The sequence below is a fragment of the Ferrimonas balearica genome (assembly GCF_019802055.1).
In the GTDB taxonomy this organism is placed as follows: Bacteria; Pseudomonadota; Gammaproteobacteria; order Enterobacterales; family Shewanellaceae; genus Ferrimonas; species Ferrimonas balearica_A.
This window is the reverse complement of the sequence record NZ_JAHVHW010000006.1, coordinates 115344-171092: the sequence shown is the minus strand read 5'-3', so window position 1 is coordinate 171092 and position 55749 is coordinate 115344. Positions and strand designations below refer to the sequence as shown.

Sequence of the window (55749 nt, the reverse complement as noted above, 5' to 3'; positions counted from 1 at the left end):
TCGCCAGCCTGGTGGATGACAGCCCCTACAGCGTGGCGATCCATCCCGGTGTGAGCGGCAAGATCTCCCTCAACCTGCGCAAGGTGACGCTGGAGGAGGTGCTGGACACGGTTCAGGACCTCTACGGCTACGACATCCGCCGTCAGGGCCGGGTGCTGCAGGTCTATCCGGCGGGTATGCGCAGTCAGACCTTCCCGGTTAACTACCTGCTGATGCAGCGCAACGGTTTGAGCCTGACCTCGGTGAACGCCGGACGACTGACCGACGACTACGACAACGGCAACAGCAGCAACCGCAACAACAACTTCAGCGGTAACCAGAGCAGCAACCGGAACAATCGCAGCGACAGCGGAAATCGTCAGAGCAACAGCACCAACGGCACCTTTATCGAGACTCGCACTGAAACCGATTTCTGGGGTCAGTTGGAGAAAACCCTCGAGAAGATGATCGGCAATGGCGAAGGCCGTCAGGTGCTGACTCTGCCTCAGGCGGGGCTGGTCTCTGTCAGAGCTTTCCCTCATGAACTGCGGGAAGTGGAGAGCTTCCTGAGTCAGGCCCAGCAGAACCTGGAGCGTCAGGTGGTGCTGGAAGCGCGCATTCTTGAAGTGCAGCTGAGCGATGGCTATCAGCAGGGGATCAACTGGAGCGAAGTGACCGGCAGCATCGGCAGTACTGACATCAGCTTCGGCACCAGTGATGGCCAGTTTGGGAACGCTGTTACCGACGTTATCGGTGGCATCACCGGCATCAGCTTCTCCGGCACCGATTTCAATGCTGTGGTCACCCTGCTGGACACCCAGGGCGATGTGGATACCCTGTCCAGCCCCCGCGTTACCGCCATCAACAACCAGAAGGCGGTGATTAAGGTGGGCACGGATGAGTACTTCGTGACCAATGTCAGTGCCACCACCGTGGCCTCCGACACCCCCATCACCACCCCGGACGTGGAGCTGACGCCGTTCTTCTCTGGCATCGCGCTGGATGTGACCCCACAGATTGGTCAGTCCGGTGAGGTGCTGCTGCACGTTCACCCCTCGGTGACCGACATCTCCGAGCAGGTGAAGACCATCAACGCCCTTAACGCCACGCTGGAACTGCCGCTGGCGCAGAGCCAGATCCGCGAGTCGGACACCATGATCCGCGCCCACAGTGGTGACGTGGTGGTGATTGGTGGCCTGATGAAAACCATGGCGGAGCAGGTTGAATCGAAGGTGCCGGTATTGGGGCAGATCCCCATCCTGGGTGAGCTCTTTACCAACCGCAGTCAGCGCAACATCAAGACTGAACTGGTGATTCTGCTGCGTCCGACCATCGTTGAAGCGGGCACCTGGCAGCAGCAGTTGCAGCGTTCCCAAAACACCCTGGATGACTGGTACCCGAGCGCAAACTGATCCATGTATCTGTACCACTTCGGGCTGCGTGAGCTGCCCTTTACCTTGACCCCGAATACGCAGTTTTACTGCGAGCTGGCGCCCCATCAGGAGGCGCTGCAGGTGCTGCATACGGCACTGGCAGCAGGCGAGGGGTTTATCAAGGTGACCGGCGAAGTGGGCATGGGCAAAACCCTGCTGTGCAGGAAATTGCTGAAAGATCTTGGTGAGCGCTACAAGGTGGCCTACCTGCCCAACCCCTACCTCAGTCCGGACGAGATGCGTCGGGCGGTGGCACAGGAGCTGGGAGTGAAGGCCAGTGGCGATCAGCAGCAATTGACCGCTGCCATCAGCGAGCGCCTGCTGGAGCTGGCGATGTCCGGACAGCAGGTGGTACTGCTGCTGGATGAGGCGCAGGCGCTGCCGGACGAAACGCTGGAAGCGCTGCGACTGTTCACCAACCTGGAGACGGAGCGCTTCAAGCTGCTGCAGATGGTGATGTTTGGTCAGCCCGAGCTGGACCACCGCCTGGCCCAGCCGCAACTGCGCCAACTGCGGCAGCGCATCAGTTTCTCCTACACCCTGCGTGGATTGACCCGCGAGGAGTGCCGCGCCTACCTGGAGCATCGCCTCAACAGGGCGGGTTATCAGGGGCAGTCGCTGTTTACCCGGGCCCAGGTTGAGGGGCTGTGGCGGGCCAGTGGCGGTGTACCAAGGCTGCTGAACATCCTGAGCCACAAAGTGCTGATGCTGAGTTTTGGCCGGGGCGAGTTTCGCATCGATAACGCCACCCTGGCGGCGGCCGTGACCGATACCGAGGCGGCGGGCCCCTGGCAGAGCCGGTGGCAACGCTACCGCCTTTGGGCGCTGGTGGCGCTGGCAGTGGTACTGCTGGGCACCGGCCTTGCCCTCAGACTCTGGCCGGAGGGGATGGCATGAGCGTCATTAACGATACCCTCAAGGCGCTGGAACTGCGTGGCGGACGAGGGGCGATGCCGCAGTCTGTCGCCGTGCCAACCAGTAAGCGCCCGTCCCGCCGTCAACTGCCGGTGCCTGCCCTGTTGCTGGTGGTGCTGGGCTTGGCGATCGCCTGGGTTTGGTGGCCCACGTTGCAGCGCGTGGTTGGGTATTCCGGGCTGGTAAAGGTTCAGGCCGAACCCGCCAAGACAACGTCAGCGTCTGCGCCACAACCTGAGGTGGTGGCGCCGGAGCAGGCAGAGAGCGCGATTGAGGCTGTGCCCGACGCCGTGTCGGAAGCCCCCGTTGCCGAAATTGACGCCGTAGAGACGGCAGCGGTTTCAGAGCCCGATGTGGCCGAGCCGCCACAGGTTGCCCCGGAGCCAGAGCCCGCAGCTGAATCCGCTGCACCGTCTGAGCCGTTGGTGGCGGATGTGAAAGCGCCGGTGACGGAACCGGCTGAGCCGGTGGTTGCACCCACGCCCGCCCCGGAGCTGGCGATTCAGAAATCGGCCCTGAGCCCGGCGGAGCAGGCATTGGCTCTCTGGCGTCAGGCGCAACAGGCGGCCGATCCTGAGCCGCTGCTGGAGCAGGCGCTTGAGCTGGACCCCTATCTGCACGACGCCCGATTGGCGTTGTTGGCCTTGTTGGCTCAGCGGGGCGAAGCCGATGCCGCGTTGCTGGACGCGGCCCGCCGCTTTCCTCAGGAGGCAGCTTATCCCCTGCTGGCGGCGGAGTTGAGCCAACAGCAGGGCGAGGCGGAGCTGGCGCAGCAGTGGCTGGCGTGGGCCAGCCGTCTGACCCCGGACCGGGAGTGGCGGGCCCGTCGGGCCGGGCTGGCTCAACAACTGGGCCAGCTGACGCTGGCGCAACAGGATTACCAGGCTCTGCTTGATGCGGAGCCTCAGCGGGGCACCTGGTGGTTTGGTCTGGGCTATGCCCGGGACACCGGGGGCGATCTAAGCGGCGCCGTGACCGCTTACCAACAGGCGCTGAGCCGGGCGGATTTGAGTCCACAAGCCCGAGCCTTTATTCGTGACCGCTTGACCGTGCTGGAGAGCCAATGAAAACCAAGTTGAAACAGCGTTTGGGTGATCTGCTGGTCCACGAGGGGATCATCACCGAAGCTCAGCTGATGGATGCTCTGGCCGCCCAGAAAGAGAGTGGCCGGAAGCTGGGGCGTACCCTGATCAATCTGAAGTTGATCAGCGAGGAGCAGCTGCTGGGCTTCCTGGCCCAGCAGATGAACATCGAATTCCTGGATCTCCGGGCCCGCCGAATCAAGCCGGAACTGGTGCAACTGCTGCCGGAAGTGCACGCCCGCCGCTACCGCGCGCTGGTGGTGGCCGGTGATGACGAGCACCTGACGGTGGCGATGAGCGACCCGGCGGATCTCGCCGCCATCGACACCCTGGAAACCCTGCTGGCGCCCCGTCAGATCCAGCTGGCGGTGGCCACCGAAGGCCAGCTGCTGGACGCCTTCGACAACCTCTACCGTCACACCGACAAGATCGCCTCCATCGCGGGTGAACTCCACGAGGAGTACAGCGCCCAGAGTGATTTCAGCCTGGATGCGCTGGTGGCAGAGGATGCGGATAACGACACCACCGTAGTGCGTCTGCTGCAGTCCATCTTTGAGGACGCAGTGCAGGTGCGCGCCTCCGACATCCATATTGAACCGGATGAAAAGCTGTTGCGGATCCGCTACCGGGTGGATGGTCAACTGATGGAGAACACCCTGTCTGAGTACCGTGTTGCCAATGCGCTGGTGCTGCGCATCAAGCTGATGGCGGGGCTGGACATCTCCGAGAAGCGTCTGCCCCAGGATGGCCGCTTCCAGATGAAGGTGAAAGCGCACCAGATCGACGTGCGTCTCTCCACCATGCCGGTGCAGTACGGCGAATCCGTGGTGATGCGACTGCTTGACCAATCGGCGGGCCTGTTGCAGATGGAAGAAACCGGGATGCCGGCGGATCTGGTGGCCCGGGTGCGTAACCAGATCCACCGTCCGCACGGCATGATCCTGGTAACCGGCCCCACCGGTTCCGGTAAAACCACCTCCCTCTACGCCATGCTCAACGAGCTGAACCAGGCGGAGCGCAAGATCATTACGGTAGAGGATCCGGTGGAGTACCGTCTGCCGCGGATCAGCCAGGTGCAGGTCAACCATAAGATTGGCCTCGATTTCTCCTCGGTACTGCGCACCACCCTGCGTCAGGACCCCGACATCATCATGGTGGGGGAGATGCGGGACCAGGAGACCGTAGAGATCGGTCTTCGTGGCGCCCTGACCGGCCACCTGGTGCTCTCCACCCTGCACACCAACGACGCCATCAGCTCCACCCTGCGTCTGATCGACATGGGCGCGGCACCCTATCTGGTGGCCAGTGCGCTGCGGGCGATCATCGCTCAGCGACTGGTGCGTCGGGTGTGCCCGAACTGCGCTCAGCCACATGAACTCAGCCCCGGCGAGAAGGCCTGGCTCCGCCATATCGGTGGCGATGCACTGCTGGAGGCGCCGTTCCAGCAGGGTCGTGGCTGCCAGCACTGCAACCAGAGTGGCTATCGGGGCCGCATCGGGGTGTACGAGATGCTGGAGCTGGATGAGGCGATGGTGGAAGCGCTGCGCCGGGCCGACCCGGAAAGCTTCGCCCAGGCGGTCCGCCGCAGTGGCCAGTTCCGCCCATTGGCGCTGGCGGCACTCGATTATGCCCGCAAGGGGATCACCACCCTGGAGGAAGCGATGAAGCTGGTGGAAGACGCCTCCGAACTGGGTGGTGTTCTGGCAGAGCGCCTGAGCGCGGCAGAGGCGCACTGATATGGCGCATTTCCGCTACCGGGGACGGGATGAGACAGGCACGCTGGTGGATGGCGTTGTGGAGGCGGTCAATGAGAGTGCCGCCGCCGATATGCTGATGCGTCGCGCCATCATTCCGCTCAACCTGAATGAGGTGGTGCCGGGGCGTGAATTCAACTGGCGCGGGCTGTTGGCTCGTCGCCTGCCGCTGTCTGAGCTGCTGATGTTTACCCGTCAGATGCTCTCTCTGACCCGCTCCGGCATCCCCCTGCTGCAGGCGCTGGCGGGGCTGGTGGAGTCTCAGCGGCACCCGCTGATGGCCAGCACTCTGAAGGACATTGTGGAGCAGCTGACGGCGGGTCGTCCCCTGTCAGCCGCACTGAATCAACACCCCCTGGTGTTTACCCCGCTCTATGTGGCGATGGTGCACGTGGGGGAGAACACCGGTCGTCTGGACCAGGCGTTTGAGCGGCTGTCCGAGCATCTGGAACAGGAGCAGGACACCAAACGGCGGATCCAGTCCGCCATGCGCTACCCCCTGCTGGTGCTGGGCTTTATCGCGGTGGCAGTGGCGGTGCTCAACATTCTGGTGATCCCCAAGTTTGCGCAGATGTTTGCCAAGTTCGGGGCTGAATTGCCGCTGCCGACCCGGATCCTGATCGCCACCTCCGAGTTCTTTGTCAGCTGGTGGCCGTTGCTGCTGCTGGCTCTGGTGGGGGGCGTGATCGGGATTAAGGTCTGGCTGACCACTGAGTCGGGACGGCTGAGTTGGGATGGCTGGAAGCTGAGGTTGCCGATTGTGGGTTCCATCATCAGCCGGGCCAGCTTGGGCCGCTTCGCCCGAAGCCTGTCGATGATGATGCGGGGCGGTGTCCCGGTGAATCAGTCACTGTCGCTGGTAGCCGATGCGGTGGACAACCGTTTTATGCACGACCGCATCATTGGCATGCGTCGCGGTATTGAAGCGGGGGATACCATCAGCCGAACCGCCTCCGGTGCCGAGCTGTTTACCCCGCTGGTGCTGCAGATGATCTCTGTGGGCGAGGAGACCGGCCGCATTGACGAACTGCTGGATGACGTGGCCGCCTTCTACGAGCGGGAGGTGGACTACGAGCTGAAGGGGCTGACCGCCAAGATTGAGCCGATCCTGCTGACGCTGGTGGCAGGCATGGTGCTGGTGCTGGCATTGGGGGTCTACCTGCCGATGTGGGACATGTTCAACGCGGTTCAGGGGCGCTGATGGATCGCCAGGAGCGGGCCAGCGATGAGCTGCTATCCGCCTGGCATTCTGGCCTGGTGTGGCTGCTGGTGGCGCTGGTGCTGGTGGTGGGGTTGAGCCTGTGGAAACGCCGTCCTGAGGTGCCGGCACCGGTGGTTCAGGAGCGTTGGCTGCAATCGCTGAACCTGGCACGCGGTCAGTGGCTTCAGGGCCAAAAAGGGGGGCAACTGGCGTGGCGTGCCCCCGACGGACAAACGGTAACGCTGGTGGTGGATCCCCTGACCGGGTGGCCTCAGCCGACACCGAGTTGCGAATTTCTCTGGCTGGCCCTGATGGGTGAGCCAGCGGAGGGGCTGCTGAAGGGGATTGAACGCCCGGAGGCAGACCCGACTCACTGCCGTTATCGCCTCGGCGAACGGCGAGTGATGAGCTATTTCAGCCACAGTGGCAGTGTGATTCTGTCCACCGTGGATTGAAAGACGCTGCCCCGGAGGGGGCAGTGGATAACACAACATGATTGATTGGGCCTTATCGTTGGAGGGGCAAATGAAAAAACAACAAGGTTTCACCTTTGTGGAGCTGGTGATTGTGGTGGTGATCCTGGGGATCCTCGCCGCTGTGGCATTGCCCCGCTTCCTGAATGTGACCGATGAGGCTGAGAAAGCGTCGACCGAAGGGGTTGCCGGTGGTGTGGCGTCTGCCGTCGGCATCGTTCGCGCCCAGTGGGAAGTGGATGGCCGCCCGGTGGGCAGTGTGGTTCTGGATGGTCTCTCCGTGGACGTTAACCAGTTTGGTTACCCCAGCGGCGGTACCGCCTACAACGCCATGACCCCGACCTCCTGCCAGACCGCATTTAACGACATCCTGCAGAGCCCGCCGCAGCTGGTGCTGGCGACTGAGGATGCGCGCAACGCCCGTTATGTGGTGTCTGTGATTGATGACACCACACCGGTAGTGACCCCGGGTGGCACCACTGTGACTGACACCAAGGCGTGCCTGTACCATCTGGTCAGCGCGCTGAACCTGGATGCCAGCACTGGGGTTCCGACCGCAGTGACCCCGACCGACGGTAAAGGTTTTACCTACAACCCGGCCTCCGGTCAGGTTGTGAGTTTTAATAACTAAATCACTAAGTTACTTGTTTTTGCTTATTTAGGGAGCATTTATGAAACGTCAACAAGGTTTTACCCTGATCGAACTGGTGGTTGTGATCATCATCCTCGGTATTCTGGCTGTTACTGCCGCACCGAAGTTTATCAATCTGCAGACCGATGCCCGCATCGCGACCCTGAAAGGTGCCAAAGGTGCTCTGCAGGGTGCTAACGCTCTGGTTTACTCCAAGGCCGCGCTGTCCAGCCAGGAAAACGCGACCGGTGGTTCAGTGAAGATTGATAGCGATGGGACTACTGTCACCACCGAGTATGGCTATGTTGCCGCCACTGCCGCAGACCTGACCAAAATTCTGGAAGGTGATGTTGAGACTCTGGCTGATGAAGCGACCGCAGCCACCAAAGAGTGGGGCCTGATTAACGGCACCGATGAAGTGAAGGTTGTGCCCCAAGGCTTTAAAGGCAGCCAGAACTGCTACCTGCTTTACTCTGAAGCGGCTTCTGATGCGGCTCCTCAGTACGCCATCACTGATACCGGCTGCTGAGTCAGTATAGGGTGACAAGCCGTTTTGCTGGCTTCACTCTGGTTGAGTTGGTCACCATCATTATCCTGGTGGCCATTCTCAGCCTGTATGCCCTGTCCCGCTTTCTGGGGCCCTCGCAGTTTGCCACCTACGCCACCCGGGATGCCCTGGTGGCGGAGATGCGGCGTCTGCAACAGGGGGCACTGGCGGGGCAGAGCTGCACCCTGTCGGTAACACCGACCCAATTCTCTCTTACCGGCCCCTGCGCCGGTGAGAACCCTTACCCCCTTGAACGCACCACGGTCAGCCTGGCCGGCAGTCAAACCTTTATCCTGAGTCTGGATGGCATGGGCCGTCCACAAGCCCCCTGCGCAGGCGGCTGTGACTTGGCGATTGGCGGCGAAGCGCCGCAGACGGTCCGGATCGAATCCGAGGGGTATATCCATGGTCTGTAACCGGCGTTCCGGGGGATTTACCCTGATTGAGATGGTGGTGGGCATGGTGGTGCTGGCGATTGCGCTGGTGCTGATGGCCACCCTGCTGTTCCCTCTGGCTGAGCGCTCCGCTCAGGGGGTTCAGCGCGCCAAGGCGGCTCAGTTAGGTCAGGCGGTGCTGGCGGAACTCGCCGGGCGGCGTCTGGATGTGGCCACCCCCCTGGGTGGGGGCGCGGTAAGCGCACTGACCTGCTGTGCCGATGACGCAGCGGTGTGTGGCCCCGCAGCGGATGACCCTAATGATCCCGGCAGCTGGGAGCTGCTGGATCGCTTCGACGGCTTTAACGGCAGCGCCGACCGGTTACTGGGGGGCGATCTCTACAGCGGTTTTCTGGTTGAGATCGCCGTGCGCTGTCAGGCCGCGACTGCGGTGGGCAACACCTGGCCCGGCGGCGCCAAGCTGGCTGAGGTGACCGTAACCTCTCCCGCCGGTGAGCGGATTGAGTTTGCCCAGTTGAGAGGTAACTTCTGATGCGCGCCCTGGCTCGCCGTCAAGCCGGCCTCACTCTGGTGGAACTGGTGATCACCATTCTGGTGATGGGGATCCTGGCCTTGATGGTCACCGGATTCATCACCTTTGGAACCCGCATCTACGTGGAGAGCCAGGCCTGGCAACAGGAACTGGGCAATGTGCGTTATGCGGCCCAGCGCTTTAGCCGTGAGGTGCGGGATGCGCTGCCGGGCTCCCTGGAGGTGACCGAACACTGCCTGACCTTCCGGCCTATTCTGACCGGTGAGCGTTACCTGGCTGCACCGCTTCCGGGCGCAGGTAACGCCGCGCGGATGCTGGCTTACGCGCCCTCCTGCTGCACCAGCAGCAACTGCGATGCCTGCGAAGGCCAGACCCTGGCTCTGATGGACAACTACCAACCGGTGTTGCGTGAGATCACTGACAACCGTTGTCAGGGGGCCGACTGCGCGCGGGTGCGCTTCTCCCTGGATGCGGATCTGCCTAGTGGCCCCTTTTCGACCGCCCAACGCTACTACCTGGTTGGGGCGCCAATCCAGTGGTGTCTGGATGGCAACGGCGATCTGCGCCGTAACGGAGTGTTGATGGGAGAGGGGGTGGTCAACAACCCCCTGAACTGCGATCTGGCGGATCGCGACGATCCCGACTGCCCCTTTATGGAGCTGCCCCCCAGCCTCAGCCGCAACAACCTGGTGCTGCTGCAGTGGTGGGTGGAAGCGGGCCAACAGCGTCAGCGCTTTGTACAGGAGGTGCAGCTTGAAAATGTCCCCTGAACGCCAGCGCGGATCCGCCCTGGTGATGGCGGTGTTTGTACTGACCGTCATGCTGCTGCTGGGTACGGTACTGATGCGCACCCTCAGTCAGGAGAGTGCCAATGTGGGTCTGGAGGTGACGGGCACCCGGACCTGGGCGGCGGCGCAATCCGGCATCGACTGGGCGTTGGCGCAAACCCTGAATCGGGGGGGCGCGGCGGCTCAAACCGCGTGCACGGCCGCCAATGCGGTATTGAGCCCTGGCACCGGGCTGGCGGACCAGGCCGCGTTTGATCGCTGTCAGGTCACGGTGACCTGCCGCTACCGTGCCGCCCTGCCTGCCGATGAGGTGAGCCATGGATTTGAACTCTCTGCAGCCGCCGAATGTGGTGCGGATACCCTGCGGGTCAACCGGACGGTGGAGGCGTTGGCTTATGACTAAGCGTTGGCTGCTGGCGCTGCTGTGCTGGCTGCTGTGGGCACCGTTCAGCTATGCCTCCCTGCCGCAGTGTGACCTGATTTTTACCAAGCCCCCCTCGGGCGATCACGGAGGTGAGATCAATCTGCCTCCCAATGACACGTCGGATGGCTCTCTCTATATCGGGGCCAAGTGCGGAGGCGGCGGGCTTTGTAATTCCCCTTATCACCTCAGTCCCGCCCGGGATTATTTCTTGGATACCCTGAGCCTGGTAGGTCACGGCAGACGGGCGGCACAGTTGCATGTACCTGACACGCCTCCAGGCACCAGCACCCGCCTGTATGTAAACCATCTGGTGATCGACCATGGTGCGATCAACTGGGATGGCGCGCCGGAAGATCTGGTGATCATCGTGTATGGCAGTGTGTCGCTGACCCAGGCCCAGATTAAAGGGATCCTCTATGCCGACAATGATGTGCAACTGACGGGCCAGGTGCAGTTTGAAGGGGCGATCGCTGCCGGTGATGATTACTTTGCCGCGGGTAACAGCAACATCGATATTGACCTGGACGCGCTGGAGGACGGGGACCTGTCCGACATCTGTGATAACGGGCAAAACCCGGATCCGGTCTACTACCGCATTGAGCACGATGGCCAGGGGGTAACCTGTCAGGGTGAACCGGTCACCATCTCCGTCTGTAACGACTCCGCCTGTAACTCCCTCTCCAGTGAGACCGTCAACGTCACCCTGACGCCGACCACCGGCTGGGAAGGGGGCCGGCAGGTGTCCGTGACCGGGCAGACCACCCGGGTGCTGTGGAGCGGACAACCGGGAAGCGTCAATGTGGGCCTGACCGGCTCGATAGCTGGGACAGTCACCTGTCTGGTGGGGGGCACGGAAGTTGCCCCTGAGCAGTGCAATATCCAGTATGAGCGCAGCGCACTGCTGCTGGAGCCGGGGGCGCCTCTGGGGTGCCGTGATGAGACTCTGGTGGTCAAGGCGGTGCGGGCCAGCGACAGTGACCCCCGCCAATGCGTTCCGGCGATGACCGGCAATCAGGCGGTGGACTTTACCCTGGCGGCGCTGAACCCCTCGGCGCCGGTAGGCAGTCCGGTCTTTACTCTGGCGGGGCAAGCCCTCCCATTCGGTTCAACCCAATCGCGGACCCTGAGATTTAATGCGGAAGGCCAGGCGGCGATTCCCGCCAACTACAGCGACGTAGGGCAACTGCGACTTAGCGCCCGTTACCGTGCCGAGCACACCGGTGAAACCATCGAACTGGATGGACAGAGTGACTTTGTGGTGGCGCCGGCGGGACTGCACCTTTCCAGCCCGGATGCGCAGGCTCAGTGCGCCAGTGGTGACGCCAGCTGCAGTGCCTTTGTCACGGCGGGCACCGATTTCAATCTGAGTGTCACCGCCGCCTGCTGGCAATCCGACGATGACACCGACTTCAGCGACAATCCGGTGGCACGAAACTTCCAGCACAACGGAGTGCCGCTGGAGCCTGAGCTGGTGGCACCGCTGAATGGCCAGCCCAGTACTACCGGTTCGCTCAGTATTCCTGTCAGCCAAAACGGCACAGGGACAGCGCCTACCCAGATCAGTGAAGTGGGGGCCTTCCGCTGGCAGCTGGCGGCCGATGGCTTTGGATTGCGCCAGATCGATTACCTGGGCCGAAGTGTCAGCGCGGTTTCCGCCGATACCCTTGGGCGCTTTACCCCGGCCTATCTGGCGGTGGTGCCCAATGTGCCCTCTCTCGCAGGCTGCAACGCCATGGGCTACCTGGCACAGCCGCTGGACTTTGCCACGCCGCCCCGGTTAACCGTTCAGGGCATCAATGCGAACGGTCTGGTGACCCGAAACTACAACAGTGAGTTCTGGCGTCTGACCACCACATTGACCCCCCGTCACTATGCGGACGAGAGCGGTCGCCCTGAGGTGGATGAGGTGATCGCCGGTACCCTGATGGAGGAGAGCGCCGGTGATCCGGCCCTGGACCGGGTGCTGTGGCTGGATGGTACTCAAATCGCTTATCGCCGCAGCTCCACTCTGGTGGCCCCCTTTGATGCGGCGCTGGATCTGACCCTGGATGCCTCAGCCCTGACGGATCTCGATGGCATCTGTTACGGCGATGGCAGCGCGTGTCTGCCTTTGCGCATTGAGGATGTCGGCGGCGTGGCGTTGCGCTATGGCCGACTGGCGCTGGATAACGTCTACGGCAGTGAGCATCAGGCACTGACGCTGCCGGTTCGGGCGGAGTATTTTGATGGCGGCCAGTTTGTTCGGAATGAGCTGGACAGCTGCACCCCCTATGTGGCGACGGACCTGACTTTTGCCAGCGGCTCGCTCACGGCCAGTGGGGCCGGACTGCTGGCCTCCGGGCGGGGCCGATTGACCATCAATCCCGCTGGTTCAGCACTGGATACCCTGGCGGAATATCAACTGGCTTATCCCCACTACCTGCAGTGGTATTGGGGCCGGGCAGCGGCGCAGGATGTGGTGGGAAGACAGTGCGTTGAGAGTGATGGTACGACCGATCGACTTTGCAATCCGAAAGCTCGGGTGACATTTGGTCGCTATCGAGGACATGATAAGGTCATTTTTCGGCGGGAACGGCTGAGCGACTGAGTTTTTCCCCCGGATCCTGGCTCAAATGGGCCAGGATAATGATCCCAGACACACCCTGTGCAGATTGACTCGATCAGCCCCGCAAGCCAGCGCAGATGCGGCTTGTGGATAGTGCAGGGCGTTGGTAAAGTTAGCTGATTTTCCGCATCTCCCTCAGAATTTAATACGGGTCTGGCACATGTTTAAAAAAGTTCGTGGTCTGTTTTCCAACGACCTCTCCATCGACCTGGGTACCGCCAACACTCTGATTTACGTGAAAGATCAGGGCATCGTACTGAACGAACCCTCGGTGGTCGCCATTCGCCAAGAGCGTGCCTCTGGCCCGAAAAGTGTGGCAGCGGTAGGCCACGAAGCTAAGCAGATGCTGGGACGGACCCCGGGCAACATCACCGCAATTCGTCCGATGAAGGACGGTGTGATCGCCGATTTCTATGTCACCGAGAAGATGCTGCAGCACTTCATCAAGCAGGTGCACAACAACGGCGTGTTCCGCCCCAGCCCGCGAGTGCTGGTCTGCGTACCTTGTGGTTCTACTCAGGTAGAGCGTCGCGCCATCCGTGAATCCGCCATGGGCGCCGGTGCCCGTGAGGTTTACCTGATCGACGAGCCGATGGCCGCCGCCATCGGTGCTGGCCTGCCGGTATCGGAAGCGACCGGTTCCATGGTGGTGGATATCGGTGGTGGTACTACCGAAGTGGCCATCATCTCTCTGAACGGCGTGGTTTACTCCTCCTCCGTTCGCGTTGGTGGTGACAAGTTTGATGAAGCGATCATCAACTACGTTCGCCGTAACTACGGCTCTCTGATCGGTGAAGCCACCGCAGAGCGCATCAAGCACGAAATTGGCTCCGCTTACCCGGGCGACGAAGTGCGTGAACTGGAAGTGCGTGGCCGCAACCTGGCTGAAGGGGTACCGCGCAGCTTTACCCTGAACTCCAACGAGATCCTCGAAGCGCTGCAGGAGCCGCTGTCCGGCATCGTCAGTGCCGTGATGACCGCTCTGGAGCAGTCTCCGCCGGAACTGGCTTCCGACATCTCCGAACGCGGCATGGTGCTGACCGGTGGTGGCGCGCTGGTGAAGGATCTGGATCGCCTGCTGCAGGAAGAGACCGGCATTCCGGTTGTGGTTGCAGACGACCCGCTGACCTGTGTGGCCCGTGGTGGCGGCAAGGCGCTGGAGATGATCGACATGCACGGCGGTGATCTGTTCTCAGACGAGTAACGGATCCCCCTGATGAAGCCTTTTTTTCTCCGAGGCCTTTCTCTGCAGTACCGCCTTCTATTGGCGGTACTGTTTTGCTTGGCCCTGGTTCTGCTGAATGACAAGTTGGCGCCCGCCCGTGCGATGCTGACCACCCTCGTCAGTCCCATCCAGTACCTGGCGGCAATGCCGTCGGCGCTGCTGGATAACCTGTCCCGAAACCTCGCCACCCGTCAGACATTGCTGGCGGAGAATGACGCGCTGCATCAGCAACAGTTGCTGATCAGTGAGCGCCTGCAACGCCTGGAACACCTGGAGCAGGAGAACCAACGGCTGCGAACGCTGCTGGACTCTCCGACCCGTCAGGACTCCCGCCGTATGGTGGCGGAGGTGATGAGCGTGGACCAGGACCCCTTTAAACACCTGGTGCTGATCGATAAGGGCAGCCGTCAGGGCGTTTACGTGGGGCAGCCTGTGCTCGACGGCAAAGGTGTGGTTGGCCAGGTGGTGGAAGTGGGCCAGACCACCTCCCGCATTCTGTTGATCTCCGACCTGACTCACGCGATTCCCGTGCGGGTCGCCCGTAACGACGTACGCGCCGTGGCTCACGGCTCCGGACGGACTGACCTGCTGGAGTTGTCCCACGTGGCGATGAATACCGACATTGAGGTGGGCGACTGGCTCAACACCTCAGGATTGGGGGGCCGCTTCCCGGAAGGGTATCCGGTGGCTCGTGTCACCGAAGTGGAACGCACTGAAGGGCAGACCTTCGCCATTGTGAGGGCGGAACCCAGTGCCGACCTGGATCGCCTTCGTTATCTGTTGCTGCTGTGGACCGAGGAGGCGCCTGAATGAGCCACGAACGCGCGTCTGGCCGGGCCATTATCTGGCTGACCATCCTTGCGGCTCTGCTGCTGCAGGTGATGCCTTTGCCTCCTGCGGTGGCGGCTGCACGCCCGGATTGGGTGCTGCTGACGGTCACCTACTGGGTGCTGGCCCTGCCACACCGATTTAATATCCTCTCCGCCTGCCTGGTGGGGGTGGTGTTGGATATCCTGGTGGGCGGTACGCTTGGCGTGCGCGGCCTGGCCCTCTCCATCACCGCTTACCTGGTGGCGTTGCAGTATCAGAAGTTGAGGCACTTCGCCCTGTTCCAGCAGTTCCTGGTGATCGGCTCGCTGTCGCTGCTGCTGCACCTGTTGATCTACTGGGCGGAGTACCTGAGTAATCCGGCAATCACCATCGACTGGGTGTATCTGCAGCCGGTTCTGATCACCCCGCTGTTATGGCCCTGGGTGTTCTGGCTGCTGCGTCGCATCCGTCGTCAGTTCAAGATTCGATGATCATGACCACGCTCTATCTGGCTTCCTCCTCACCCCGCCGCCAACAACTGTTGGCTCAGCTTGGGTTCGATTATGAGATCCTGACGCCGGACATCGATGAAACTCCGATGGCGGGAGAGCCTCCGGAGGCGCTGGTAGAGCGTCTGGCCAGGCAAAAAGCGGAAGCGGGCCTGGCGATGGCAAAAGCCCCGCGCCCGGTACTCGGCTCTGATACCATTGTGGTGCTTGATGACCGGATCCTCGGTAAACCCAGAGACCGGGCCGATGCCTTGGCCACATTGGCCAGCCTGTCTGGACGCCGCCATCGAGTGATGACGGCTATCGCCCTGGCCACTGATTCCGGCACCCGAAGCCGGGTGGTCACCACTGAGGTTGAGTTCTGCGCGCTGACCCGCGAGCAGATTGAAGCCTATTGGGACAGTGGTGAGCCTGCCGACAAGGCAGGTAGTTACGGCATCCAGGGTCTGGGTGGCAATTTTGTCCGGGCCATCTTTGGCAGCTATTCCGCGGTGGTGGGACTGCCGCTGGTGGAAACCCGGGAACTGATTCAATCCCTCTGAGCGCAGGGACTTGGGCGACAAACAGATTTGGGAGGCAAGGTGCCATCACAAGGCGCAGCAGCGGAGCTGCTGATTAACGTAACCCCCACCGAGAGCCGAGTGGCTCTGGTGGAGCATGGCATGCTGCAGGAAGTGCATCTGGAGCGACGCAGTCGCCGGGGCATTGTCGGTAACATCTACCGGGGCAAAGTGACCCGGGTATTGCCGGGCATGCAGGCCGCCTTTGTGGACATCGGTCAGGAGCGGGCCGCGTTTCTGCACGCCTCCGATATCGTGCCCCATACCGAGTGTGTGGATGAGGATGAAGCCCGCGCTTTTCGGGCTGAGGACATTGTCTCTCTGGTGCGTCAGGGCCAGGACATCATGGTTCAGGTGGTGAAAGATCCCCTGGGCACTAAGGGTGCCCGTCTGACCACAGACATCACGCTGCCATCCCGTTATCTGGTGTTTATGCCGGGTTCGGCTCACGTTGGGGTGTCCCAACGGGTGGAGGATCCTCAGGAGCGGGATCGCCTCAAGTCGATCGTCGGCCAGTTTGTCGATAAAGATGGCGGCTTCATCATCCGTACTGCGTCCGAGAGCGTTTCCGAGCTGGAGTTGGCCCAGGATGCGGCGTTCCTGCGTCGCGTCTGGCGCAAGGTGATGGAGCGACGCAAGCGCCCCGGTAAGTCGGTTTCCCTGCTCTATGAAGAGCCCTCTCTGCCGCTTCGTATCGTCCGTGATCTGGCCACCCGAACCCTGGACCGGATTCAGGTGGATTCGCGCATGACCTACGAAGCGCTCAAAGAGTTTGTCGCCGAGTTTATGCCGGAGATCAGCGCAGCGGTTGAGCACTATCGTGGCAAAGCCCCCATCTTTGACCTGTTTGATGTTGAGAACGAGATCCAGCGGGCCCTGCAGCGCAAGGTGGAGCTGAAGTCCGGTGGCTACCTGATCATCGATCAGACCGAAGCGATGACCACCATCGACATCAACACCGGTGCCTTTGTCGGCCATCGCAACCTGGAAGAGACCATCTTCAACACCAACCTGGAGGCGACTCAGGCGATCGCCCGTCAGCTGCGTCTGCGCAACCTGGGCGGGATCATCATCATCGACTTTATCGATATGGTGTCTGAGGAGCATAAGAATCGGGTGCTGCATAATCTGGAGCTGTCGCTGGCTCAGGATCGGGTTAAGACCAGCATCAGCGGTCTGTCCCAGCTGGGTCTGGTGGAGATGACCCGTAAACGCACCCGGGAAAGCCTGGAGCATGTGCTCTGCGGTGAGTGTCCGGTGTGCCGCGGCACAGGCCAGCTCAAGACGGTGGAAACCGTCTGTTATGAACTCTACCGGGAGATCATCCGGGTGGACCGCGCCTACGATGCGGATGAGTTTGTGGCTTACGTCTCCCCGGCGGTTCAGGAGATCCTGGAGGGCGACGAGGCCCACAGCCTGGCTGAGCTTGAGGTCTATCTTGGCAAGCGGGTGCGGATCAAGCCCGAGCCTCTCTACGCCCAGGATAAGTTTGACGTGGTGATGATGTGACCCTACTCCGGCTGGGCCAGGGAGTAGGCAAATGGTGTTGGTATGGCCTCGCAGCCGCCTTGGTTGCACTGGCGCTTTTGGTCAGCCTGGTGCGCACCCTGCTGCCCGAGCTGGACAGTGTCCGTCAGGAGTTGATCAACACGGTTGAAGAGCGCTACGGCATTCAACTGGAGATCGCGCAGTTGGGGGCGGGCTGGGAGCCCAGCGGCCCCATGCTGACAGTCCACGGCCTGCGCATCGCCCCACAGGCGGACCAACCCCACTCTCTGACCATCCGTACCGCCCAACTGCAACTGAATTTCTGGGCCAGTCTGCTCAACTTCAGCCCCTACCTGGAACGGATCACCATCGACGGCGTTGAGTTGGGACTGAACCTGCAGGATAAGGACGACGAGGAGAGCAGTACCCGGCTGGAGCCGCTGCGTGAGCTGCTTCTGACACAGCTCGGACGGCTCTCCATTCACAACCTGACCGCCCGCATTCTGGTGGGTGAAACCGCGCTCTCTCCCATCTACCTGGCCAGCCTCAACTGGAAAAACCTGGATGGACGCCATCTGGGCGAGGGGGAACTGTATCTGGATGCCGCCCGCCGACAGGACGAAACCCTGACGTTGGCGCTGGAGCTGAACCGCCACTTTGATGGCCACCTGTTTGGCCGCGCCTACGTCAAAGCGGCGCAACTGGATATCGGTGATTGGCTGGCTCGTCAGTTGATGGACAACCCACTGGATTATCGCGGTGTCCTGAATCTTGAGGCCTGGGCCAGTCTCGATGAAAACGGGCTGAGAAACGCCACGGTACAGTTCGGTGAAAACGCACTGAGTTGGCAGCATGGCGATGCCCAATCCCTTACCCTCAACAGCGGATTGCTGCAGTGGTACCCCGCCCCTTCAGAGGGGTGGTTTGCCGGAGAACTGGTGGGGCAGGACCTGGCTCTTGCCAGCAATGGCGTGGATTGGCCGACGCTCCAGCTGCACCTGAAGCACCGCAACCGCGATATGTCGTTGTGGCTGAACACCTTGCCGGCCGCTGGCCTGGAGCCCCTGTTTGGCCTGATCCCGGGGATCGGCAGCGAACGGTTAAGCGAATTGCTTGCGCTGGACCCAAGCGGCGAGTTTGGCCCAATCCGACTGCAGCGCCGCGACGATCAGACGCAAGTGGAAGTGCCGTTTGAGCATCTTGCCTGGCACAGCAGCGGCTCCCTGCCGGGTCTGGATCAGATCAGTGGCGTGGCACGCTGGCAGGGTGACTGGGGTGTGCTCTCTCTGCCCTCTCAGGCGGTGACGCTGACCTGGCCCGATCAACTTCCCCAGCCGGTCATGCTGGACCAGTTTGCCCTGGCTGCAGAGTGGCATGCCAATCAACAGGGCGGCCAGCTGCGTTTGCCTGAGCTGCATCTTGGCAATGCGGACCTTGATGCCCAGCTGCGGGCGGCGGTGGGCTTTCCCAAAGACGCCCCGGCCCGATTGCAGCTCTACGGTGATATTGAGTTAAAGCAAGCCGGGGAGGCGGGACGCTACTTCCCACGCCGGGCCATGGGTGAGGGGCTCTCAGACTACCTAGCCAATGCCATCAAACGGGGCCACAGCGACAATGTTCAGTTGCTCTGGCACGGCGACCTCAACGCTTTCCCCTATGGGAATCATGATGGGATCTTCCTGGCCCAGTTTGATATGCAGGCGCTCACCTTCGATTTCCTGCAAGACTGGCCTGCGGTAGAGGGCGCTCTGGTGGAAGCCCGGTTTGAAAACGCCCGCATGGATCTGTGGCTTCGCGCCGGTGAACTGGGCCCCATCTCCGTTGAGGGCGCTCATGTGGCGATCCCCAGCCTCAGCAGCAAAGCGGTGTTGGAGATCCAGGGCAGTGTGCTGGCCAACGGCGCTGACGCCATCGAGGTGATGAAGGACAGCTTCCTGGCGGACAGCGTCGGGAAAACCCTCAACACCATCCGGATTGAGGACAGGCTGCCGGTTGCGCTGGATATGCGTTTCCCTCTGGGCTCCAAGGTTAAGGAGCAGCCTCAGTTGGTGCAGGGACGGGTGGCATTCTGGGATACCCCCGTGGAGGTGGTGCCCCTGACCCTGATGCTGGAACAGACCCGTGGCGAACTGCGCTTTAACAACAGCCATATTGAAGTCCATGGTCTTCAGGCCCGGATCTACAACCAGCCCTCAGAACTCTCTATCGTCGGCATGCCGGTTGACGATCAGTACGCGGTGGACATCGATCTGGCCACCCGCTGGCAGATGGCGCGGATACCCAACCGCCTGCAGAGTCCTCTGGACCCCTTCCTGATTGGGGGCGCACCGCTCGGCGGCGAGATCGCCCTGCGGGTGGGCAAGCACGGTGTGGATTATCAGGCGGAGCTTCGCTCCAACCTAGTGGGGCTCGCCATCGATCTGCCAGCGCCTCTGGGGAAAGAGGTGGAGACCGTTCAGAACCTGAAACTGGCGGTGACCGGCAATGGTGAAGGCGCCGAGGTATTGGCTTCTCTCGCGGATTCTGTCCATTTCCACGGTGAGCTGAACTTTGCGCAGGGCACCGGATTTCAGGCGTACCAGATTGCATTGGGCACCCAGGCGGCAAGGCCTATCCTGCCCGGTGGTTACCTTGAGTGGCTGGGAGACTCCATCGCCATTGACCAGTGGGAGCCCCTGATCAGCAGCTTTGCCAGCTACGACAGTCCGTTGCCGAAACAGTCCCGCTGGTTTCCGGCTCTGCAGCAGGTGGAGGTGCGCGCCCGTGACCTCTCTTTCTACCAGTTGCCTCTGGGCAACGGGTTGATCAGCGGCGGACCCACCAGTGAAGGCTGGGTGTTCCAGGTGGACAGCGACAACCTGCTGGGGACGGCCACCTTTGGTCATGACCTGAAGTCGGAGGGGATCCGACTGGTGGCGGACCGGTTGGCCCTGATCTCCGAAGAGGACGACAGCACCGCGGATGAGCCAATCCCGGCTGCCCCGAAAGCCTGGATCGGCAATATGCCGAAGCTGGATCTCAGCATCAATGCGCTGAGCGTCAACGACTTGCAGCTCGGACAGGCGCAACTGCGGGCTCAGCCGGAGGGGGATATCTATCGGATTGAGCAGTTCAACCTGTACCAGGGGGGGCACCAGCTGAGCCTGACCGGCCGCTGGGAACCGGACCAAGCGCTGAGTCGTTCCAGCTTTGAAGGCCAGCTTCGCAGCCCCGATGTGGGGGATCTGGCTAAACAGCTGTCGATGTCCCAGGGCATCCGCGATTCTGATATGACCATCACCTTTGGTCTCTCCTGGCCCGGTGCTCCCTGGCAGATGGAGTTGGCGGAGCTGGATGGCAACGTCGATTACCGCCTTGGCAAAGGGCACCTGGCTGAGGTATCGGACCGGGGTGCGCGTTTGCTGTCTATCTTCAGCCTGGAGTCCCTGCTGCGGAAGCTTTCTCTCGATTTTACCGACGTGTTTGGCAGTGGCCTTCACTTCAACCGGTTCGGGGGAACGGTTCAGGTGCAGGACGGGGTGGTGAAAACCCAGGACAGCGTGATGGATTCGGTGGCGGGAACGGTGCGGGTCAGTGGCTGGACCGATCTCTCCAGCCGGGAACTGGACTACCTGATCGCCTTCTCTCCAGCCCTGACTTCCAGCGTTCCAGCTGTGGTGTTTTTGAGTACCGGCGCCTGGACCATCGGACTGGGGGCCTTTGCGGTCAGCAAGATGCTGGAGCCGGTTCTGGAGGTGATCACCCAGGTGCGCTATCACCTGACCGGTACCCTGGATGACCCTATTCTTAACGAAGTGGACCGGACCAAGCGGGAGATTGCACTGCCCGAAAAGCCGGTGACCGAGGCGCCCAACGACGCGGAGTTGGAGGCCCTCAAGGCCCGGATCCTCGAGGCGCTGGATGAGTCCGGGGATGGGACTAAATCGGGACAAGGAGAAACTAAGGATGTGGTGTCACCTGATCCAGATGACCAGCCAGCCTCAACCGGAGCAGAATCTGAACCGGTTGAACCACTGGCTGAGCCAACTTCCCCGGCATCGTGAACCCTCACTGGTGGTGCTGCCGGAGTGCGCCCTCTGTTTTGGTACGGAGGGAGGCTGGGCAACACTGGCGGAGCCAGACCTGAATCAGCACCCTGACGCATCGGACCGGGCGCCGATGCAAACGGCGCTGGCGTCACTGGCCCGGCAGTATGGGGTCTACCTGGTGGCGGGCACCCTGCCAATTCTGGCGGAGGATGGACGGGCTTACGCCGCGTCACTGGTGTATGGGCCGGATGGAACCCGCTTGGGCCGTTACGACAAGATCCACCTGTTCGATGTGGACGTTGAGGATGGTACCGGACGCTATCGCGAGAGCACCCACACCCATCCCGGCAGCGGGCTGACTCTGGTGGATACCCCCTTCGGGCGGCTCGGGCTGGCGGTGTGTTACGATGTCCGCTTTCCGGAACTGTTCCGCGCTCTGGCAGAGGCCGGTGCAACGCTGATTGCGCTGCCTGCCGCCTTTACCGAGCCCACTGGCGATGCCCATTGGGACATACTGGTACGGGCCAGAGCCATTGAAAATCAGTGCTACCTGCTGGCCGCTGGCCAGCAGGGGCAACATGCCAACGGTCGGCGAACCTGGGGTCACTCCATGGTGGTGAACCCCTGGGGCCGGGTGGTGGCCCAATTACCTCAGGGCGAAGGGGTGGTGAGCGCACAGATCGACAGCGCCGAGATGGCGCGGATCCGCGACCGCCTGCCCGCCCTGAAACATCGTCGGCTGACCTAGGGCCGGCGCAAAGATGGAGTATCACGAGTGAGTTTTGAAACCGTTGCCGCCTCGCTGTTAAGCCCTGCTGAGCTGGATGAGGGCGCACTGCATCAGGCCCTGGGACAGTTGCATCACCACAGCCTGGACTATGCCGATATCTACCTTCAGGCCAGCCGACACGAGTCCTGGGTGCTGGAGGACGGCATCGTTAAGGAGGGCTCCTTCAATATCGAGAAGGGGCTGGGAGTGCGTGCCATCTCCGGTGAGAAAACCGGCTTTGCTTACGCGGATGAGATCAGCGCTCTGGCGCTGACTCAGTCGGCACAGGCCGCCCGCGGTATTGCGGTTGCCGGTGGCAATGGCAAGGTACGAACCCTGGCCCGCCAGAGCGCCGAAGCACGCTACTCTGCGATGGATCCGCTGGCCAGCCTGAGTGCGGATGGCAAGCTCAAGCTGCTGCTGGAGATGGATCAGTACACCCGTGGGCTGGACCCGCGTGTGACTCAGGTGATCGCCTCCCTGAGCGGCGTATACGAAGAGGTGCTGGTGGCAGCCTCCGACGGCACTCTGGCAACCGACGTACGCCCGCTTATCCGACTGAACTGCTCCGTCATCATGGCGGACGGCGATCGTCGCGAGCGCGGCTCCTCAGGCATGGGGGGACGATACGGCTATGACAGTCTGCTGGAGTTGGACGAGAACGGCGAAATGCGCGCTTTTGCCCTGTGCCGGGAAGCGGTACGTCAGGGCAGCGTGAACCTGGAAGCGGGTGAGGCACCAGCCGGAGAGATGCCGGTAGTACTGGGCCCCGGCTGGCCCGGTGTGCTGCTGCACGAGGCGGTGGGTCACGGCCTGGAGGGGGACTTCAACCGTAAGGGCTCCAGTCTGTTCTCCGGACGCATCGGTGAGCAGGTGGCTTCTGAGCACTGCACCATCGTGGATGATGGCACCCTGGAGGGGCGCCGCGGCAGCCTGAGCATCGATGATGAAGGCACGCCCGGTCAGCACAATGTGCTGATTGAGAACGGCATCCTCAAAGGCTACATGCAGGACAAGCACAACGCCCGTCTGATGGGCGTTGCGCCCACCGGTAATGGCCGCCGTGAATCGTACGCCCACCTGCCGATGCCGCGTATGACCAACACCTACATGCTGGCGGGCCAACACCACCCGGATGAGATCATCGGTTCCGTGAAGAAAGGGATCTACGCCCCCAACTTTGGCGGCGGCCAGGTGGACATCACCAGCGGCAAGTTCGTGTTCTCCGCGTCCGAAGCCTACCTGATCGAAAATGGCAAGCTGACCCGTCCGGTGAAGGGCGCCACCCTGATCGGTAACGGCCCCGAGGCGATGAAGACCATCTCCATGGTGGGCAACGATTTGGCGCTGGATAAGGGCGTCGGCATCTGCGGTAAAGAGGGGCAGAGCGTGCCGGTTGGCGTAGGCCAGCCTACCCTGAAGCTGGATCGCCTGACCGTCGGCGGGACCCAGTAACCTCTCTTTCTTGTGAATTAAGCGGGCCAAATTGGCCCGCTTTTTCTATGGTTTTTCAAAAGCGTGTACCCTATACCATTGCAAGGGATCGCCAGATCCGGATAATGCACTAGAGTAATTGCTCTAATTTTCAGGAGCGGGACCTGTGAAACTTCCTTTGACCCTGGCGCTGACGCTGACCCTGATGGCGGGGGCGGCCAAAGCGGCTCCACTTACGCTGTCGGATGCGTGGCGCCAACTCCAATCTGCCAGCGATCTGCTTAAGGCAGAGCAACTGGCCACCGATCGGGCTCGGGCCGAGCGCGATGTTACCCAGGATCTGGGATTACCCCAGCTCTCCCTGTCCGGCACCTACGCCTACCTGGATGACCCCATCGCACTGGACCTGAATCCGGCGCTGCCCGGCCTCCCCTTTCCTCTGCCGACCCTGCCTTTGACAGAGCGGGATATCTATCGCGCTTCTCTGGTGGGCAGTTGGCCCATCTATGCCGGTGGTCGTATTCAAGCGGCTCAGGCGGTCAAGCAGGCAGAGCTGGATGTTCGTACTCAGGAGCAGGAGATCAAACGCCGGGAGCGTTTTACCCTGCTGATCGATCGCTATTTTGGCCTGCAACTGGCCGCTCAGAACGCGGATTTGCGACAGAGCCAGGTGGCGGCGCTGGAGAAGCACCTGAGCAATGCTGAAAAGCTGGAGCAGCAGGGGCAGATCGCCTCTGTTGAGCGTATGAATGCGGCGGTGGCGGTGGATCAGGCCCGCGTTGCACTGGCTCAGGCCGTGCGTCAGCGTGACCTCGCTCAACAGGCACTCGACAGCCTCCTGCACCTTCAGCAGGTGGAGCCGGTTACCCAGGATTCCCTGCCGCAGCAGACTCCGATGCTGGGCGAGTTGCAGCGCAATATGATGGCCACGCACCCGGCTCTGGCTCTGTTCGATGCCAAAAGCCGCCAGGCCCGTGGCAGCATCGAATCGGAGCGTGGGCGCTACAAGCCGGAAGTGGGTCTGTTTGGCAGCTATACCCTGGCTGAAGACAACAGCATCCTGTCGGAACTGGAACCGGAGTGGCTGGTGGGGATCCGGGTCAAAGTGCCGCTGTTCAGCAACGATGGCCGCTCTGATCGGGTGAAGGCGGCCAAAAGTGCCGAGCTGGAAGCGCGCCATCGGAAAGCGCAGACCGAGCAGGATCTGAAGCTGCTGCTCTCCTCCCAGTTTGCCAACCTGGAGCAAGCCCGATACGAATTGCATGCCCTGGACAGCGCCGAGCAGTTGGCCAGGGAAAACCGCCGTCTGAGAGAGCTGGCGTTTCGTCAGGGACTCGGCACCTCGCTGGAGCAGGTCGATGCGGACCAGCGCTTGTTGGAGGTGCAGCTGGGTAAAGCTCGCGCCCGCTACCAGTACATGGTTGCGCTGGCACAGATCAGCACCTTGGGCGGCAGTATGGAACAGATGATTGAGTGGGTGGGGCCCTAATGAGCAGAAATCAGACCCTTTTGGTGGGCGGCGCGGTCGCCCTGTTGGCCGCACTGAGCGGCTGGGCCATGTACCAGGCGTACAAGCCCAAGCCCTACCTGCTGCAGGGAGACATCGAGGCACGTCAGTACCACGTTTCCTCCAAAGTGGCTGGTCGCGTGGCCGAGTTGAAAGTGCGCCGGGGTGACCAGGTGGCGGCAGGCGATCTGCTCTATATCCTCTCCAGCCCGGAACTGGAGGCGCGCCTGCAACAGGCCCAGGCCGGAGTAAAAGCGGCTGAGGCGATGGAGGAGGAAGCGGACGCTGGCGCCCGCGTTCAACAGATCCAGGCGGCCCGGGACGATTGGCAACGTGCACTGGCGGCGGCCAATCTGTACAAAGCCACCTATGAGCGGGTTCAGGCTTTGTTTGATGATGGCGTGGTCGCGCGTCAGAAACGGGATGAAGCCTACGCCCAGTGGCAGGCTGCCCAATATCAGGCCAGCGCGGCGGAAGCGCTCTACCAGATGGCCGAAGAGGGCGCCCGTAAGGAGACCCGGGAGGCGGCACAGGGTAAGGCGGAAGCGGCCCGTGGCCAGCTGGCGGAGGTGCAGGCGGTGCTGGCAGACAGTCAGATGCGTGCCCCCCGAGCCGGTGAGATCGCCCAGGTGCTGCTGCATGAGGGCGAGTTGGCGCCGCAGGGCTTCCCAGTGGTGACCCTGGTGGACATGAGCGACGCCTGGGCCCTGTTCCAGGTGCGTGAGGACCGCTTGTCTCACTTCCCTAAAGGCAAACAGGTGAACCTCCGCATTCCGGCGCTGGATCAGACGTTCCCCTTTGAGGTGGCGTATCGAGCGGTGCAGGGTGAATTTGCCACCTGGCGTGCCACCGAAAGCGGCGCTGACTTCGACATGCGGACCTTTGAAGTGGAGCTTCGCCCGCTGTCACCCATCCCCGGCTTGCGCGCGGGGATGACCGTGCTGCTGGATGAGTAAGCGGTGAGTACTCAGCCCCTGGCCAGCCGTTTTCTGGCCTGGATAAGACGGGACCCCTGGCAGGCCTTCCTGCTGCTGATTGCCCCCTGGGCAACCGGTCTGCTGCTGTACGCCATCTTCTCCGCCCGCTCTCCGGTGGATCTGCCTGTGGCCTGGGTGGATGAGGACCACAGCGCCCTGTCCCGGGAGCTGGGACGGGCGCTGTCTGCTGCGCCGGCCATCCAGTTGGTGGCGCATCCCGAACCCGGGGAGGCGGCGGGCGCCATTCGTCGTGGTGAGGTGTATGCCATGGTGAGGGTGCCTGCCAGCTTCAGCGCGGATCTGCGCCACGGCCTGACCCCCACCCTGGACGTTCGTTACAACGGCCAATATCTGCTGATGGGCAAACGACTTAAGGCACCGATTCAACTGGCTTTGGCGGATGCGCTGCAGCGACAGGGGGCGTTGGCGATGTTGGCGAAGGGGTTGCCGGCTTCTGCGGTAGCCGACCAACTCTCTCCGGTAGCGATGCAGCTGACGGCGCTGAACAACCGGGGGATGGATTACGCGGCGTTTCTGCTGCCCGGACTCTATCTGGCGATCTGGCAGATCCTGGTGCTCTTCTCGGCGCTGAACCTCTACTTCACGCCGCCACCGGGAGGATCGCCCGGGCGCTGGTTGCTGCCGGTGCTTGGGGTGCAGTGGGTTTGGGCGGGAGTTGGCATCTTCTGGATGCGCGACCTGCTGATGGTGGCGCACGATGCGCCCTTGTGGCCCCTCTGGCTGGCGCTGTTGCCCCTGATGGTGCCCCTGGCCACCCTGGCCCTGATCCTGGTGCGAACCGGCCGTGAGTCGGCACAGCTGGTGTCCAGTGGCGCCGCCCTGCTGACGCCCGCCTTCACCTACATGGGACTGACCATGCCCACCGGCAGCATGCCGACGATGGCCCAGTGGTGGGCAGACCTGATCCCCTCCAGCCACTATCTGCCGCTGCTGCAGAGTTACCGGGGCCTGGGCACCGCGCCCTGGCTGGAGTTGTGGCCCCTATTGTTGCCCCTGCCGCTGTTGTGGTGGCTCTGGAGGAAGTTGCCATGAGCCGCTGGATGACACTGTGGTGGGAGGAGTTTCGTCAGTTGGGGCGGGACAGCGCCCTGTTGATCACCTTTTTTGCGGGCCTGGGGATCTACTTGGTGCTCTACCCGGCGCCCTACCTGCATGAGGTCACCACTGAGCAGGCGGTTGTGGTGTGGGACCAGGACCAGTCCGTCGCCAGTCGCCGTTTGCTGCGGGCCCTCTCTGCCACTCCCGGCGCCACCATTTCGGCACGGGTCACCGAGTTGCCGGAAGCCCGGGAACTGGTGCTCAGTGGTCAGGCGGCGGGGATGGTGTGGATCCCGGCCGGGTTTGAGCGCAACCTGCGTCGCGGTCAGGCTGGCGATATCGTGGTGGCGGCCAATGCCAACTACTTCCTGCCCTACGGCACCATCGCGGAGTCGGTGACGGCGGCGGCCACGGTACTGAGCGGGCATGTGCGGGTGGCCCGTCAGGTGTTTGCCGGCGATGGCTATGCGGTGCAGACCAGCCGACTCGGTGGGGTAGATCTCAATGTGGTGCCCGCCAGTAACCCGGGACTGGGTTACCTCAGTTACGTCCTGCCGGGTCTGTTTGTGCTGATTCTGCACCAGCTGATGCTGATCTGTGCGGCGTTGATCGGCACTGGTCGGTGGGGCCGTGCGGGACACTGGCAACAGGCTTCCGCCTGGGGGTTGTACCGGGTGGATCTGGCTCTGCTGGTGCCGGCGTTTGCCCTGGCGGCGTGCTGGTACCTGGGGCCCGCTCTGGCGTTCTACGATGTGGAACTGATGGGCTCGCTCTGGGCCCTGTGGGGCCTGCTGCTGCCATTCCTGCTGGCAACCGCATCGTTCGGCATCTTTCTGGCTTCCCTGGTGACCCGTCGCGATCTGCTGAGTCAGATCCTGGTGCTCAGCTCCATGCCACTGCTCTTTATCGCCGGGTTTGTCTGGCCCGTTGAGGCGTTGCCAATGTGGCTGGTGGGAGTATGGGGGCTGGTCCCTGCGGAACCGATGATGCAGGGGATGATTCGCCTGAACCAGCTGGGTGCGGCGCCCGCTGACCTGATGCCCCAACTGCTGACCCTGTGGGGCCAGGCATTGGCCTATGGCACGCTGGCGGTATTGGGCATGAAACGGCGGCAGGCGCTGATGAACCCCTCCACCTGAACAGGCAACAAAAAAGGGCGGTCACTGACCGCCCTTTTTTAATCCATCAAGGTGCTGCGCAGCAGCTTGAACAGCTCCCGACTGGATTTGGGTGGCTTGCTCTCTTTCTGCTCTTTCGCCGCTTGGCGAATCAACTGGCGCAGGCGCTGCATCTCTTCGCTCAGGGCCGGGTGCTCGGCCAGCACTTCCTGCAGGGCATCGTTGCCGCCGGACAACAGGCGATCCCGCAATTGCTCCAGCTTGTGGAACTCGGCAGTGGCCTGGTTGTGCTTATTGCGGATCTTATCCAGCGCTTCCTGCAGCGGCTCCGGATCGCGGCTGCGCATCATCTTGCCGATGTACTGCACCTGACGACGGTAGGCTTCGTGCTTGCCCTTGATCTTGTGGGCGAGGGCAAACGCATCCGCCAGATCCTCATCCAGCGGCACCTTGGCCAGTTCCGCTTTGGTGAGTCTGAGAAGATCTTCACCCAGCTGCTGCAACGCCTCCGCTTCCCGCTTCAGTTGGCTTTTGCTGATGAAATCGTCTTCGAAATAGTCTTCGTACTCCACCATGGTTCACTCCGGAGGCTAAAAACGCCTATTTTACCAGATGGGACGCCAACAGATCCCGCAAATGGACAGCAGGACGCGGGAAGCGGGCTCTGTTATCCTGTCCGCTTCGCAATACCAAGAGCAGTGTGACCGATGAGCGAGCCGTTAGTGCAACAGCAAGAGGTTCTGGAGCAGGCCGTAGCCTGCGCCCTGGATGCCGCCAAGGCATTGGGCCTGGACGGGGCCGAAGTGGCCATCCACAAACAGCAGGGGCTGTCTGTATCCACCCGTCATGGCGAGGTGGAGACCGTGGAGTTCAACAAGGACGGAGCACTGGGGATCTCGGTGTATCGTGGCGGCGCTAAAGGCAACGCCTCCACCTCAGACCTTTCCGAGCAGGCGATCCGTGCTGCGGTGCAGGCCGCCGCCACCATCGCCGCTCAAACCACCGCAGACCAATACAACGGCCTGGCGGACGCCGACCGGATGCCCGCGTCGCTGCCGCAACTGGACCTCTATCATCCTGAGGCCTTTACCCCGGAGCAGGGGGCCGAGATGGCCGCCCGTTGTGAGGCCGCCGCACTGGCTGCGGACCCGCGCATCGTCAACTCCGATGGGGCCAGCTTTAACAGCCATGAGGGGATCAAGGTCTACGGCAACAGCCACGGCTTTATCGGCAGTTACGCCAGTTCCCGTCACAGTTTGTCCTGTGTGGTGATTGGCCAGGATGAGCAGGGGATGGAGCGCGATTACGACTACACCGTTGCCCGTCGCTTTGCCGACCTGGCTTCACCGGAGCAGGTGGGGCGTCAGGCGGGTCTGGATACGGCTTCCCGTCTGGGGGCGCGCAAAATCGGCACCTGTCAGGTCCCGATCCTGTTCAGCGCAGACCTGGCCACCGGCCTGCTGGGCCATCTGGTGGGCGCCATCTCCGGTGCCAGCCTGTACCGGGATGCCAGCTTCCTGAAGGACAGCCTGGGCACCGGGATCTTCCCGGAGTGGTTCAGCATCGAGGAGAACCCGCACCTGCTGAACGGGCTGGCGTCTGCGCCCTTTGATGGTGAAGGGGTGGCGACTCAGGCACGGGACATCGTGCGCGATGGGGTGCTGAAGTCCTATCTGCTGACCGCCTACTCCGCCCGTCGCCTGGGGATGACCAATACCGGCCACGCCGGGGGCATCTACAACTGGCAGGTGAAGCGCAATGGCGGCGATCTGGCCTCTCTGCTGAAACAGATGGGCACCGGCCTCTATGTCACCGAACTGATGGGGCAGGGCGTGAATGGCGTCACTGGTGATTACTCCCGCGGCGCGGCGGGTTTCTGGGTGGAGAACGGTGAGATCCAGTATCCGGTCCATGAGATCACCATCGCCGGTAACCTTAAGCAGATGTACCGCTCCATGGTGGCAGTGGGTTCTGATGTTGACCCGCGACACAGCCTGCAGACCGGCCCTATTCTGCTGGATACCATGAAGGTGGCGGGCAACTGAGCCCAGTCTGTCTGTGCCGAACAACGCCGCCCACTGGGCGGCGTTGTCGTTTCCAGGCTGCGGTGTTGAGCCACCGTTACTCTTTGCCCAGATGATCCCGGGCCTGCTGCAGGTGTCTGAGGACCGCTGACAGGTGGGCACTGACCCGCTCCAGCCAGCGTATCGCTTCCAGTCTCTGGGTACCGGATTGCAGATCCAGATCCCCCTGACCGATCCGACTCATCACCGCCAGGCGCAATTCTGACGCAGTATGTCGCAGTGTTTTGCTGAGTGATTTGGCGCGCTTACTGATTGTCTGGTCTGGCCCTTCCGCCAGACTGGAGGTCAGTTCATCAATCAAGTCGCGCAGCTGCCTCGCCTCCCGTTTCAGGCTGATGCTGCTGCGTGCGGTGAGCGCCCGCTCCTCCTCCTCTTCACAGCGGTCCAGCAGACGATGAAGGTGATCCTGAGTGCTGATCAGGTCCAGCAGTGCGGACCACTGCGCCTTTTGGGAGGGCTGCAGACGGAGGTGAGCGAGAAAGTCGCGGCTTTGCAGGAGCTGCAGTTTCAACGTCTGCAGGTCCTGCCTGCGTCCATGCCCGCCGAGCAGGGCTGAGAGGTGAGAGCACAGGCTGGTGGTTTGCATCAGGCTGGCGGTCAGTACGCCTCCTAGTGCCATCGGGGGATCCTGCAGCCAGGAGGGCTCAAGGTTCAGTGTGGTGTCACCGCCGGGATTTGGGATAAGCCGCATCATCAGTCGGGAAAAGGCGGGCGTGAGGGGCAATACCAGACACACCCCCAGCAGATTAAAGAGACTGTGAAAGATAACCAGCAGCAGCTCCGGACTGGTTTGGCTGACGAAAAACTGGTTGCAGAACCACAGGTAGGGGGAGATCAGCAGCAGCGCGCCGGTGCCGGTAAACAGGTTGAATATTACGTGGGAAAAGCCGGTTCGGCGTACCGCTGCGGAACCGCCTATGGTGGCCAGTGCGGCGGTCGCGGTAGTGCCGATGTCCATCCCCACCACCATTGGCAGCGCCTGGTCCAGCGCGATCAGGTCTGAGTGCAGGGCGGCCAGTGTGGTGGCCACGCCAGCGCTGGAGGATTGGGTGATCAGGGTAAACAGGACCCCAAGCAGCACCAGACCCAGTCGGTGTTCCCCAATAGCGGTTACCACCAGTTGGGGATCCCAGCGGCTCATCCCCTCCTGAAGCGTGCCCAATCCGGAGAAGATCAAGGCAAATCCCGCCACCGCCAAACCGATCTGTCCCCAGCGGGGGGGAGCAAACAGCTTCAGCAATACGCCAAGCAGGCAGAGCGGCATCAGAATGATCGTGAGCTTGAGTCGGAACCCCACCAAAGTGATCAACCAGCCGGTTACCGTGGTGCCCAGATTGGCTCCGAATACGATGCCCAGTGCGTGGGGGAAGCTGAGTAAACCGGCGCCGACAAAGCCCACGGCAGCAACCGTCGTGGCGCTGGAGGATTGCAGTAAGGCGGTAGAGAGACAGCCGGTGATGGCGCCGGTGGCGGGGGTGCGGGTGTAACGCATCAGGGCTCGCCGCATGGCGGGGCCAGCCAGTGTTTTCAGTGCGTCGGTCATGACCAGCATGCCAAGCAGGAACAGCCCCAGGCCACCCAATGCCTGCAGCACGGCCGACAGTGCGGAGTCCGTCATCCTTTCCCCAGACTTCTTAGCTTCTTAACCTGAGCCTAGACCCGGTTTGGTGATCATTTCACCAGTCTGATGTCAGTAATGCGATTCTCTTTGATCCGAAACACGGTGAATCCCCCGGTTCGACCAAGTCGGTAGCTGTATTCCTGCCGCTTGCTACTGCCATCAATGGCGATGGGTTTGCCACAGGCGCGGCGGAGTTTGGTGACCGGGTCTCCCGTGCGGATCAGCTGTGTGCCGCAGCGGGCGGAGTGCAGGCTTTTCTCGACCGTCAGGCACTGAGCGGGGAAAAGGAGCAGAAGCAAAGGCCAGTAGTGGGTGGTCATCCATGATCCTCCCCATTAAGTGACGGAGACTTTTGAGTCTACGCCGCCGATGAACTATCCCTAGCCTTGATGAGCGAACGACAACTTTTCTGGCTGGGGTGGCTGGCGGCACTGTTGCCTCTGGTGACCACCCATCTGAGTTACGGCGTCAGCCTGTGGGAGGAGCAGATCCCAGCGTGCATCCCCTACTGGGCTGATTGCGTGAGCATCAGCCGAACCGGCCGCTATGGCAGTGCCTATTGGCTGTTCAAAAGCCTGATGCTGCCCGCCTGTGTGCTGTTGTGGTGGTTTTGGTGGCAGAGCGAGGGGTGGCTGAGGCAGCAGGGACTCAAGGTGAGTCGGGTGATGATGCCACTGGCTTTATTGGCCTCTCTGGCTTTGGCCACTTACACGCTGACGCTGGGGCACGCCAACGATCACTTTGCGGTGCTGCGGCGGATCGGTGTGGCGGGTTTTATTCTTTGCACCTATCTGGTTCAGGTGAGTGTTGGGGCGTCGCTCTATCAGAGTCCGGTCTGGCGCTGGGCCGGGAGCCGGGTGTTGGCTCTGGGTACCCTGATTGTGCTGATCGCCCTTCTGACTCTGGTATTGGACCTGGCGCTGGAACAGGACTATGAACAGTGGGAGGACGCGTTCGAATGGTGGCTGTTCCTGCTGCTTAATGGGCAGCTGTTCCTGATCCTCAGCGTACAGCGGGTGGGAAACCGCCCCGGAGGGATCGGATAGGGACTGTGTTCCGTTTGAAGTGGTGTCACCGACGGTGCTCGGTGGAGGAGGCGCCATGTTTACCTTTCTGTTGACCGTGATGGGGCGGGTGATCGGTGTGATTCTGCTCCTGTTTAATCTGCATTCGGTGTCGTCTACGGTGCCGGTCAGTGGGGACCCGTTATCGGCCATGCGTTGGCATCATCGGGCTTTGGTGGTTTTTGCCCCATCGGAACAGCACCCGCTCTGGCAGGACCAGCAACAGCACCTGGAAGGGATGGTTGAGGGGCTCAGAGAGCGCGACCTGCTGATCTTCCGGGTGGTGGGCGAGTCGGTGTCGCTGGAGGGTGAAACGCTGACCGAGAGTGATGCGCAGCAGTGGCGGGAAGACTTTATCGCTGCCGAAGAGGGGTTCACCCTGGTGTTGATCGGCAAAGATGGCGAAGTGAAACTTCACCAAAATCATCCTGTGGAGAAAAGCGAACTCTATGAGGTGATTGATGCCATGCCGATGCGGATGAGAGAGCAGGGGATGGGGCGACTTTAGCCCTCACTCCGCCTCGTCGAAACGGGCGGCAATCAATTGGCAGACCGCATCCAGAGCGGGCTCCGCCTGAGGCCCCTCGGCCCGGATCAGCACCTCTTTACCCTGACAGCTTTGCAGCAACAGTAACCCCAGAACGCTGTCTGCGGTCGCCTGTTGTTCGCCCTGGAAAAGGGTCAGACGGGCATCGAAGGTTTGCGCCAGTTGGGCCAGGCGCGTGGCGGCCCGGGCGTGCAAACCCAGCTTATTGATGATGGTGACACGCCGCTCCAGCATCTCAGCCCTCTTTCAGCTCACGGTGGTGAACCTGAACCTGAGAACGATAGGCGGCAAAGCGCTGGGCCAGTGCTTCGGCCACGTAAACGCTGCGGTGCTGTCCGCCGGTGCAGCCGATGGCCACGGTCAGATAGGCGCGGTTGTTGCGCTCCAGCATCGGCATCCAGTTGAGCAGGAAGCGCTCGGTGTGGTCCACAAAGCGGGTCACACTCTCCTGGCTTCGGAAGTAGTCTTTTACCGCTTCATCCTTTCCGGTCAGCGGACGTAGAGTCGGATCCCAATGGGGGTTGGGCAGAAAGCGAACGTCAAACATGTAGTCGGCCTGCTTGGGCATGCCGTGCTTGAACCCGAAGGACTCAAACACCAGCATCATCTCCCCCTCAGGTTTGCCCAGCAACCGCTCCCGCAGGGTATCCGCCAGTTGGTGGACGGACATGTCGTCGGTGCGGATGTGGTGATCACACTCCTGCGCCAGGGGCTCCAGCAGCGTGCGCTCGGTGGCAATCGCTTCCGCCAGCGTGCGTCCGTCACGGGACAGGGGGTGAAGACGTCGGGTTTCGCTGTAGCGGCGCAGCAGGTTTTCGTCGGACGCATCAAGGTAGTAGATGGTAACCTCAATGTCGTCGTCCAAACGCTGTTTAAGACGTTGTACGTCCAGCGTTTCCAGCGGCAGGTTACGAATATCCAGACTCACTGCGACAAGGTCATTCTGCCCCTTCTGGCTCTTCAGAAGCGCGGGCATCAGTTCCGGTGGCAGGTTATCGACGCAGTAGTAGCCCAGATCCTCAAGAACCCGGAGAGCAACGGATTTACCGGCGCCGGAACGGCCCGAGAGGATGATCAGCTTCACTGGGTGATGGCCTCGAAAAGGGTGTGGTTGTCGCCGGCTTTACGCAGGGCTCTGCAGACCTCTTTCTGGCTGAGCTTGCGCGCCACCTCGGCCAGGGTGGCCAAGTGTTGCTGGTGTTCAGACTCGGGGACAAACAGGGCAAAGAGCAGGTCCACCGGCTTGCTGTCGATGGCATCAAAGGGGATGGGCTCATCGCACTTGATCAGCACCGCAATCGGGTGCTCGATTTTGCTCAGGCGCCCGTGGGGCAGGGCGATGCCATTGCCGATGCCGGTACTGCCCACCTTTTCACGGGCGAGCAGACTCTCAAACAGTTCGTGCTTGGGAAGGTCGGGACACTGCGCTGATGCCAGTTCGCTGATCAGCTCCAATGCCCGCTTTTTGCTTAACCCCGGAGCGGCGCACAAGGTCCGCTCCGGGGATAACAGCTCGGTGATCTCCATCAGTGCCGGGACAGTTTCTCTTTATGTTTGATTACTTGCCGATCGAGTTTGTCGATCAGCCCATCGATAGCCGCATACATGCTCTCATGCTCATGGGTAGCGTAGACCTCTCCCCCGTTAACGTGCAGCTTAGCTTCCGCGATCTGTTGCAGTTTCTGGACGTTGAGAACCACATGCACATTGTTGATGTGGTCAAAGTGTCGCTCCAGCTTCTCAAACTTGCTGTGGACGTAGTCCCGCAGGGAGTCGGTGATCTCGATGTGATGCCCGGTAAGGTTGATCTGCATAGGGTGACCTCCTTGATATCGCGTCGTTACAGGCTTTTGCGCTGATTCGACGGGGGGATGGAGAGAGCTTCCCGGTACTTCGCCACCGTTCGGCGTGCGACCTGGATACCCTGCTCCGCGAGAAGTTGCGCCATCTTGCTATCACTGAGCGGCTTTTTCGGGTTTTCCGCCGCCACCAACTTCTTAATCAGAGCGCGGATGGCGGTAGATGAGCACTCTCCGCCACTGTCTGTGCTGACATGGCTGGAGAAGAAATACTTGAGTTCATAGATGCCGCGGGGGGTATGAATGAACTTCTGAGTGGTGACCCGGGAGATGGTGGATTCATGCATATCCACCGCTTCGGCAACGTCATTAAGCACCATCGGCTTCATCGCTTCGTCACCGTACTCCAGGAACCCTTGCTGAAACTGTACGATGCAGTTGGCCACCTTGAGCAGAGTGTCGTTACGGCTCTCCAGACTCTTGATAAACCACTTGGCTTCCTGAAGGTGTCCGCGGACAAACTGGCTATCACTGGCGTTGCGGGCACCACGGGACAGCGCCGCATACTGTTCATTGATGCGGATTTTGGGCGTGGCGTCCGGGTTGAGTTCAACCACCCACCGCCCCTGTTTTTTGGTCACAGACACGTCCGGGATGACGTATTGGTCTTCCGTGGAGATGATGCTGCTTCCGGGACGGGGATTGAGGGACTGGATCAGTTGCATGGCGGCCCTTAACTCTTCTTCTTTGAGTTTAGTGCGCCGGATCAGGGTACGAAAGTCCCGATTCGCCAACAGATCCATGTGTTCGGTAAGCAGCAGTTTCGCTTCGGCCAACCAGGGGGTGTCCGAGGCAAATTGAGCCAGTTGAATCAGCAGGCACTCTGCCAGATCCCGGGAGGCGGAGCCGATGGGATCGAACTGCTGAACCCGCTTGAGTACCGCCACCACTTCGTCCAACTCCAGTTCCGGATCGCCCTGCGCTTCGAGGATCTCATCCAGACTGACGGTCAGGTATCCGTGCTCATCCACCGCATCAATAATGGTGGTGGCGATGGCCCGATCGGTGTCACTCATGGGAGTGAGTTCCATCTGCCACATCAGGTGGCTGTGCAGGTCATCGCTGGTTTCACCCTGGTACAGGTTGTCGTCGTCGCGGCTGACACCGACACTGGCGGCGGGTGCGGCGCTGTAAACATCATCCCAGGTGCTGTCTACCGGAAGTTCATCCGGCATCTCAGTCTGATTCAAGGCTTCAGGGGTTTCCAGCTCATCGCTGCTGGCGGAGGGGGTGGGGGTGTCATCGAGTCGGTCGTCGTTATCGCCGCCGAGTTCGCGGTCCAGCTCTTCAGCGGTTTCCAGCAGCGGATTCGACTCAAGCGCTTCCTGGATCTCCTGTTGCAGATCCAGCGTCGAAAGTTGCAGCAGGCGAATCGCTTGCTGCAACTGTGGGGTCATGGTCAGCTGCTGGCCGAGTTTTAGCTGAAGCGAAGTTTTCATCAACGAGCGTCGATCCTTATCACGCGATGCTTCCCTGGTACCGTCGAACTGTGCTGGCAGGGAAAGCCCCTGCCGTTAGGAGGGTTGCCACTATAACCTGAACTGATCGCCCAAGTACACGGAGCGGACCAGCTTGTTCTCGAGTACCTCTTGAGGGGCACCACGGGCGATCATTTCGCCGTGGCTCACGATGTAAGCGTACTCACAAACATCGAGAGTTTCCCGCACGTTATGGTCGGTAATCAAGACACCCAGACCCCGATCCTTGAGTTGTTGGATGATCTTCTTGATGTCGATCACCGAGATGGGATCCACACCGGCGAAGGGTTCATCAAGCAGAATGAATTTGGGATCCGCAGCCAATGCCCGGGCGATCTCCACCCGGCGACGCTCACCACCGGACAGGCTCATGCCAAGGCTGTCACGGATGTGGGTAATATTGAACTCCTCCAGGAGTTGCTCCAGCTTCTCCTCGCGCTGTGCCTTACTCAGCTCCTTGCGGATCTGGAGTACGGCCATCAAGTTGTCGTAGACCGACAGCTTGCGGAAGATGGAGGATTCCTGAGGCAAATAGCCGATCCCCTGGCGGGCGCGGCTGTGCATTGGCAGGGCGGTGATGTCCCGCTCATCAATGGTGATGCGGCCCTTATCGTTCTGAACCAGGCCCACCACCATATAGAAAGTGGTGGTTTTGCCAGCGCCGTTAGGGCCGAGCAGGCCCACGATCTGGCCGGTTTTGACCTCCAGGCCCACGCTCTTTACCACCTGGCGGCCGTTATAGGCTTTGGCCAGCTGTTCTGCCTTGAGGATAGAGTCACTCATGGCTTCGGCTCCGCGTCCGGCTTCTCTTCCTGCTTTTCGTCTTTGCTCTCATTGTCGAGGTCAGCGGGCAGGAAGATGGTGGTGATCTGCTCATCCTCTTTGCCTTCGGCGATCAGCTGCTGCTTCTCGACGTTATAGCTGATGGTGTTGCCACGCATCAGGCTGCCGGCTTGGCTCAATTGGGCGTCACCGCTCAGGGTCAGCTGGCGGGTACGTACCTCGTAACGGATCTCTTTGGCCTGGGCTTCTGCAGGCAGGCCATTCTCCATCATCTGGGTGTAGGTGGCCGGATTGCCGGTGGCAATCATCACCTCGTTGCCCTTTTCGGCACTGGAGATCACTTTCAGCTCGTCCGCTTTGATCTCCATGGAACCCTGCACAATACGCACATTGCCGGAGTAGATCAGGGTATAGCTCTGAATGTCCGCGCTGGAGTTGTCAGAGGTCACCTTGATGGGCTGGCGGTAGTCGTCATCCATCGCCAGAACCGGAGCGCTCAGCATGGCGCCGGACAGGAGCAGGGCCAGGATTTTAAGGCACTTCATAGGAGGCGCTTACCTTACTGTTAAGTTTGAATTGGTTGAGATTGAGGTCGGCCCACAGGCCGGTACCGCGAACTTCAAAGGTTTCCCCCAATGCCCGGATCGGATCGTCAGTGGTCAGCACCATGGTTTCCAGATCCAGCTTCAATGACTCGGTGCGGATGGTCCGCAGCGGTTCGTTGGGCTCAATGGCGGTAATAATAACATCCTTTTCCAGCGCAACATGGCGGGTGCCACTGAGGTGGCCCTGCTGCGCCTGTACTTTCCAGACACCATCGGTATTTTCGGGATAGATCAGGTACACCGGATCGGTAAACTCGGTGCGCTGCTCCTCCTGGAAGTGGCGCATGCTCTCGGCCGCGATTTGAGCCGCCAGTCGGCCGTTCTCATCGTAGCTGCGGGTACGCAGTGCCCGGGCCACAAAGTCCGGCTCCGCTTCCGCCAGTTGCTGCGGGGTCTGTTCTTCGATCTGCAGGTTGCGCCAGTACAGGGCACCCGCGGCCAGCAGCAGTAACAGTCCGGCGAGCAGCTCACGCTTCATACCGACATCCCTTTGGCCTGAGCCAGGTTGCCCTGGGCCTGCAGCAGCAGGTCGCACAGCTCACGCACGGCGCCAAAGCCGCCGCGGATGCGGGTGCGGTAGTGGCAGTGGGGGAGCAGGGCTGGGTGGGCGTCTTCCACACCAACCGCCAGGCCAACCTGCTTCATAACAGCCAGATCCACCAGGTCATCACCGATGTAGGCACAGGCCTCCGGAGTCAGGTTCAACTGCGTCAGCAGATCCTGATAGACCGCCACTTTGTCCTCACAGCCCTGATGGATGTGAGACACCCCAAGTGCGGTCATGCGGCGTTCGACGATGGCGGAGTTGCGGCCGGTGATCACCGCCACCGCAATGCCGGCATTCTGAATCGCTTTGATGCCGAATCCGTCACGGGTGTGGAACGCTTTCAGCTCCTCCCCGTTATTGCCGAGGTAGATGCGACCATCGGAAAACACGCCATCAACGTCGCAGATCAGCAGTCGGATCTGGGTGGCGCGATCCATCACCTCCTCCGACACCGGACCGTAAAGGGTTTCAACCATCACAGTACTCCAGCCTTGAGCATGTCCATCATGTTGAGGGCGCCACGGGGACGGCCCGATTCATCAACGATTATCAGACCGTTAATCTTCTTCTCTTCCATCAGCTTCAGGGCTTCCGCAGCGAGTAGAGAAGCGGTAACCGTAACCGGGTTACGGGTCATCACGGTGCCGATGGCGGTCTCGTGAATGTCCACGCGGGCATCCAGTACGCGGCGCAAGTCACCGTCGGTAAACAGGCCACTCAGCTGCCCCTCCTTGTTGATCACGGCGGTCATACCCAGCCCCTTGGCTGAGATTTCCAGCAGCGCTTCGGAGATGGTGACCTCTTCCGTCACCTGCGGCAGGTGCTCGTCATGGTGCATCAGGTCGGAAACCCGCAGCAGCAGTTTACGGCCCAGCGCGCCACCGGGGTGGGACAGCGCAAAGTCATCGGCAGTAAAACCTTTGGCCTGTAGCAGGGCGACCGCCAGGGCATCCCCCATCACCAGAGTTGCGGTGGTGGAGGAGGTGGGGGCCAGACCCAGCGGGCAGGCTTCCTCATCCACGGCGATGCAGAGGTGATGCTGGGACACTTTGGCGAGGCTCGATTCCGGTTTGCCGGTCATGGCGATAACCGGTACACCCCAACGGCGGATCACCGGCATCAAGGTCATGATCTCCCCGGCTTCCCCGGAGTTGGAGATGGCGATAACCACATCGGCTTTGGAGAGCATGCCAAGGTCACCGTGACTGGCTTCGCCCGGGTGCATAAAGAATGCCGGGGTGCCGGTGCTGGCCAGGGTGGCGGCAATCTTATTGCCGACATGGCCGGACTTGCCCATCCCCATCACCACCACTTTGCCCTCGCAGGCCAGGATGGTTTCACAGGCCGCCACGAAGGCGTCATCAATAAAGCGGTTCAGGCCATCAATCGCGGCCTTTTCAATCTCGATGACCCGACGGCCCCAATCGCGAAACTGCGAAGCGTTCGGCATCTTTACTCCCGTATCAGCCTGCTTGAGTAAACAGGCTGGTCTGATAAGCGATAAAACAGATAAGCAGCAGCGCGCCTTCGACCCGGCCGATGGTGCGGCTGCGTTTGAGCCAGAGTAGCAGCAGCGGTGCCAGGCTGGTACCCAGCATCACATAGAAGTCCCGGCCAGCGGCCAGTTCACTGATGGAGCCGCCGGCAATCAGGGCTGGCAGCGCCAGAACCGCCAGAATATTGAACAGGTTGGAACCCACCACGTTACCAATGGCCAGGTCATCTTCGTTCTTGAGCACACCGGCAATACAGGCCGCCAGTTCCGGCAGGCTGGTGCCGACGGCGATGATGGTCAGGCCGATCACCAGGTCGGACAGACCAAACCACTTGGCGATATAGACCGCACCGTCCACCATCAGGTTCGATGCCAACGGCAGCAGGGCCATGCCCACCAGCAGCCAGAGTATCGCCTGGCCCATGGGGACATCTTCGGGGATCTCTGCCTCTGAATCCGCCGTCATTGGGTCGGTTTCCCGGTTGCGCCAGGCGGCCCAGGTCAGGGTGCTGATCACCACAATAAATGCCAGCATCAGGATGACGCCATCGGTGAAGTCCAGCAGCAGATCCTGCATCAGGTAACCGGCCAGAACGGTACCGGCCAGCATCAGGGGCATCTCTTTCATCAGCGTGGAACTGCCCACCACCATGGGACGCAGCAGGGCGGTCGCGCCCAGAATCAGCGTAATGTTGGTGATGTTGGAGCCGATGACGTTGCCCACGGCGGTATCAAGCAGACCGTTCATGGCGGCGGTGGTGGCGACCATGGCTTCCGGAGCAGAGGAGCCCATGGAGACAATGGTCAGGCCGATGATGAGAGGGGGCAGACCCAGGTTACGGGCTAAAGCGGCGGCGCCATAAACAAAGCGGTCGGCACTCCAAACCAGCAGCAGCAAGCCGCCCAGTAGCATCAACAGGTTCAGTAGCATGGTGATCAGGGGTGAAAAATAATCCGCGCATTGTCCCCTGAAGCGTCGGAAAAGAAAAGAGCAGCAGATTGTTAAGCGGTTGTTCCCGCCGTAGAATGGACCTCTTACCTCGCGAGATACAGGAGTTTCTCGGGTGTTACCCGGGCGCGTTATGGACCAACCATCGCATCAAGACCCTGCTCTGGTGACCGTAGACCGTCTTATCTTTCATCGGGGGGAGCGGGCCATCTTCAAAGGGCTGTCTCTTACCATCCCTCGGGGCAAGGTGACGGCCATCATGGGGCCCAGCGGCATTGGAAAAACCACTCTGCTGAAACTGATCGGCGCCCAACTGACGCCGGACAGTGGTCAGGTGGTGTTTGACGGCCTGAACCTGCACACCGTATCCCGCAAAGATCTCTATCGCGCCCGGCGGCGTATCAGCATGCTGTTCCAGTCCGGCGCCCTGTTTACCGACATGTCGGTGTTCGACAATGTGGCCTTCCCCCTGCGCGAGCACACCCAACTGCCCGAACCGATCATTCGACGCCTGGTGTTGATGAAGCTGGAGGCGGTGGGGCTGCGTGGGGCGGCGAAGCTGATGCCTGCAGAGCTGTCCGGTGGTATGCAGCGACGAGCGGCACTGGCCCGGGCGATCGCGTTGGAGCCGGAGTTGATCCTGTACGATGAGCCGTTTGCCGGTCAGGACCCGATCTCCATGGGGGTTCTGGTCAAACTGATCCGGGAGTTGGGCTCGGCATTGGACCTGACCTCCGTTGTGGTGTCCCACGATGTGAATGAGGTGATGAGCATTGCCGACCAGGTGTATGTGATTGCGGACGGCAAGGTGATTGGGGCAGGCACCCCCGAAGCGATTCGCCAGCTGGATACGCCGCAGTTGAGACAGTTTCTGGAAGGCGCCCCGGATGGCCCGGTGCGCTTTCACCACCCTGCTGCATCCTACCTAGAGGAGTTGCTTGCGCCATGATGCTGGAACGCGTTCGCCGTCTGGGCCGGGAGGCACTTAGCTGGGTTGCGGGATTGGGCCGGGCGGGTCTGATGCTCACCGGTGCATTGGTGCGTCGGCCACAGCCGGGCAAGATGCTGCCCCTCCTGATTAAGCAGCTGTACCAGGTTGGGGTGCTCTCCATGGTGATCATCCTGGTGTCCGGCCTGTTTATCGGCATGGTGCTAGGGCTGCAGGGCTACATCATCCTGGTGGACTTTGGCACCGAGGAGAGTCTGGGGCCCATGGTGGCCCTGTCACTGCTGCGGGAGCTGGGGCCGGTGGTGACCGCCCTGCTGTTTGCCGGTCGGGCCGGTTCGGCGCTGACCGCGGAGATCGGGCTGATGAAAGCCACCGAGCAGTTGGCCAGCATGGAGATGATGGCGGTAGACCCGCTGCAACGGGTGGTGGCTCCTCGTTTTTGGGCAGGTGTGATCTCCATGCCGCTGCTTGCTTTGATGTTTACCACCATTGGGATCTGGGGTGGGCACCTGGTTGGTGTGGAGTGGAAGGGGATCGACCCCGGCGCTTTCTGGTCCATTCTTACTGCGTCAGTAGAGTGGCAGAAAGACATTCTCAACTGCCTGATTAAATCGGTGGTGTTCGCTTTTGTGGTGACCTGGATTGCGCTGTTTAAAGGCTATGACGCAGTGCCCACGGCAGAAGGGATCAGCCGGGCAACCACGGAGACCGTGGTGCACGCCTCTCTGACCGTCCTGGCTCTCGACTTTGTCCTTACTGCCATCATGTTTGGGAAATGATTATGTCGAAAAAGATTGAACTGGCCGTAGGTGGCTTTCTGCTGGCGGGTCTGGCGGCGTTTCTGGTGCTGATAATCAAAGTGGCGGACATCGACCCCCGGGGTAATGGCCAGACTTACTCCCTGATTGCCCATTTCGACAATATTGGCGGGTTGAAAGTCCGCTCTCCGGTGAAAGTGGGTGGGGTGGTTGTCGGTCGAGTTACTGGGATCGCACTGGACCCTGACATGCTGACGCCGGTGGTGACCCTGGCGATGGATGCCCGTTACGACCAGTTCCCGGAAACCAGCAGTCTGTCTATTCTGACCTCAGGGCTGCTGGGCGAGCAGTACATCGGATTGAGCCCCGGCTTTATGGATGAGGGAATAGAACTGCTGGCGGATGGTGACCAGATTGAAGATACCCGCAGTGCGATGGTGCTGGAGGATCTGATTGGCCAGTTCCTCTATAGCGTGGGCGAAGACAAGTAAGGAGCAGTGATGTTGAAACGGTGGTTGTGCGGATTCTTAATGTTGATGATTTTGCCGGTAGCGGCAGAGGACGCCGTAAACCAGGATCCCTACGAGGTGGTGAAGGTGGTGGCGCAGCGCACCTTTGACCGATTTGCTCAGGATAACGCCTTGATTCAGCAGGACCTGGACCACCTTAAGGTGATCGTCGAAGAGGAGATGATGCCTTATGTGGATTACAAGTACGCGGCCTATAAGGTGATGGGTCCCTCTCTGAAGAAAACCACTCCGGAGCAAAGGGAGAGGTTCACTGAGGAGTTCCGTCGGTATATGATCGCCACCTTTGCCCAGGCGTTCACCGAATATCGGGATCAAACGGTGGAGTTTGAACCGGCCCGACCCTTCGGGGACAAAAACATTGTCACGGTAGGCGTCACCATCATCGATGGTAATCGCCCGCCGATTTCAGTCCAGTTCAAAGCCCGTCGCAACAAGAAGACAGGGGAATGGAAGGCGTTTGACCTGGTGGCCGAAGGCGTTAGCCTGCTGGCTTCCAAGGAGCAGGAGATTGGCGGCCTTATCCGTCGCAATGGCATCGATTCGGTGATCGACATGCTGGCGGAGAAGAGCGGAGTCAAACTGAGCGCCAAAGAGGAGGCATCGTGAGAGCGATGATCCGGCGAGAGGGCGAGGCCCTGGTGCTGGAAGGTGCGCTGAACCAGAGCACCATCCCACCCCTTTGGCCGCTTAAGCCAGAGTGGCTGGCACCGCCGCTGGAACGCCTTGAACTGGGCGCGCTCAGCGCCGTAGACAGTGCCGGGCTGGCACTGTTACTGGAGCTGGAAGGTCAGGCCCGGCAACAGGGAAGCGAGTTACGCTGGCAGCAATGTCCTGCGGCCCTGGAACGCCTGATGGAACTGTACGATTTGGAACTGGTCGAGGCCCGCCTTCAAGGCACCTAGACCATAGCGAGGAGTCACGCGTGGAACCGAAAGAGATCGAAGCCCGTCTGCAAGAGGCGATGTCACTGGCTGAAGTACGGGTTACTGCCGATGGCAGCCATTACGCCATTTTGGCCGTAGGGGACTGTTTCGAAGGCCTGACCAAGGTACGTCGTCAGCAGGCGGTGTACGCCCCGCTGATGGATAAAATCACGGATGGGACCCTTCACGCCTTGACCATCAAGGCATTCACGCCAGCGGAGTGGCAGCGCGAGAAAATTTTCAACGGCTGAGCCCGCGGAGCATTAGTGGATAAATTACAAGTTCGGGCCGTAGGCCCGCTGTCCGGAGAAGTCACCATCTCCGGCGCCAAAAACGCGGCTCTGCCGATCCTGATGGCCGCCATTCTGGCGGAAGACGAAATGCGCATCGGCAACGTGCCGGCACTGCGCGACGTGAACACCACCATCGCCCTGTTGCGGGAGCTGGGTGCCACCGTCAGTGATCTTCATGATTCTGCCTTGACCATCAACCCCGCCACCATTCATCACTATGTCGCTTCTTATGACCTGGTGAAGACCATGCGCGCCTCCATCCTGGCGCTGGGTCCGCTGGTGGCCAAATACGGCGAGGCGGATGTCTCTCTGCCCGGCGGCTGCGCCATTGGTGCGCGACCGGTTAACCTGCATATCCAGGGCCTGCAAGCGATGGGCGCGGATGTGGTGGTGGAAGAGGGCTACGTAAAGGCTCGGGTAGATGGCCGCCTGAAGGGCGCCACCATCCTGATGGATGTGGTTTCTGTCACCGGTACCGAGAACCTGATGATGGCCGCGGCGCTGGCCGACGGCGTAACTGTGATCGAAAACGCCGCCCGGGAACCGGAAGTGGTGGATCTGGCCAACTGCCTGAACGGCATGGGTGCCAAGATCACCGGTGCCGGAACCGATACTCTTCGCATCGAAGGGGTTGAGCGTCTCTCTGGTATTCACTATGACGTGATGCCGGACCGCATTGAAACCGGTACCTACCTGGTGGCGGCTGCGGCAACCCGGGGTAAGATCGTGTGCCGTAAGGCCGCGCCTGAAACCCTGGAGCCTGTGCTGCTGAAGCTGGAAGAGGCCGGTGCGGTTATTGATCGCGGCGAAGACTGGATCAGCCTGGATATGGAGGGTCGCCGAGCCAAGCCGGTTTCCATCAAGACGGCTCCGCACCCGGCGTTCCCGACCGATATGCAAGCGCAGTTCTGTACCCTGAATGCGCTGGCCGATGGCACCGGTCACGTGACCGAAACCATCTTCGAAAACCGCTTTATGCACGTGCCGGAACTGCAGCGCATGGGTGCTCAGATGGAGCAGGAAGGTAACACCTGCATCATCACCGGCAAGGAGACTCTGCAGGGGGCTCAGGTGATGGCAACGGATCTGCGCGCTTCCGCCTGTCTGGTGATCGCTGGTCTGGTGGCCGAGGGCACCACCGTAGTGGATCGCATCTACCACCTGGATCGCGGCTACGAGCATATCGAGCACAAGCTGGCTGGCCTGGGTGCTGATGTGGTTCGCGTAAAAGCGGAGCGCTGAGCTTTAGCCAGACACAAAAAAACGCCCCGACCGGGGCGTTTTTTTTTGGGATTCCACTCAGCCTTTCAGCCAGATCTTCAACGATGGCCAAAGCGGCGTGTCGAGACTCTGGCCCGGTTTGCGCTCAGGCAGGCGAGCCAGCAGCGGCAGATTCAGCGGCTTCAGAAAGCGCTCCAGCAGTTCCGTATCGGAGTCATCGCTGACCCGGTTGGCGATCACCCCCAACTGCGGCATCCGGGCACGGTAGCGAGGGTGAAGCAGCAGGTTGGGCAGAAAGCGCCCCAGAGCGCGCACATCCATGGGGCTGACCTGGGTCGGCAGCACAATGGCATCGGCGTAATCCAGCAAACGGTTCAGAAGACGGGGGTCCAGATTGGCGGGTGAATCCATCACGACGTGGCTGGCGTTTGCCGGTACGCGCAGTCGCATCGATTCCAGTCGCTCACGGCGGGGGTCATCATCCACCGCCCAGAAATCACCATTCTCTTCTGCCCAATCAATACTGGAGCCCTGAGGATCGAAATCCACCAGTGCCGGCGTCTGACCGTCCGCACTCAGTTGGCGCAAAAGAGTGGTGGTGATGGTGGATTTGCCCACTCCCCCTTTATTGTTGAGCACCAGCAGTCGGGGACCGGGGAACGCCGTCAGGCTCACCAGCGGCTGGAGTTTATGACGGACGGTGCTGGGGGTGGCATGGGCGAGCATGGAGGGGCTCCTTCAGGGGGTACCTGAAAGGGTAAGGCGACGCCCAGGCCGGGGATCTGAAATCAGCGCAGCGGTTCGGCGGGCGATGAAGGTTTTTCACCAATGGTGACGGGCACGCTGAAGTAACGGCCCCGGCGAACCAGGGTGATGTTGACCTCGGTACCCGGCGGCGTTTCGGCAATGCTGTCCATCAGCATGTCGGCGCCGGTAATGGTTTCCCCGTTAAAGGCGACCAGCACATCATCCGGGCGCAAGCCTGCGCGGGCGGCCGGGCCATGGGAGTCCACCTCAGTCACATGCACACCGATCATCTGCTGCAGACGCAGCAAGCGTGCGGTGGTTTGAGTCACCGGTTGACCTGTCAGGCCCAGGTGGCCCCGAATCACCCGACCATCTTTGATCAGCTTATTCATGATCTTGTAGGCCAGCTCGATGGGGATGGCGAAATTCAGGCCCACACCGGCTTCACCGAGCCATTGGTAGTTGGCGGTGTTGACCCCAACCAGAACGCCGTCGGCGTCCACCAAAGCGCCACCGGAGTTACCCTGGTTGATGGCAGCATCGGTCTGGATAAAGTCCTGATAACTGGAGGAGAGGCCGTTTCGACCGGTGGCACTGATGATGCCCTGAGTGATGGTTTGCCCCAGGTTATAGGGGTTGCCGATGGCCAGAACCATATCTCCCACCTGAGCCTGGCGCTTGGGATCCAGAGGGATGGTGGGCAGGTTATCGAGACCAATCTGCAATACGGCCAGATCGGTCCAGGGATCCGAGCCGATCATCTCGGCATTGGCCCAGCGACCATCCTGCAGGGCCACGTAGATCTGGTCGGCGGAACTGACCACGTGGTAGTTGGTCAGCACAATGCCGTCGCTGCGCATAATGATGCCACTGCCCAGCCCCTGGGGCGTTAACTGGGCACCTGCACGGCCACGCTGTTGACGCTGAGAGTAAACATTCACTACGGCAGGGGCCGCCGCCCGTACAGCATGGGCGAAGCTGGTACGCTCCACCTGGCTGCTGGCGCCACCTAAGCGCGGTAATTGCTCCCTCAGGCTGGGGGTCAGCAGCACAATGATCGCCGCCAGGGCCAGACCGGCCAGCACAGGTTTGAGCAGATAACGCAGTAACGCAGTGAATGTCATGAGGAAAGGTTCCGTGTGTTCAGGCCTCAAAGGCTACCGTGCCCCCGTCGGGGGAACAAGAAAAAAGCGGGCACGTCTGCAACGCGCCCGCTTCTTTAACCCTGCGGTTCGGGGTTAACGCAGGATCACCTGTCGTGCCACACCGTCGCGGATGATGGTGGCGGCAAATACGCCCTGGTAATCCTTAAACAGCTCACGCAGTTGGCTCAGGTCCTTCACGTTGGTGCGTCCGCGGTTGAGCAGGTTCACCTGCACAATCACATCGCCCTCAGCCAGCCCTTGTGCCGCAGCAGGGGAGCGCTCAGTCACTTCGCTGATGACCACGCCCCGGACGCCGTCTTCGTCGTAACTGGACAGCTTGGCCCCTTCCAGAGCGGGATGGATGACACTGGCCTGAACATTTTCACCCGGTGCCTCGTTAAGGGTCACCTTCACGGTTTTCTCATCGCCGTCGCGGATAACGCCCAGCTTGACGGTGGCACCCGCCCCTTTGGTGGCGACTTTGGCGCGCAGTTCCTGGAAGCTCTTAATCTTCTTTCCGTCGACGCTGACGATGACGTCACCGGCCTTCAGACCGGCTGCATCTGCGGCGGAGTCGGGGAACACTTGGCTGACATAGGCGCCGTGGGTGGTGTCCATGCCGAACAGCTTGGCGGTTTCGCTGGTGAGCTCACCCCCGAGAATGCCCAGCACGCCCCGACGAACTTCACCAAACTCGATGATTTGGTCGGTCAGGCTCTGCACCATGTTGACCGGGATGGCGAAGCCGATGCCGACGTTGCCGCCACTGGGGGCAATGATTGCGGTGTTGATACCGATCAACTCACCATTGAGGTTAACCAGCGCCCCTCCGGAGTTGCCGCTGTTGATGGCGGCGTCGGTCTGGATAAAGTTCTCCAGGCTTTCACCATTGCCCAGGCCGCTTCGGCCCAGCGCACTGACGATGCCGGAAGTGACGGTCTGGCCCAGGCCAAACGGGTTACCGATGGCGACGGTGAAATCACCAACGCGCAGCGCGTCGGAGTCGGCCAGGGGGACCGCGGTCAGGTCATCCGCTTCAACCTGCAGTACCGCAACGTCGGTGGCGGGGTCGGAACCGATCAGCTTGGCCTCGAACTCGCGACCGTCGCTCAGGTTCACCAGAATTTTGTCAGCGTTGTCGATCACATGGTGGTTGGTGATCACATAGCCCTTGTCCGCGTCGATGATGACGCCGGAGCCCAGCCCACGGAAGGGGCGCACCTGCTCGCGTTCACGCCCGAAGAAGTGACGGAACGGCTCGGGAATCGCCTGTCGGGCTACCTGAGTGCCCTCAACGGACACCGAGACCACGGCAGGGGCCACCGCCTCAACCATCGGAGCGAGGCTCGGCAGCTCCTTACCATTTACGGCGTTGGGCCATGCTGCGTGGGCAGGAAGCGTTACGGCGGTCATGCCCACGCTCAGCAGCGCAGCAGACACCAGGGTCATGGTTTTTTTCATGTTGAATCAATCTCCTGACATCAATGTCTAATCACAGTAACCTTTGCGACCCTGGTAAGGGGGAGAAAGTTCCCGTTCAGAGTCAGCCGTTGGCGATGCGATCCTTGGCGCCGATGATCCCATGGGAGCCCTGAACGTAGTCTTTGGGCGGGATCTCTTCCAGGTTGTCCAGCTGTGGCTGGTTCAGTGCCAGCGGCATCACCTGACCGTCACCGAGCATGCCCTGGGCAGACTCGTTCCAGAATCGGTTGGCCTTATCCAGGCTCTGGCTCAGCTGCATCATGGTTTCCCGTGACTGCTCAAAGTAGTCCGCCACCTCCTGGCGCTGCTGGTCCAGATCAAAGCGGGCCTGCTCAAGCTCACGACGCACTGTCTGCTGGTCGTCGCCCTTGCCCTTCATACGCCAGTGCAGCAGGTAGCCAACGCCCATCCCTGCAAAAAACAGCAAAATGCCAAACGCCCAGTTCATAGCCACTCCTTTACCTCAATGATTCCGCTCTGTTTGCGGTTACGCTTACTGAGTATGGCGCCAATATACCTTGGTGCCTGGTGACATGATACACTCCGGCGCTGTGCAAACAGGTCCAAGCTTTCTTTCATGGATGATATGAGTGCGACTCCGCTGGCGCGTTACCGCGCCGATCTGACCCGCGACGATTTTCAGTTTGATCCGGCCCAGGAGCAGGCGGTACTGCATCTGCAGCGCCTCTACGATGACCTGGTGGCCCGTTTTCAGCAGCGTCCCAGTCTGGGGCAACGCCTGAAAAGCCTGATGGGGCGCCAACTGAGCCCGGTTCCTGTCCAGGGCCTCTACTTCTGGGGAGGCGTAGGCCGGGGCAAAACCTATCTGGTCGACACCTTCTTTGATTGCCTGCCCCTCGAACGCAAAATGCGGATCCACTTTCACCGCTTTATGCATCGGGTACACGGCGAACTGAACCGGCTGAAAGGACAGGCGAATCCGCTGATCACCGTGGCGGATGTTCTGGCGGCAGAGGCGGAGGTAATCTGTTTCGACGAGTTCTTTGTCTCCGATATTACAGATGCCATGTTGCTGGGCGGCTTGTTTGAGCTGCTGTTTGCTCGTGGCGTGGTGTTGGTGGCCACCTCCAACATTCCGCCGGATGAGCTTTACCGCAACGGTCTCCAGCGTGCCCGATTCTTACCCGCCATTGACCTGATCAATGCCAATTGTCAGGTGGTGAATGTGGACAGCGGCATCGACTACCGGCTCCGCACCCTGGAGCAGGCAGAGATCTACCATTACCCCCTGGATGAGCAAGCCCATAAGAATCTTGAGCGCTATTTTGGCCAGTTGGCCCCGGAACCGGGGCAGCAGGGCGGGAGTATCGAGATTCTGGGTAGGCCGATTGAGGTGGTGCGCAGTGCTGACGGCGTCGTTTTGCTGGATTTTCTGGCGTTATGTGACGGACCGCGCAGTCAAAGCGATTACATGGAGCTGGCTCGCCTGTACCATACCGTGCTCCTCAGCGGGGTGACCCAGATGGGGGCTCAATCCACCGGTGATGATGTGGCACGCCGCTTCATCGCGATGGTTGACGAGTTCTACGAGCGGGGAGTGAAGCTCATCCTCTCCGCTGACGTGGCACTGCCGGAACTCTACACGGATGGCTTGGTCAGCTTTGAATTCAAACGCTGCCTGAGTCGTTTGACTGAGATGCAGAGCCACGATTACCTGGCCCGGCCACACCTGCCCTGAAAAACGACGGAAAGCGAGCAAAAAATCAGGTGATTTTTGCATCGCCCTGCTCTATAATTCGCGCCCTGCCCACGTTACAGGTGATCGTTTGGTCACCAAAACCAAGGTCTTGACGCGTTCGAAGGGACGGGTGGGAGGCCAGGAGAGGTCGCACTGTCGGCCCCGACAGGGCGCTTTTGTAACAGCTAAATTGGGTTTTTAGTCTAATGAAAACTTTTTCTGCTAAGCCAGAGTCCGTACAACGCGACTGGTTTATCATCGATGCCGAGGGCAAGACCCTGGGTCGCCTGGCTACCGAAGTAGCTCGCCGTCTGCGCGGTAAGCACAAGCCTGAGTACACTCCTCACGTTGATACCGGTGACTACATCGTAATCATCAACGCCGAGAAAGTGACCGTGACCGGTAACAAGGCCTCTGCCAAGATGTACTACCGTCACTCCGGTTACCCGGGTGGTATCAAAGAGATCAACTTCTCCGATCTGCAGGCTCGCAAGCCTGAAATGATCATCGAGAAAGCGGTTAAGGGCATGCTGCCGAGAGGTCCTCTGGGTCGCGCCATGTTCCGTAAGCTGAAAGTGTACGCTGGTGCCGAGCACAAGCATGCTGCACAGCAGCCTCAGGTTCTGGATATCTAAGGGGATATAGGCAATGACTCAATACTACGGTACCGGCCGCCGCAAAACCTCTACTGCTCGTGTTTTCATCAAGCAGGGTAGCGGCAACATCACTGTAAACAAGCGTTCTCTGGAGCAATTCTTCGGCCGCGAAACTGCCCGTATGGTAGTTCGTCAGCCGCTGGAGCTGGTTGAGATGCTGGACAAGCTGGACATCTACGTAACCGTAACTGGCGGTGGTATCACCGGTCAGTCCGGTGCCATCCGTCACGGTATCACCCGTGCTCTGATGCAGTACGATGAGTCCCTGCGTCCGACTCTGCGTGAAGCTGGCTTTGTTACTCGTGATGCCCGTGAGGTTGAGCGTAAGAAAGTTGGTCTGCGCAAAGCACGTCGTCGTCCTCAGTTCTCCAAGCGTTAATTCGCTGGAACTTTGGTTCGACACAGAAAACCCGACCGAAAGGTCGGGTTTTTCTTTATCTGTTGCTGATTTTTCACGCTTTTTTTAACAAGTAAATTCCTCATTTCCCCCCTCTGAGTCTCGCTCACCCCTTGCTCTGCCGTGATTTGGCTCAATCTGGTCGTGAAAGTATGACCTGTGTCCGGTTTTTCTATATAATGGGCCCGCTTCCAAACCGCTATGCTGCGCAAAATGGCGGTTTTGGTTAAAAAGACACCAAATTATTCAAAAAAGCAGAACCCCTACGGGAGATAAGTGGATGAGCAATGCGCCTGTCGATACTGGACGTCGCAGATTCCTGACCGTCGCCACGGCTGTGGTGGGCGGAGCTGGCGCTGCTGCTGTTGCGGTTCCCTTCATTAAATCTTGGAACCCGAGCGCTAAGGCGAAAGCCGCTGGCGCACCAGTAGAAGTGAACATCAGTAAACTGGAACCAGGCCAAATGTTGCGCGTCGAGTGGCGCGGTAAGCCGGTTTGGATTGTACGTCGCACCGATAAAGTTCTGGCCAACCTGGATACCCTGGCTTCGCAGCTGCGGGATCCGGACTCCGACGAGCCTCAGCAGCCGGAGTACGCCAAGAACGCCTACCGTTCCATCAAGGACGAGTATTTCATCGCCGTGGGCCTTTGTACCCACCTTGGTTGTTCCCCGACCTACCTGCCCAGCTCCTTTGAGCAGCAGGTTGAAGGGGTTGAATCCGGCTTCTTCTGCCCCTGCCATGGCTCCAAGTTCGACATGGCTGGCCGCGTATTCGCCGGTGTTCCTGCCCCGCTGAACCTGGTGATTCCGCCCCACACCTATGTGGACGAGTCCACCGTGATGATCGGCGTTGACGAGGGAGCGGCTTAATCATGAAAAAGCTTGTCGATTGGATTGATGCCCGGATCCCGATGACCGCGACTTACAATAAGCACGTAGGTCAGTACCCGGCGCCAAAAAACTTCAACTTCTGGTACTTCTTCGGCTCTCTGGCCATGCTGGTACTGGTTAACCAGATCCTCACCGGCATCTGGCTGACCATGAACTACGTGCCCACCGCCGAAGGTGCTTTTGCCTCCATCGAATACATCATGCGTGATGTGGAGTACGGCTGGCTGCTGCGTTACATGCACTCCACCGGCGCCTCCGCCTTCTTCGTGGTGATCTACCTGCACATGTTCCGCGGTCTCATCTACGGCTCCTATCAGAAGCCCCGTGAGCTGCTGTGGATCTTCGGCATGCTGATCTTCCTGGTGCTGATGGCTGAAGCCTTTATGGGCTACCTGCTGCCCTGGGGTCAGATGTCCTACTGGGGTGCCCAGGTGATCATCTCCCTGTTTGGCGCCATTCCGGTGATTGGTGACGACCTGACCCTGTGGATCCGTGGTGACTACGTGGTGTCTGGTGCCACTCTGAACCGCTTCTTCGCCCTGCACGTGATTGCACTGCCGCTGGTACTGGTTGTACTGGTGTTCCTGCACATCATCGCGCTGCACGAAGTGGGTTCCAACAACCCGGACGGCATCGAGGTGAAGAAGAACAAAGGCCCGGATGGCTGGCCGCTGGACGCCATTCCGTTCCACCCCTACTACACCGTTAAGGACATCGTAGGTGTGGCGGGCTTCCTGATCCTGTTCTGCTACGTGATCTTCTTTATGCCGGAAGGTGGCGGGTACTTCCTTGAGCCGCCGAACTTCGAAGCGGCCAACCCGTTGAAGACACCTGAGCACATTGCCCCGGTTTGGTACTTCACTCCGTTCTACGCCATTCTGCGTGCGGTTCCTGACAAGCTGCTGGGTGTGGTTGCCATGGGTGCTGCCATTGCCGTTCTGTTTGTCCTGCCTTGGCTGGATCGTTGCAAAGTGAAGTCCGTGCGTTACCGCAGCGGCATCCACAAGCTGAACATCGCCCAGTTCGTGGTCTGCTTCATCGCATTGGGTATCCTGGGCGCCCTGCCGGCGACCCCGACTTACACCCTGCTGGCGCGGATCTTCTCGCTGGGTTACTTCGGCTTCTTTGTCCTGCTGTTCATCTACAGCAAGAACGAGAAATGCAAACCGGTTCCGGAAAGGGTGACAGGCTAATGAAGAAGTTCATCATCGCAATCATCGCAGCCCTGCCGGCCCTGAGCTATGCCGCGGGCGGCAACAACGAGCACGTGGTGCCCGCCAACATCGACCTAGCTGATCAGGCTTCACTGCAACGTGGTGCCGTAGCCTTTATGGAAAACTGCTCCGGCTGTCACAGCACTCAGTACCAACGCTACCAGCGTGTGGCTGATGATATCGGCTTTACCACTGAGCAGATGCGCGAGCTCATCTACACCGACGCCAAGATCGGTGACCTGATGACCAGTGCCATTCCTCAGGCTGATGCCGAGAAGTGGTTTGGTGCGGCTCCGCCGGATCTGACCATGGTGGCCCGTGTTCGTGGCTCCGACTGGGTATACTCCTACCTGAAGAACTTTTACGCAGACCCGAATCGCCCGTTTGGCGTGAACAATCTGGTCTTCCCGTCCGTGGGCATGCCCCATGTGCTGGAGAGCTACCAGGGTGTTCCGGTTCTGCAGGAAGACGGTACCATCGTGTCCACCGGCGGCAGCATGACTGCCGACGAGTATGACCAACTGGTACTGGACATCACCAACTTCCTGACTTACTCCGCTGAGCCGATTCGCCTTCAGCGTGAGAGCATGGGTAAGTGGGTGCTGGGTTTCCTGGCGGTGTTCTTCGTGCTGGCCTACCTGCTTAAGCGGGAGTACTGGCGGGATGTACACTAATCGCCGATAAAAGGTTACAATCTGTCCTTTGCGCAACTGGGGGCCCCGTGCCCCCCGTTGCTGTTTCTGCTATCTGAACTTTTTCGGAGGGTATCAATGGCTGTCGCTGCCAATAAACGCTCTGTCATGGCCCTGTATTCCGGTGCCAGCGATCTTTACAGCCACCAGGTTCGCATCGTTCTGGCGGAGAAGGGAGTAGGGGTAGAGGTGATCCAGGTGGATCCCGATCAACTGCCTCAAGATCTGGCCGAGCTGAACCCGTACAACAGCGTGCCCACTCTGGTGGACCGGGAACTGGTGCTTTACAACGCACGTATCATCATGGAGTACCTTGATGAGCGTTTCCCCCACCCGCCGCTGATGCCCGTATACCCGGTGAGCCGTGGCCAGAGCCGTCTGATGATGCACCGCATCCAGCACGACTGGTACACCCTGGCTGAGCGCATCCAGAACAATGACGGTGCTGCCGCTGCTCGTAAAGAGCTGGCTGACAGCATTCTGGCTCTGGGTCCGGTCTTCGCCGAAGCGCCGTACTTTATGAGCGAAGAGTTCACTCTGGTGGATTGCTACCTGGCTCCGTTGTTCTGGCGTCTGCCGTCACTGGGCATCGAGCTGAATGGTCGTGGCAGTGCCGAAGTAAAGGCCTACATGACTCGTCTGTTCGAGCGTGAGTCCTTCAAGGCCTCCCTGACCGAAGCAGAGCGCGAGATGCGCATCGGCGTATGAGCAAGCCTTTAAGCCCCAGCCGTCCTTATCTGCTGCGGGCCTTTTATGAGTGGCTGCTGGACAACGAGTTGACGCCCCACCTTGTGGTGGAGGCGGATCTGCCCGGTGTTCAGGTTCCCCGTCAGTTTGTTGAGGATGGCCAGATCGTCCTCAATATTGCCCCTCATG

61 protein-coding genes (2 of these 61 running past the window's edge) are annotated in these 55749 nt (G+C 60.7%); 43 read left to right on the top strand and 18 right to left on the bottom strand.

Annotated features, from left to right (window positions below):
- The 25 genes from mshL to KUV52_RS05990 form a co-directional block, all read left to right on the top strand.
- Positions 1–1391: the 3' portion of a pilus (MSHA type) biogenesis protein MshL gene (gene mshL, locus KUV52_RS06110; protein ID WP_222525055.1), read on the top strand. The gene continues 271 nt to the left of window position 1, outside the view; 1391 of the gene's 1662 nt are visible here — the last part of the coding sequence; the start codon falls outside the window, past its left edge; the stop codon is at positions 1389–1391.
- 3 nt (positions 1392–1394) lie between these two features.
- Entirely contained in the window at positions 1395–2309 is a 915-nt protein-coding gene (locus KUV52_RS06105) for an ExeA family protein (RefSeq protein ID WP_222525054.1), read from the top strand.
- Entirely contained in the window at positions 2306–3394 is a 1089-nt protein-coding gene (locus tag KUV52_RS06100) for a hypothetical protein (RefSeq protein WP_222525053.1), read from the top strand. The genes KUV52_RS06105 and KUV52_RS06100 overlap by 4 nt, the downstream gene beginning before the upstream one ends.
- Positions 3391–5145: a GspE/PulE family protein gene (locus KUV52_RS06095; protein WP_222525052.1), complete on the top strand. Its 1755-nt coding sequence runs from the start codon at positions 3391–3393 to the stop codon at positions 5143–5145. The genes KUV52_RS06100 and KUV52_RS06095 overlap by 4 nt, the downstream gene beginning before the upstream one ends.
- A 1-nt stretch (position 5146) precedes the next feature.
- Complete coding sequence (locus KUV52_RS06090) at positions 5147–6364, top strand: type II secretion system F family protein (protein ID WP_222525051.1); 1218 nt, start codon at positions 5147–5149, stop codon at positions 6362–6364.
- Complete coding sequence (locus tag KUV52_RS06085; RefSeq protein ID WP_222525050.1) at positions 6364–6819, top strand: hypothetical protein; 456 nt, start codon at positions 6364–6366, stop codon at positions 6817–6819. Before KUV52_RS06090 ends, KUV52_RS06085 begins: the two co-directional genes overlap by 1 nt.
- 70 nt (positions 6820–6889) lie before the next feature.
- Complete coding sequence (locus KUV52_RS06080; protein ID WP_222525049.1) at positions 6890–7468, top strand: prepilin-type N-terminal cleavage/methylation domain-containing protein; 579 nt, start codon at positions 6890–6892, stop codon at positions 7466–7468.
- A 40-nt stretch (positions 7469–7508) separates the two neighbouring features.
- Positions 7509–7997: a type II secretion system protein gene (locus tag KUV52_RS06075; RefSeq protein WP_222525048.1), complete on the top strand. Its 489-nt coding sequence runs from the start codon at positions 7509–7511 to the stop codon at positions 7995–7997.
- A gap of 11 nt (positions 7998–8008) precedes the next feature.
- Positions 8009–8431 (top strand): type II secretion system protein, encoded by a 423-nt coding sequence (locus KUV52_RS06070; RefSeq protein ID WP_222525047.1) that lies wholly within the window; start codon positions 8009–8011, stop codon positions 8429–8431.
- Positions 8421–8942 carry a prepilin-type N-terminal cleavage/methylation domain-containing protein gene (locus KUV52_RS06065; RefSeq protein ID WP_222525046.1) on the top strand — a complete coding sequence of 174 codons (522 nt, stop codon included), beginning with the start codon at positions 8421–8423 and terminating at the stop codon, positions 8940–8942. The genes KUV52_RS06070 and KUV52_RS06065 overlap by 11 nt, the downstream gene beginning before the upstream one ends.
- Positions 8942–9712 carry a PilW family protein gene (locus KUV52_RS06060; RefSeq protein WP_222525045.1) on the top strand — a complete coding sequence of 257 codons (771 nt, stop codon included), beginning with the start codon at positions 8942–8944 and terminating at the stop codon, positions 9710–9712. The genes KUV52_RS06065 and KUV52_RS06060 overlap by 1 nt, the downstream gene beginning before the upstream one ends.
- Positions 9702–10133, top strand: a complete 432-nt coding sequence (locus KUV52_RS06055) for a pilus assembly PilX N-terminal domain-containing protein (protein WP_222525044.1) — start codon at positions 9702–9704, stop codon at positions 10131–10133. The genes KUV52_RS06060 and KUV52_RS06055 overlap by 11 nt, the downstream gene beginning before the upstream one ends.
- A complete protein-coding gene (locus tag KUV52_RS06050) occupies positions 10126–12741 on the top strand; it encodes a DUF6701 domain-containing protein (RefSeq protein ID WP_222525043.1) in 2616 nt (871 codons plus the stop codon). Before KUV52_RS06055 ends, KUV52_RS06050 begins: the two co-directional genes overlap by 8 nt.
- Positions 12742–12919: 178 nt before the next feature.
- Entirely contained in the window at positions 12920–13963 is a 1044-nt protein-coding gene (locus KUV52_RS06045) for a rod shape-determining protein (protein ID WP_013346968.1), read from the top strand.
- 12 nt (positions 13964–13975) lie between these two features.
- Entirely contained in the window at positions 13976–14797 is an 822-nt protein-coding gene (mreC, locus tag KUV52_RS06040) for a rod shape-determining protein MreC (protein ID WP_222525042.1), read from the top strand.
- Positions 14794–15285, top strand: a complete 492-nt coding sequence (mreD, locus tag KUV52_RS06035) for a rod shape-determining protein MreD (protein ID WP_222525041.1) — start codon at positions 14794–14796, stop codon at positions 15283–15285. The genes mreC and mreD overlap by 4 nt, the downstream gene beginning before the upstream one ends.
- The gene (locus KUV52_RS06030) at positions 15285–15845 is read left to right on the top strand and encodes a Maf family protein (RefSeq protein WP_315900192.1); all 561 of its coding nucleotides are present in this window, start codon (positions 15285–15287) and stop codon (positions 15843–15845) included. Before mreD ends, KUV52_RS06030 begins: the two co-directional genes overlap by 1 nt.
- A 39-nt stretch (positions 15846–15884) precedes the next feature.
- Positions 15885–17372 (top strand): ribonuclease G, encoded by a 1488-nt coding sequence (gene rng / locus KUV52_RS06025; RefSeq protein ID WP_222525039.1) that lies wholly within the window; start codon positions 15885–15887, stop codon positions 17370–17372.
- On the top strand, positions 17369–21394 hold the full coding sequence (locus KUV52_RS06020) for a YhdP family protein (protein WP_222525038.1): 4026 nt from the start codon (positions 17369–17371) through the stop codon (positions 21392–21394). Before rng ends, KUV52_RS06020 begins: the two co-directional genes overlap by 4 nt.
- Positions 21297–22127, top strand: a complete 831-nt coding sequence (locus tag KUV52_RS06015; protein WP_222525037.1) for a carbon-nitrogen hydrolase family protein — start codon at positions 21297–21299, stop codon at positions 22125–22127. Before KUV52_RS06020 ends, KUV52_RS06015 begins: the two co-directional genes overlap by 98 nt.
- A gap of 27 nt (positions 22128–22154) precedes the next feature.
- Complete coding sequence (gene tldD, locus KUV52_RS06010; RefSeq protein ID WP_222525036.1) at positions 22155–23603, top strand: metalloprotease TldD; 1449 nt, start codon at positions 22155–22157, stop codon at positions 23601–23603.
- A 145-nt stretch (positions 23604–23748) separates the two neighbouring features.
- Complete coding sequence (locus KUV52_RS06005) at positions 23749–25071, top strand: TolC family protein (protein WP_222525035.1); 1323 nt, start codon at positions 23749–23751, stop codon at positions 25069–25071.
- The gene (locus KUV52_RS06000; protein WP_222525034.1) at positions 25071–26045 is read left to right on the top strand and encodes an HlyD family secretion protein; all 975 of its coding nucleotides are present in this window, start codon (positions 25071–25073) and stop codon (positions 26043–26045) included. The genes KUV52_RS06005 and KUV52_RS06000 overlap by 1 nt, the downstream gene beginning before the upstream one ends.
- A gap of 3 nt (positions 26046–26048) precedes the next feature.
- Positions 26049–27119 (top strand): ABC transporter permease, encoded by a 1071-nt coding sequence (locus tag KUV52_RS05995; RefSeq protein ID WP_222525033.1) that lies wholly within the window; start codon positions 26049–26051, stop codon positions 27117–27119.
- A complete protein-coding gene (locus KUV52_RS05990; RefSeq protein ID WP_222525032.1) occupies positions 27116–28264 on the top strand; it encodes an ABC transporter permease in 1149 nt (382 codons plus the stop codon). The genes KUV52_RS05995 and KUV52_RS05990 overlap by 4 nt, the downstream gene beginning before the upstream one ends.
- A 38-nt stretch (positions 28265–28302) precedes the next feature.
- Here KUV52_RS05990 and yjgA read toward each other — a convergent pair whose 3' ends face one another.
- Positions 28303–28818, bottom strand: a complete 516-nt coding sequence (gene yjgA, locus KUV52_RS05985) for a ribosome biogenesis factor YjgA (protein ID WP_222525031.1) — start codon at positions 28816–28818, stop codon at positions 28303–28305.
- Between the two features lie 132 nt (positions 28819–28950).
- On the opposite strand from yjgA, the gene pmbA reads away from it, so the two are divergent.
- Positions 28951–30288 (top strand): metalloprotease PmbA, encoded by a 1338-nt coding sequence (pmbA, locus tag KUV52_RS05980; RefSeq protein ID WP_222525030.1) that lies wholly within the window; start codon positions 28951–28953, stop codon positions 30286–30288.
- Positions 30289–30364: 76 nt separating this feature from the next.
- Here pmbA and KUV52_RS05975 read toward each other — a convergent pair whose 3' ends face one another.
- A complete protein-coding gene (locus KUV52_RS05975; RefSeq protein WP_222525029.1) occupies positions 30365–31945 on the bottom strand; it encodes a Na/Pi cotransporter family protein in 1581 nt (526 codons plus the stop codon).
- 53 nt (positions 31946–31998) lie between these two features.
- A complete protein-coding gene (locus KUV52_RS05970) occupies positions 31999–32268 on the bottom strand; it encodes a DUF2845 domain-containing protein (RefSeq protein WP_222525028.1) in 270 nt (89 codons plus the stop codon).
- A 69-nt stretch (positions 32269–32337) separates the two neighbouring features.
- On the opposite strand from KUV52_RS05970, the gene KUV52_RS05965 reads away from it, so the two are divergent.
- Both KUV52_RS05965 and KUV52_RS05960 read left to right on the top strand, forming a co-directional pair.
- Positions 32338–32994: a hypothetical protein gene (locus KUV52_RS05965; protein ID WP_222525027.1), complete on the top strand. Its 657-nt coding sequence runs from the start codon at positions 32338–32340 to the stop codon at positions 32992–32994.
- A 55-nt stretch (positions 32995–33049) separates the two neighbouring features.
- A complete protein-coding gene (locus KUV52_RS05960) occupies positions 33050–33520 on the top strand; it encodes a DUF4174 domain-containing protein (RefSeq protein ID WP_222525026.1) in 471 nt (156 codons plus the stop codon).
- A 3-nt stretch (positions 33521–33523) separates the two neighbouring features.
- Here the strand turns inward: KUV52_RS05960 and KUV52_RS05955 are convergent, their stop codons facing one another.
- The 11 genes from KUV52_RS05955 to KUV52_RS05905 all read right to left on the bottom strand — a co-directional run bounded on the left by KUV52_RS05955 (position 33524) and on the right by KUV52_RS05905 (position 41257).
- Positions 33524–33793, bottom strand: coding sequence for an HPr family phosphocarrier protein (locus KUV52_RS05955; RefSeq protein WP_222525025.1), 270 nt, complete (start codon positions 33791–33793; stop codon positions 33524–33526).
- A 1-nt stretch (position 33794) separates the two neighbouring features.
- Positions 33795–34643 carry an RNase adapter RapZ gene (rapZ, locus tag KUV52_RS05950; RefSeq protein WP_222525024.1) on the bottom strand — a complete coding sequence of 283 codons (849 nt, stop codon included), beginning with the start codon at positions 34641–34643 and terminating at the stop codon, positions 33795–33797.
- On the bottom strand, positions 34640–35086 hold the full coding sequence (ptsN, locus tag KUV52_RS05945) for a PTS IIA-like nitrogen regulatory protein PtsN (protein WP_222525023.1): 447 nt from the start codon (positions 35084–35086) through the stop codon (positions 34640–34642). The genes rapZ and ptsN overlap by 4 nt, the downstream gene beginning before the upstream one ends.
- Positions 35086–35373 carry a ribosome hibernation promoting factor gene (gene hpf, locus KUV52_RS05940; RefSeq protein ID WP_222525022.1) on the bottom strand — a complete coding sequence of 96 codons (288 nt, stop codon included), beginning with the start codon at positions 35371–35373 and terminating at the stop codon, positions 35086–35088. Before hpf ends, ptsN begins: the two co-directional genes overlap by 1 nt.
- 26 nt (positions 35374–35399) lie before the next feature.
- Positions 35400–36857 carry an RNA polymerase factor sigma-54 gene (locus KUV52_RS05935; RefSeq protein ID WP_222525021.1) on the bottom strand — a complete coding sequence of 486 codons (1458 nt, stop codon included), beginning with the start codon at positions 36855–36857 and terminating at the stop codon, positions 35400–35402.
- 90 nt (positions 36858–36947) lie between these two features.
- Positions 36948–37679 carry an LPS export ABC transporter ATP-binding protein gene (gene lptB / locus KUV52_RS05930; RefSeq protein WP_222525020.1) on the bottom strand — a complete coding sequence of 244 codons (732 nt, stop codon included), beginning with the start codon at positions 37677–37679 and terminating at the stop codon, positions 36948–36950.
- A complete protein-coding gene (gene lptA / locus KUV52_RS05925; RefSeq protein WP_222525019.1) occupies positions 37676–38224 on the bottom strand; it encodes a lipopolysaccharide transport periplasmic protein LptA in 549 nt (182 codons plus the stop codon). The genes lptB and lptA overlap by 4 nt, the downstream gene beginning before the upstream one ends.
- The gene (gene lptC / locus KUV52_RS05920; protein ID WP_222525018.1) at positions 38211–38762 is read right to left on the bottom strand and encodes an LPS export ABC transporter periplasmic protein LptC; all 552 of its coding nucleotides are present in this window, start codon (positions 38760–38762) and stop codon (positions 38211–38213) included. The genes lptA and lptC overlap by 14 nt, the downstream gene beginning before the upstream one ends.
- Positions 38759–39310, bottom strand: coding sequence for a 3-deoxy-manno-octulosonate-8-phosphatase KdsC (kdsC, locus tag KUV52_RS05915; RefSeq protein ID WP_409996468.1), 552 nt, complete (start codon positions 39308–39310; stop codon positions 38759–38761). Before kdsC ends, lptC begins: the two co-directional genes overlap by 4 nt.
- A complete protein-coding gene (locus tag KUV52_RS05910; protein ID WP_222525016.1) occupies positions 39307–40281 on the bottom strand; it encodes a KpsF/GutQ family sugar-phosphate isomerase in 975 nt (324 codons plus the stop codon). Before KUV52_RS05910 ends, kdsC begins: the two co-directional genes overlap by 4 nt.
- Positions 40282–40294: 13 nt before the next feature.
- A complete protein-coding gene (locus KUV52_RS05905) occupies positions 40295–41257 on the bottom strand; it encodes a calcium/sodium antiporter (protein ID WP_222525015.1) in 963 nt (320 codons plus the stop codon).
- Between the two features lie 151 nt (positions 41258–41408).
- Between KUV52_RS05905 and KUV52_RS05900 the strand changes: the two genes are divergently transcribed.
- Genes KUV52_RS05900 through murA form a run of 7 tightly spaced genes read left to right on the top strand, consistent with a single transcriptional unit; the run spans position 41409 to position 45970 of the window.
- Entirely contained in the window at positions 41409–42224 is an 816-nt protein-coding gene (locus tag KUV52_RS05900; RefSeq protein WP_222525014.1) for an ATP-binding cassette domain-containing protein, read from the top strand.
- Positions 42221–43003, top strand: a complete 783-nt coding sequence (gene mlaE / locus KUV52_RS05895; RefSeq protein WP_222525013.1) for a lipid asymmetry maintenance ABC transporter permease subunit MlaE — start codon at positions 42221–42223, stop codon at positions 43001–43003. The genes KUV52_RS05900 and mlaE overlap by 4 nt, the downstream gene beginning before the upstream one ends.
- Positions 43003–43473: an outer membrane lipid asymmetry maintenance protein MlaD gene (gene mlaD / locus KUV52_RS05890; protein WP_222525337.1), complete on the top strand. Its 471-nt coding sequence runs from the start codon at positions 43003–43005 to the stop codon at positions 43471–43473. Before mlaE ends, mlaD begins: the two co-directional genes overlap by 1 nt.
- A gap of 9 nt (positions 43474–43482) precedes the next feature.
- The gene (locus KUV52_RS05885) at positions 43483–44118 is read left to right on the top strand and encodes a phospholipid-binding protein MlaC (RefSeq protein ID WP_222525012.1); all 636 of its coding nucleotides are present in this window, start codon (positions 43483–43485) and stop codon (positions 44116–44118) included.
- A 5-nt stretch (positions 44119–44123) separates the two neighbouring features.
- Positions 44124–44414, top strand: a complete 291-nt coding sequence (locus KUV52_RS05880) for a lipid asymmetry maintenance protein MlaB (RefSeq protein WP_261389924.1) — start codon at positions 44124–44126, stop codon at positions 44412–44414.
- A gap of 20 nt (positions 44415–44434) precedes the next feature.
- A complete protein-coding gene (locus tag KUV52_RS05875) occupies positions 44435–44686 on the top strand; it encodes a BolA family protein (protein ID WP_222525010.1) in 252 nt (83 codons plus the stop codon).
- Positions 44687–44701: 15 nt separating this feature from the next.
- Positions 44702–45970: a UDP-N-acetylglucosamine 1-carboxyvinyltransferase gene (murA, locus tag KUV52_RS05870; RefSeq protein ID WP_222525009.1), complete on the top strand. Its 1269-nt coding sequence runs from the start codon at positions 44702–44704 to the stop codon at positions 45968–45970.
- Between the two features lie 57 nt (positions 45971–46027).
- Here the strand turns inward: murA and KUV52_RS05865 are convergent, their stop codons facing one another.
- From KUV52_RS05865 to KUV52_RS05850, 4 genes are all read right to left on the bottom strand, one after another.
- Positions 46028–46675, bottom strand: a complete 648-nt coding sequence (locus KUV52_RS05865; RefSeq protein ID WP_222525008.1) for a ParA family protein — start codon at positions 46673–46675, stop codon at positions 46028–46030.
- Positions 46676–46737: 62 nt separating this feature from the next.
- Positions 46738–47820 carry an outer membrane-stress sensor serine endopeptidase DegS gene (degS, locus tag KUV52_RS05860; protein WP_222525007.1) on the bottom strand — a complete coding sequence of 361 codons (1083 nt, stop codon included), beginning with the start codon at positions 47818–47820 and terminating at the stop codon, positions 46738–46740.
- 114 nt (positions 47821–47934) lie between these two features.
- Positions 47935–49302 carry a DegQ family serine endoprotease gene (locus tag KUV52_RS05855; protein ID WP_222525006.1) on the bottom strand — a complete coding sequence of 456 codons (1368 nt, stop codon included), beginning with the start codon at positions 49300–49302 and terminating at the stop codon, positions 47935–47937.
- Positions 49303–49384: 82 nt separating this feature from the next.
- Complete coding sequence (locus KUV52_RS05850; RefSeq protein ID WP_222525005.1) at positions 49385–49771, bottom strand: YhcB family protein; 387 nt, start codon at positions 49769–49771, stop codon at positions 49385–49387.
- Positions 49772–49909: 138 nt separating this feature from the next.
- Here KUV52_RS05850 and zapE point away from each other — a divergent pair, with 138 nt between their 5' ends.
- The 8 genes from zapE to sspB all read left to right on the top strand — a co-directional run.
- Positions 49910–51022 (top strand): cell division protein ZapE, encoded by a 1113-nt coding sequence (zapE, locus tag KUV52_RS05845; protein ID WP_222525004.1) that lies wholly within the window; start codon positions 49910–49912, stop codon positions 51020–51022.
- A gap of 206 nt (positions 51023–51228) precedes the next feature.
- Positions 51229–51657, top strand: a complete 429-nt coding sequence (rplM, locus tag KUV52_RS05840; protein WP_222525003.1) for a 50S ribosomal protein L13 — start codon at positions 51229–51231, stop codon at positions 51655–51657.
- 13 nt (positions 51658–51670) lie between these two features.
- Entirely contained in the window at positions 51671–52057 is a 387-nt protein-coding gene (gene rpsI, locus KUV52_RS05835; RefSeq protein ID WP_013346926.1) for a 30S ribosomal protein S9, read from the top strand.
- 298 nt (positions 52058–52355) lie between these two features.
- A complete protein-coding gene (gene petA / locus KUV52_RS05830; protein WP_222525002.1) occupies positions 52356–52946 on the top strand; it encodes a ubiquinol-cytochrome c reductase iron-sulfur subunit in 591 nt (196 codons plus the stop codon).
- A 2-nt stretch (positions 52947–52948) separates the two neighbouring features.
- The gene (locus tag KUV52_RS05825; protein ID WP_261389906.1) at positions 52949–54160 is read left to right on the top strand and encodes a cytochrome b; all 1212 of its coding nucleotides are present in this window, start codon (positions 52949–52951) and stop codon (positions 54158–54160) included.
- Positions 54160–54855, top strand: coding sequence for a cytochrome c1 (locus KUV52_RS05820; protein WP_222525001.1), 696 nt, complete (start codon positions 54160–54162; stop codon positions 54853–54855). The genes KUV52_RS05825 and KUV52_RS05820 overlap by 1 nt, the downstream gene beginning before the upstream one ends.
- Positions 54856–54951: 96 nt before the next feature.
- Positions 54952–55581, top strand: a complete 630-nt coding sequence (gene sspA / locus KUV52_RS05815) for a stringent starvation protein SspA (protein WP_222525000.1) — start codon at positions 54952–54954, stop codon at positions 55579–55581.
- A protein-coding gene (gene sspB / locus KUV52_RS05810) for a ClpXP protease specificity-enhancing factor (protein ID WP_222524999.1) crosses the window boundary here: on the top strand, positions 55578–55749 show its 5' end (the start). It continues 248 nt past the right edge of the window; the window shows 172 of its 420 coding nt (coding positions 1–172); its start codon is at positions 55578–55580; its stop codon lies off the right edge, out of view. The genes sspA and sspB overlap by 4 nt, the downstream gene beginning before the upstream one ends.

Bases quoted from the DNA above. Each gene is read 5' to 3' on its own strand.
- KUV52_RS06105 (WP_222525054.1), top strand. From the start codon at position 1,395: ATGTATCTGTACCACTTCGGGCTGCGTGAGCTGCCCTTTACCTTGACC.
- KUV52_RS06100 (WP_222525053.1), top strand. From the start codon at position 2,306: ATGAGCGTCATTAACGATACCCTCAAGGCGCTGGAACTGCGTGGCGGA.
- KUV52_RS06095 (WP_222525052.1), top strand. From the start codon at position 3,391: ATGAAAACCAAGTTGAAACAGCGTTTGGGTGATCTGCTGGTCCACGAG.
- KUV52_RS06090 (WP_222525051.1), top strand. From the start codon at position 5,147: ATGGCGCATTTCCGCTACCGGGGACGGGATGAGACAGGCACGCTGGTG.
- KUV52_RS06085 (WP_222525050.1), top strand. From the start codon at position 6,364: ATGGATCGCCAGGAGCGGGCCAGCGATGAGCTGCTATCCGCCTGGCAT.
- KUV52_RS06080 (WP_222525049.1), top strand. From the start codon at position 6,890: ATGAAAAAACAACAAGGTTTCACCTTTGTGGAGCTGGTGATTGTGGTG.
- KUV52_RS06075 (WP_222525048.1), top strand. From the start codon at position 7,509: ATGAAACGTCAACAAGGTTTTACCCTGATCGAACTGGTGGTTGTGATC.
- KUV52_RS06065 (WP_222525046.1), top strand. From the start codon at position 8,421: ATGGTCTGTAACCGGCGTTCCGGGGGATTTACCCTGATTGAGATGGTG.
- KUV52_RS06060 (WP_222525045.1), top strand. From the start codon at position 8,942: ATGCGCGCCCTGGCTCGCCGTCAAGCCGGCCTCACTCTGGTGGAACTG.
- KUV52_RS06055 (WP_222525044.1), top strand. From the start codon at position 9,702: ATGTCCCCTGAACGCCAGCGCGGATCCGCCCTGGTGATGGCGGTGTTT.
- KUV52_RS06050 (WP_222525043.1), top strand. From the start codon at position 10,126: ATGACTAAGCGTTGGCTGCTGGCGCTGCTGTGCTGGCTGCTGTGGGCA.
- KUV52_RS06045 (WP_013346968.1), top strand. From the start codon at position 12,920: ATGTTTAAAAAAGTTCGTGGTCTGTTTTCCAACGACCTCTCCATCGAC.
- mreC (WP_222525042.1), top strand. From the start codon at position 13,976: ATGAAGCCTTTTTTTCTCCGAGGCCTTTCTCTGCAGTACCGCCTTCTA.
- mreD (WP_222525041.1), top strand. From the start codon at position 14,794: ATGAGCCACGAACGCGCGTCTGGCCGGGCCATTATCTGGCTGACCATC.
- KUV52_RS06015 (WP_222525037.1), top strand. From the start codon at position 21,297: ATGTGGTGTCACCTGATCCAGATGACCAGCCAGCCTCAACCGGAGCAG.
- KUV52_RS06000 (WP_222525034.1), top strand. From the start codon at position 25,071: ATGAGCAGAAATCAGACCCTTTTGGTGGGCGGCGCGGTCGCCCTGTTG.
- KUV52_RS05990 (WP_222525032.1), top strand. From the start codon at position 27,116: ATGAGCCGCTGGATGACACTGTGGTGGGAGGAGTTTCGTCAGTTGGGG.
- yjgA (WP_222525031.1), bottom strand. From the start codon at position 28,818: ATGGTGGAGTACGAAGACTATTTCGAAGACGATTTCATCAGCAAAAGC.
- pmbA (WP_222525030.1), top strand. From the start codon at position 28,951: ATGAGCGAGCCGTTAGTGCAACAGCAAGAGGTTCTGGAGCAGGCCGTA.
- KUV52_RS05975 (WP_222525029.1), bottom strand. From the start codon at position 31,945: ATGACGGACTCCGCACTGTCGGCCGTGCTGCAGGCATTGGGTGGCCTG.
- KUV52_RS05970 (WP_222525028.1), bottom strand. From the start codon at position 32,268: ATGACCACCCACTACTGGCCTTTGCTTCTGCTCCTTTTCCCCGCTCAG.
- KUV52_RS05965 (WP_222525027.1), top strand. From the start codon at position 32,338: ATGAGCGAACGACAACTTTTCTGGCTGGGGTGGCTGGCGGCACTGTTG.
- KUV52_RS05960 (WP_222525026.1), top strand. From the start codon at position 33,050: ATGTTTACCTTTCTGTTGACCGTGATGGGGCGGGTGATCGGTGTGATT.
- KUV52_RS05955 (WP_222525025.1), bottom strand. From the start codon at position 33,793: ATGCTGGAGCGGCGTGTCACCATCATCAATAAGCTGGGTTTGCACGCC.
- ptsN (WP_222525023.1), bottom strand. From the start codon at position 35,086: ATGGAGATCACCGAGCTGTTATCCCCGGAGCGGACCTTGTGCGCCGCT.
- hpf (WP_222525022.1), bottom strand. From the start codon at position 35,373: ATGCAGATCAACCTTACCGGGCATCACATCGAGATCACCGACTCCCTG.
- KUV52_RS05935 (WP_222525021.1), bottom strand. From the start codon at position 36,857: ATGAAAACTTCGCTTCAGCTAAAACTCGGCCAGCAGCTGACCATGACC.
- lptB (WP_222525020.1), bottom strand. From the start codon at position 37,679: ATGAGTGACTCTATCCTCAAGGCAGAACAGCTGGCCAAAGCCTATAAC.
- lptA (WP_222525019.1), bottom strand. From the start codon at position 38,224: ATGAAGTGCCTTAAAATCCTGGCCCTGCTCCTGTCCGGCGCCATGCTG.
- lptC (WP_222525018.1), bottom strand. From the start codon at position 38,762: ATGAAGCGTGAGCTGCTCGCCGGACTGTTACTGCTGCTGGCCGCGGGT.
- KUV52_RS05910 (WP_222525016.1), bottom strand. From the start codon at position 40,281: ATGCCGAACGCTTCGCAGTTTCGCGATTGGGGCCGTCGGGTCATCGAG.
- KUV52_RS05905 (WP_222525015.1), bottom strand. From the start codon at position 41,257: ATGCTACTGAACCTGTTGATGCTACTGGGCGGCTTGCTGCTGCTGGTT.
- KUV52_RS05900 (WP_222525014.1), top strand. From the start codon at position 41,409: ATGGACCAACCATCGCATCAAGACCCTGCTCTGGTGACCGTAGACCGT.
- mlaE (WP_222525013.1), top strand. From the start codon at position 42,221: ATGATGCTGGAACGCGTTCGCCGTCTGGGCCGGGAGGCACTTAGCTGG.
- KUV52_RS05885 (WP_222525012.1), top strand. From the start codon at position 43,483: ATGTTGAAACGGTGGTTGTGCGGATTCTTAATGTTGATGATTTTGCCG.
- KUV52_RS05880 (WP_261389924.1), top strand. From the start codon at position 44,124: ATGATCCGGCGAGAGGGCGAGGCCCTGGTGCTGGAAGGTGCGCTGAAC.
- KUV52_RS05865 (WP_222525008.1), bottom strand. From the start codon at position 46,675: ATGCTCGCCCATGCCACCCCCAGCACCGTCCGTCATAAACTCCAGCCG.
- degS (WP_222525007.1), bottom strand. From the start codon at position 47,820: ATGACATTCACTGCGTTACTGCGTTATCTGCTCAAACCTGTGCTGGCC.
- KUV52_RS05855 (WP_222525006.1), bottom strand. From the start codon at position 49,302: ATGAAAAAAACCATGACCCTGGTGTCTGCTGCGCTGCTGAGCGTGGGC.
- KUV52_RS05850 (WP_222525005.1), bottom strand. From the start codon at position 49,771: ATGAACTGGGCGTTTGGCATTTTGCTGTTTTTTGCAGGGATGGGCGTT.
- zapE (WP_222525004.1), top strand. From the start codon at position 49,910: ATGAGTGCGACTCCGCTGGCGCGTTACCGCGCCGATCTGACCCGCGAC.
- rplM (WP_222525003.1), top strand. From the start codon at position 51,229: ATGAAAACTTTTTCTGCTAAGCCAGAGTCCGTACAACGCGACTGGTTT.
- rpsI (WP_013346926.1), top strand. From the start codon at position 51,671: ATGACTCAATACTACGGTACCGGCCGCCGCAAAACCTCTACTGCTCGT.
- petA (WP_222525002.1), top strand. From the start codon at position 52,356: ATGAGCAATGCGCCTGTCGATACTGGACGTCGCAGATTCCTGACCGTC.
- KUV52_RS05825 (WP_261389906.1), top strand. From the start codon at position 52,949: ATGAAAAAGCTTGTCGATTGGATTGATGCCCGGATCCCGATGACCGCG.
- KUV52_RS05820 (WP_222525001.1), top strand. From the start codon at position 54,160: ATGAAGAAGTTCATCATCGCAATCATCGCAGCCCTGCCGGCCCTGAGC.
- sspA (WP_222525000.1), top strand. From the start codon at position 54,952: ATGGCTGTCGCTGCCAATAAACGCTCTGTCATGGCCCTGTATTCCGGT.